The organism is Streptomyces sp. Y309, assembly GCF_056712025.1.
This window is the reverse complement of sequence record NZ_JBWYAE010000002.1, coordinates 55,603-112,442: the sequence shown is the minus strand read 5'-3', so window position 1 is coordinate 112,442 and position 56,840 is coordinate 55,603. Positions and strand designations below refer to the sequence as shown.

The 56,840-nt window shown below is 68.7% G+C and carries 51 protein-coding genes and 4 pseudogenes (2 of these 55 only partly in view); 26 read left to right on the top strand and 29 right to left on the bottom strand.

Annotated elements, in window-relative coordinates:
• The 5 genes in view from AC0KTA_RS39885 to AC0KTA_RS39865 are tightly spaced (at most 7 nt apart) and all read right to left on the bottom strand, a layout consistent with a single transcriptional unit that may run on beyond the window.
• On the bottom strand, positions 1-797 hold the 5' portion of the coding sequence (locus AC0KTA_RS39885) for a methyltransferase domain-containing protein (protein ID WP_481056847.1). The gene continues 391 nt to the left of window position 1, outside the view; only the first 797 of its 1,188 coding nucleotides appear in the window; its start codon is at positions 795-797; its stop codon lies beyond the left edge, outside the window.
• 3 nt (positions 798-800) lie between these two features.
• A complete protein-coding gene (tgmB, locus tag AC0KTA_RS39880; protein WP_481056846.1) occupies positions 801-1,760 on the bottom strand; it encodes an ATP-grasp ribosomal peptide maturase in 960 nt (319 codons plus the stop codon).
• Positions 1,761-1,767: 7 nt separating this feature from the next.
• Positions 1,768-2,064, bottom strand: a complete 297-nt coding sequence (locus tag AC0KTA_RS39875; protein ID WP_481056845.1) for a putative ATP-grasp-modified RiPP — start codon at positions 2,062-2,064, stop codon at positions 1,768-1,770.
• Positions 2,064-2,627, bottom strand: coding sequence for a hypothetical protein (locus AC0KTA_RS39870; protein WP_481056844.1), 564 nt, complete (start codon positions 2,625-2,627; stop codon positions 2,064-2,066). Before AC0KTA_RS39870 ends, AC0KTA_RS39875 begins: the two co-directional genes overlap by 1 nt.
• Positions 2,624-2,860, bottom strand: a complete 237-nt coding sequence (locus AC0KTA_RS39865) for a DUF7848 domain-containing protein (protein WP_481056843.1) — start codon at positions 2,858-2,860, stop codon at positions 2,624-2,626. Before AC0KTA_RS39865 ends, AC0KTA_RS39870 begins: the two co-directional genes overlap by 4 nt.
• A 379-nt stretch (positions 2,861-3,239) precedes the next feature.
• On the opposite strand from AC0KTA_RS39865, the gene AC0KTA_RS39860 reads away from it, so the two are divergent.
• The 3 genes from AC0KTA_RS39860 to AC0KTA_RS39850 all read left to right on the top strand — a co-directional run bounded on the left by AC0KTA_RS39860 (position 3,240) and on the right by AC0KTA_RS39850 (position 5,219).
• Positions 3,240-4,127, top strand: a complete 888-nt coding sequence (locus AC0KTA_RS39860) for a helix-turn-helix domain-containing protein (protein ID WP_481056842.1) — start codon at positions 3,240-3,242, stop codon at positions 4,125-4,127.
• Positions 4,069-4,308 carry a DUF397 domain-containing protein gene (locus AC0KTA_RS39855; RefSeq protein ID WP_481056841.1) on the top strand — a complete coding sequence of 80 codons (240 nt, stop codon included), beginning with the start codon at positions 4,069-4,071 and terminating at the stop codon, positions 4,306-4,308. Before AC0KTA_RS39860 ends, AC0KTA_RS39855 begins: the two co-directional genes overlap by 59 nt.
• 578 nt (positions 4,309-4,886) lie before the next feature.
• Positions 4,887-5,219 (top strand): hypothetical protein, encoded by a 333-nt coding sequence (locus AC0KTA_RS39850; protein ID WP_481056840.1) that lies wholly within the window; start codon positions 4,887-4,889, stop codon positions 5,217-5,219.
• A 64-nt stretch (positions 5,220-5,283) separates the two neighbouring features.
• On the opposite strand, the gene AC0KTA_RS39845 is transcribed toward AC0KTA_RS39850, so the two are convergent.
• Complete coding sequence (locus tag AC0KTA_RS39845; RefSeq protein WP_481056839.1) at positions 5,284-5,754, bottom strand: N-acetyltransferase family protein; 471 nt, start codon at positions 5,752-5,754, stop codon at positions 5,284-5,286.
• A gap of 488 nt (positions 5,755-6,242) precedes the next feature.
• Between AC0KTA_RS39845 and AC0KTA_RS39840 the strand changes: the two genes are divergently transcribed.
• The 5 genes from AC0KTA_RS39840 (at position 6,243) to AC0KTA_RS39820 (ending at position 12,568) form a co-directional block, all read left to right on the top strand.
• The gene (locus tag AC0KTA_RS39840) at positions 6,243-6,620 is read left to right on the top strand and encodes a VOC family protein (RefSeq protein WP_481056838.1); all 378 of its coding nucleotides are present in this window, start codon (positions 6,243-6,245) and stop codon (positions 6,618-6,620) included.
• A complete protein-coding gene (locus AC0KTA_RS39835) occupies positions 6,617-7,492 on the top strand; it encodes a sigma-70 family RNA polymerase sigma factor (RefSeq protein WP_481056837.1) in 876 nt (291 codons plus the stop codon). The genes AC0KTA_RS39840 and AC0KTA_RS39835 overlap by 4 nt, the downstream gene beginning before the upstream one ends.
• A 509-nt stretch (positions 7,493-8,001) precedes the next feature.
• Positions 8,002-10,617: a DEAD/DEAH box helicase gene (locus AC0KTA_RS39830; protein WP_481056836.1), complete on the top strand. Its 2,616-nt coding sequence runs from the start codon at positions 8,002-8,004 to the stop codon at positions 10,615-10,617.
• 199 nt (positions 10,618-10,816) lie between these two features.
• Positions 10,817-11,455 carry an HAD family hydrolase gene (locus tag AC0KTA_RS39825; protein ID WP_481056835.1) on the top strand — a complete coding sequence of 213 codons (639 nt, stop codon included), beginning with the start codon at positions 10,817-10,819 and terminating at the stop codon, positions 11,453-11,455.
• A 477-nt stretch (positions 11,456-11,932) separates the two neighbouring features.
• Positions 11,933-12,568: a DUF6461 domain-containing protein gene (locus tag AC0KTA_RS39820; protein ID WP_481056834.1), complete on the top strand. Its 636-nt coding sequence runs from the start codon at positions 11,933-11,935 to the stop codon at positions 12,566-12,568.
• A 643-nt stretch (positions 12,569-13,211) separates the two neighbouring features.
• Here the strand turns inward: AC0KTA_RS39820 and AC0KTA_RS39815 are convergent.
• From AC0KTA_RS39815 to AC0KTA_RS39800, 4 genes are all read right to left on the bottom strand, one after another.
• The gene (locus tag AC0KTA_RS39815) at positions 13,212-13,922 is read right to left on the bottom strand and encodes a hypothetical protein (RefSeq protein ID WP_481056833.1); all 711 of its coding nucleotides are present in this window, start codon (positions 13,920-13,922) and stop codon (positions 13,212-13,214) included.
• Positions 13,919-14,452: an RNA polymerase sigma factor gene (locus AC0KTA_RS39810; protein ID WP_481056832.1), complete on the bottom strand. Its 534-nt coding sequence runs from the start codon at positions 14,450-14,452 to the stop codon at positions 13,919-13,921. Before AC0KTA_RS39810 ends, AC0KTA_RS39815 begins: the two co-directional genes overlap by 4 nt.
• Before the next feature lie 53 nt (positions 14,453-14,505).
• A complete protein-coding gene (locus AC0KTA_RS39805; RefSeq protein WP_481056831.1) occupies positions 14,506-14,784 on the bottom strand; it encodes a hypothetical protein in 279 nt (92 codons plus the stop codon).
• A 777-nt stretch (positions 14,785-15,561) separates the two neighbouring features.
• Entirely contained in the window at positions 15,562-16,098 is a 537-nt protein-coding gene (locus AC0KTA_RS39800) for an RICIN domain-containing protein (protein WP_481056830.1), read from the bottom strand.
• 430 nt (positions 16,099-16,528) lie between these two features.
• Between AC0KTA_RS39800 and AC0KTA_RS39795 the strand changes: the two genes are divergently transcribed.
• A complete protein-coding gene (locus AC0KTA_RS39795) occupies positions 16,529-20,209 on the top strand; it encodes an nSTAND1 domain-containing NTPase (protein WP_481056829.1) in 3,681 nt (1,226 codons plus the stop codon).
• A gap of 387 nt (positions 20,210-20,596) precedes the next feature.
• On the opposite strand, the gene AC0KTA_RS39790 is transcribed toward AC0KTA_RS39795, so the two are convergent.
• From AC0KTA_RS39790 to AC0KTA_RS39755, 8 genes are all read right to left on the bottom strand, one after another.
• On the bottom strand, positions 20,597-21,082 hold the full coding sequence (locus AC0KTA_RS39790; protein WP_481056828.1) for a hypothetical protein: 486 nt from the start codon (positions 21,080-21,082) through the stop codon (positions 20,597-20,599).
• 191 nt (positions 21,083-21,273) lie between these two features.
• On the bottom strand, positions 21,274-22,464 hold the full coding sequence (locus AC0KTA_RS39785) for a C40 family peptidase (protein ID WP_481056827.1): 1,191 nt from the start codon (positions 22,462-22,464) through the stop codon (positions 21,274-21,276).
• Positions 22,461-25,238 carry a hypothetical protein gene (locus AC0KTA_RS39780; RefSeq protein ID WP_481056826.1) on the bottom strand — a complete coding sequence of 926 codons (2,778 nt, stop codon included), beginning with the start codon at positions 25,236-25,238 and terminating at the stop codon, positions 22,461-22,463. Before AC0KTA_RS39780 ends, AC0KTA_RS39785 begins: the two co-directional genes overlap by 4 nt.
• Before the next feature lie 5 nt (positions 25,239-25,243).
• Positions 25,244-25,615: a hypothetical protein gene (locus AC0KTA_RS39775; protein WP_481056825.1), complete on the bottom strand. Its 372-nt coding sequence runs from the start codon at positions 25,613-25,615 to the stop codon at positions 25,244-25,246.
• The gene (locus AC0KTA_RS39770; RefSeq protein WP_481056824.1) at positions 25,612-28,305 is read right to left on the bottom strand and encodes an ATP-binding protein; all 2,694 of its coding nucleotides are present in this window, start codon (positions 28,303-28,305) and stop codon (positions 25,612-25,614) included. The genes AC0KTA_RS39775 and AC0KTA_RS39770 overlap by 4 nt, the downstream gene beginning before the upstream one ends.
• Positions 28,305-28,922: a hypothetical protein gene (locus AC0KTA_RS39765; RefSeq protein ID WP_481056823.1), complete on the bottom strand. Its 618-nt coding sequence runs from the start codon at positions 28,920-28,922 to the stop codon at positions 28,305-28,307. Before AC0KTA_RS39765 ends, AC0KTA_RS39770 begins: the two co-directional genes overlap by 1 nt.
• Positions 28,919-29,251 (bottom strand): hypothetical protein, encoded by a 333-nt coding sequence (locus AC0KTA_RS39760; protein ID WP_481056822.1) that lies wholly within the window; start codon positions 29,249-29,251, stop codon positions 28,919-28,921. Before AC0KTA_RS39760 ends, AC0KTA_RS39765 begins: the two co-directional genes overlap by 4 nt.
• On the bottom strand, positions 29,251-30,162 hold the full coding sequence (locus AC0KTA_RS39755; protein ID WP_481056821.1) for a conjugal transfer protein: 912 nt from the start codon (positions 30,160-30,162) through the stop codon (positions 29,251-29,253). Before AC0KTA_RS39755 ends, AC0KTA_RS39760 begins: the two co-directional genes overlap by 1 nt.
• A gap of 1,109 nt (positions 30,163-31,271) precedes the next feature.
• Between AC0KTA_RS39755 and AC0KTA_RS39750 the strand changes: the two genes are divergently transcribed.
• The 9 genes and pseudogenes from AC0KTA_RS39750 to AC0KTA_RS39710 all read left to right on the top strand — a co-directional run bounded on the left by AC0KTA_RS39750 (position 31,272) and on the right by AC0KTA_RS39710 (position 37,307).
• Positions 31,272-32,813, top strand: coding sequence for a MerR family transcriptional regulator (locus AC0KTA_RS39750; protein ID WP_481056820.1), 1,542 nt, complete (start codon positions 31,272-31,274; stop codon positions 32,811-32,813).
• Positions 32,814-33,000: 187 nt separating this feature from the next.
• Positions 33,001-33,848, top strand: a pseudogene (locus tag AC0KTA_RS39745) (IS5 family transposase).
• Positions 33,849-33,864: 16 nt separating this feature from the next.
• Positions 33,865-34,263 carry a hypothetical protein gene (locus tag AC0KTA_RS39740; RefSeq protein WP_481056819.1) on the top strand — a complete coding sequence of 133 codons (399 nt, stop codon included), beginning with the start codon at positions 33,865-33,867 and terminating at the stop codon, positions 34,261-34,263.
• Positions 34,264-34,552: 289 nt separating this feature from the next.
• On the top strand, positions 34,553-35,500 hold the full coding sequence (locus AC0KTA_RS39735; protein ID WP_481056818.1) for a zinc-dependent alcohol dehydrogenase: 948 nt from the start codon (positions 34,553-34,555) through the stop codon (positions 35,498-35,500).
• A 46-nt stretch (positions 35,501-35,546) separates the two neighbouring features.
• Positions 35,547-35,945: a 6-pyruvoyl trahydropterin synthase family protein gene (locus AC0KTA_RS39730; RefSeq protein WP_481056817.1), complete on the top strand. Its 399-nt coding sequence runs from the start codon at positions 35,547-35,549 to the stop codon at positions 35,943-35,945.
• A gap of 11 nt (positions 35,946-35,956) precedes the next feature.
• Positions 35,957-36,649: a RibD family protein gene (locus AC0KTA_RS39725; protein WP_481056816.1), complete on the top strand. Its 693-nt coding sequence runs from the start codon at positions 35,957-35,959 to the stop codon at positions 36,647-36,649.
• Positions 36,650-36,821: 172 nt separating this feature from the next.
• On the top strand, positions 36,822-36,986 hold the full coding sequence (locus AC0KTA_RS39720) for a hypothetical protein (RefSeq protein ID WP_481056815.1): 165 nt from the start codon (positions 36,822-36,824) through the stop codon (positions 36,984-36,986).
• Between the two features lie 96 nt (positions 36,987-37,082).
• Positions 37,083-37,139 (top strand): annotated as a pseudogene (locus tag AC0KTA_RS39715) (hypothetical protein); the annotation flags it as partial.
• A 21-nt stretch (positions 37,140-37,160) separates the two neighbouring features.
• The gene (locus AC0KTA_RS39710) at positions 37,161-37,307 is read left to right on the top strand and encodes a hypothetical protein (RefSeq protein WP_481056814.1); all 147 of its coding nucleotides are present in this window, start codon (positions 37,161-37,163) and stop codon (positions 37,305-37,307) included.
• A 597-nt stretch (positions 37,308-37,904) separates the two neighbouring features.
• Here AC0KTA_RS39710 and AC0KTA_RS39705 read toward each other — a convergent pair.
• The gene (locus AC0KTA_RS39705; protein ID WP_481056813.1) at positions 37,905-39,179 is read right to left on the bottom strand and encodes a phenylacetate--CoA ligase family protein; all 1,275 of its coding nucleotides are present in this window, start codon (positions 39,177-39,179) and stop codon (positions 37,905-37,907) included.
• A gap of 835 nt (positions 39,180-40,014) precedes the next feature.
• Here AC0KTA_RS39705 and AC0KTA_RS39700 point away from each other — a divergent pair.
• Positions 40,015-41,004, top strand: a complete 990-nt coding sequence (locus tag AC0KTA_RS39700; protein WP_481056812.1) for a helix-turn-helix transcriptional regulator — start codon at positions 40,015-40,017, stop codon at positions 41,002-41,004.
• A gap of 126 nt (positions 41,005-41,130) precedes the next feature.
• Positions 41,131-41,409 (top strand): hypothetical protein, encoded by a 279-nt coding sequence (locus AC0KTA_RS39695; protein WP_481056811.1) that lies wholly within the window; start codon positions 41,131-41,133, stop codon positions 41,407-41,409.
• A 212-nt stretch (positions 41,410-41,621) separates the two neighbouring features.
• Here AC0KTA_RS39695 and cdgB read toward each other — a convergent pair whose 3' ends face one another.
• The 5 genes and pseudogenes from cdgB to AC0KTA_RS39670 form a co-directional block, all read right to left on the bottom strand.
• On the bottom strand, positions 41,622-43,151 hold the full coding sequence (cdgB, locus tag AC0KTA_RS39690; protein ID WP_481056949.1) for a diguanylate cyclase CdgB: 1,530 nt from the start codon (positions 43,149-43,151) through the stop codon (positions 41,622-41,624).
• Between the two features lie 108 nt (positions 43,152-43,259).
• Positions 43,260-43,898: pseudogene (locus AC0KTA_RS39685) on the bottom strand (caspase family protein); the annotation flags it as partial.
• 7 nt (positions 43,899-43,905) lie between these two features.
• Complete coding sequence (locus AC0KTA_RS39680) at positions 43,906-44,250, bottom strand: effector-associated constant component EACC1 (RefSeq protein WP_481056810.1); 345 nt, start codon at positions 44,248-44,250, stop codon at positions 43,906-43,908.
• A 508-nt stretch (positions 44,251-44,758) separates the two neighbouring features.
• Positions 44,759-45,572: pseudogene (locus AC0KTA_RS39675) on the bottom strand (replication-relaxation family protein).
• Between the two features lie 95 nt (positions 45,573-45,667).
• Positions 45,668-48,250: an ATP/GTP-binding protein gene (locus AC0KTA_RS39670; RefSeq protein ID WP_481056809.1), complete on the bottom strand. Its 2,583-nt coding sequence runs from the start codon at positions 48,248-48,250 to the stop codon at positions 45,668-45,670.
• 709 nt (positions 48,251-48,959) lie between these two features.
• Here AC0KTA_RS39670 and AC0KTA_RS39665 point away from each other — a divergent pair.
• From AC0KTA_RS39665 to AC0KTA_RS39655, 3 genes are all read left to right on the top strand, one after another.
• Entirely contained in the window at positions 48,960-49,556 is a 597-nt protein-coding gene (locus tag AC0KTA_RS39665) for an RNA polymerase sigma factor (RefSeq protein WP_481056808.1), read from the top strand.
• The gene (locus AC0KTA_RS39660) at positions 49,553-50,230 is read left to right on the top strand and encodes a hypothetical protein (RefSeq protein ID WP_481056807.1); all 678 of its coding nucleotides are present in this window, start codon (positions 49,553-49,555) and stop codon (positions 50,228-50,230) included. The genes AC0KTA_RS39665 and AC0KTA_RS39660 overlap by 4 nt, the downstream gene beginning before the upstream one ends.
• Before the next feature lie 105 nt (positions 50,231-50,335).
• Positions 50,336-50,509: a hypothetical protein gene (locus AC0KTA_RS39655; protein ID WP_481056806.1), complete on the top strand. Its 174-nt coding sequence runs from the start codon at positions 50,336-50,338 to the stop codon at positions 50,507-50,509.
• Between the two features lie 410 nt (positions 50,510-50,919).
• Here AC0KTA_RS39655 and AC0KTA_RS39650 read toward each other — a convergent pair whose 3' ends face one another.
• Together AC0KTA_RS39650 and AC0KTA_RS39645 are read right to left on the bottom strand one after the other, a co-directional pair.
• Positions 50,920-51,465 (bottom strand): DUF4240 domain-containing protein, encoded by a 546-nt coding sequence (locus AC0KTA_RS39650; protein WP_481056948.1) that lies wholly within the window; start codon positions 51,463-51,465, stop codon positions 50,920-50,922.
• A gap of 140 nt (positions 51,466-51,605) precedes the next feature.
• Entirely contained in the window at positions 51,606-51,995 is a 390-nt protein-coding gene (locus tag AC0KTA_RS39645) for a hypothetical protein (RefSeq protein WP_481056805.1), read from the bottom strand.
• Positions 51,996-52,572: 577 nt separating this feature from the next.
• Between AC0KTA_RS39645 and AC0KTA_RS39640 the strand changes: the two genes are divergently transcribed.
• A complete protein-coding gene (locus tag AC0KTA_RS39640) occupies positions 52,573-52,797 on the top strand; it encodes a hypothetical protein (RefSeq protein WP_481056804.1) in 225 nt (74 codons plus the stop codon).
• A gap of 338 nt (positions 52,798-53,135) precedes the next feature.
• Here the strand turns inward: AC0KTA_RS39640 and AC0KTA_RS39635 are convergent, their stop codons facing one another.
• Positions 53,136-53,408 (bottom strand): hypothetical protein, encoded by a 273-nt coding sequence (locus AC0KTA_RS39635; protein WP_481056803.1) that lies wholly within the window; start codon positions 53,406-53,408, stop codon positions 53,136-53,138.
• Positions 53,409-53,599: 191 nt separating this feature from the next.
• On the opposite strand from AC0KTA_RS39635, the gene AC0KTA_RS39630 reads away from it, so the two are divergent.
• Both AC0KTA_RS39630 and AC0KTA_RS39625 read left to right on the top strand, forming a co-directional pair.
• Positions 53,600-54,214 carry a DUF7691 family protein gene (locus tag AC0KTA_RS39630; protein WP_481056802.1) on the top strand — a complete coding sequence of 205 codons (615 nt, stop codon included), beginning with the start codon at positions 53,600-53,602 and terminating at the stop codon, positions 54,212-54,214.
• A gap of 152 nt (positions 54,215-54,366) precedes the next feature.
• Positions 54,367-54,639 carry a hypothetical protein gene (locus AC0KTA_RS39625; protein WP_481056801.1) on the top strand — a complete coding sequence of 91 codons (273 nt, stop codon included), beginning with the start codon at positions 54,367-54,369 and terminating at the stop codon, positions 54,637-54,639.
• Positions 54,640-54,919: 280 nt separating this feature from the next.
• On the opposite strand, the gene AC0KTA_RS39620 is transcribed toward AC0KTA_RS39625, so the two are convergent.
• Together AC0KTA_RS39620 and AC0KTA_RS39615 are read right to left on the bottom strand one after the other, a co-directional pair.
• Entirely contained in the window at positions 54,920-55,546 is a 627-nt protein-coding gene (locus AC0KTA_RS39620) for an HAD family hydrolase (RefSeq protein ID WP_481056947.1), read from the bottom strand.
• 480 nt (positions 55,547-56,026) lie between these two features.
• Positions 56,027-56,840 carry the 3' portion of a hypothetical protein gene (locus AC0KTA_RS39615; protein WP_481056800.1) on the bottom strand. 314 nt of this gene lie beyond the right edge of the window, so only the last 814 of its 1,128 coding nucleotides appear in the window; the start codon falls outside the window, past its right edge — the gene reads right to left on this strand; it ends in the stop codon at positions 56,027-56,029.

The window sequence follows — 56,840 nt, the reverse complement described above, 5'->3', positions numbered from 1 at the left end:
GGCTGGGGGTAGACGTGCGCGTCGGTGCGGGCGGGCATGAAGCTGCCCGCGGTGGCCGTGAAGTGGCCGACAGCCCGGCGGTGGTCGTCGACGCCGAGGCGGACGAGTCCGCCGGCGATGCCGAGCGCGATGTCGGTGAGGATGATGGCGCCGGGCCTGGTCTGCTCGATCCAGGCCTCGGGGATGGCGGGCACGGAGCAGGTGGCGATGATCCGGTCGAACCGGTCCGCCTCAGGAATGCCCTTCTGTCCGTCGCCGGTGGCCAGGTGGGGGGTGTAGCCGAGTTGTTGGAGGCGGGTGCGGGCGGTCTCGACGAGGTCGGGGTCGACGTCGATGGAGTGGACGAGTGAGTCGCCTAGGCGCGCGCACAGCAGTGCGGTGTTGTAGCCGGTGCCGGTACCGATTTCCAGGACGCGGTGTCCCCTGCGTACGGAGAGGTCTTCGAGCATGGCGGCCATGAGGCTGGGCAGGGTGCTGGAGGAGATGGGCAAGCCGGTCCAGGCGGTGTCGTCGACCTGTTCGGCGGTGGAGGGGTCCAGCGCGGTGACGAGGGTGACGTCGCGGTAGGCGGCGGCGAGGTGCTTGTCGTCGGTGCGGGCGCGCTGCTGGCGCCAGACGGCGATGCCCTTGGCGTTGGTCTCCTGCTCGAACCACGTGGGCACGAAGTGGTGGCGGGGGACGGCGGCGAACGCCTCGGCCCACTGCGGGGTGTGGATGACGCCGGCGTTTCGCAGGGTGTCGGCGAGTGCGGTCATGTGTGGCCGGGCGGCGTCGAGGTCGAGGTCGGGGTCGCTCACGGGTCAGACTCCTTGCAGTTCATCGGCGATGGCTTCCGCGATGGGCAGGCCGGTGGCATGTTGGATCCAGTCCCACTGACCGCACGGGTTCGCTTCGAGGAACGTCCACTCGCCGGTGGGGGAGACGATGAAGTCCAGGGCAGCGAAGCGCAGTTCGAGGCGGGCCATCAAGCGCCGTACCGCCTCGGCGACGTGGCCCGGCGTTTCGGTGGCGCGGTAGGTGAGCGACTTGTAGTCGCTGCGCCAGTCCACGTGCGCGGCCTGGCTGCTGGCGTGGATTTCCGCGGCGAGCATCCGGTCACCGGCGACGGTCAGGCGTACCTCGTGGGCCTTGTCCATCCAGGCTTGGAAGAGGTGCGCGGTGGTGTCGAGGCCGCTCAGGTCGTCGAGGTCATGCCCGTCCAGGCGGCGGGTGTAGACCGTTTTGAGGGTGTCCTCCTCGATGAATACCGGGGACGCGATGGGCTTACAGATCAGTGGCCCGTGCATGTCGGAGGCGAACGCACGCACGGCGCCCGGGTCGTTGGTGATCAGCGTGGGCGGGATCGCGAGGCCGCTCGCGCGGGCTGCGGCGAGCTGGATAGGTTTGTAGTCGGCGTGGGACATCGCGGCGGGATGGTTGACCCACCGGCAGCCCAGGGCGGTGATCACGCCACCGAGTCCGGCCCGCGCCTGAGCGGCGGCGAAACGCTGCTCGGCCTCCGACATGCCCGCGGGCAGGCCGAAGGCGTTCGGCGACCGGTAGTAGACGCCGGTGACCTCGGCCAGGCGTACGGAACGGTGCTCGGTGGTGAGCCGGCCGTGCCAGCCGTGGACGGCGTCCAAGCGGGCGGCCAGGGTGAGGTCCTGGGGGAACTCGGCGGTGTCCATGCGGAAGACGCGGGCGCCGCGCTCGGTCAGGACCTTGACGACCCGGTCGGTCGGCCAGTCGTCCTGAGCGGCGATGACGAGAATGCAGGCCATCACGTGATCAGTCCTTGGGTCCCTCGTCGAGCGGCGGCGGGTTCTTCATGTTGCCGTCCGGAACCGTGGGGTTGTGGGTCGCCATGTAGGGCAGCGGGCCGTCGTAGAGGCCGACGGACATCTGCACCATGGGGTCGTAGATCGCGGGGGGTACGGCGATGGCCTGGGTGGCGTCGGGGGTGCGGGCGAAGCGGAGGATCCACGGACGGGTGGCCGCGCTGCTCGGCGGCTCGGAGCTGCGGGGGATGGTTCCGCCCGCGGGGGAGAGCGGGAACCCTTCCTTCGGGTGCGCGATGCTCGTCATCACGGGATCCTTCCAGTGCCGGTGACGGATGGGTTGGGCCCGCACCCCTGCCGCGGGCCATCTGGCCACGCGGGAATCCACGTGAGAGGGCGTCCGCGGGAGGGGGCGGGAGCGTAAGGCGCACAGCCGTGCGGGCCGACGCGGGTGAGGAGCGGGCGGGCGGAGAGGCTGTAGCAGCCGTGCCGGTCCGCGACCGCCAGGCGGTAGACGGTGCCCTCGCTGAGGGCGGCGAGGGCCTGCTCGTGCAGCTCGACGTCGTGCGGCCAGGCGCGCAGGGGCGCGGCGGGGTCGGACGGGTCGTGCGTGACCACGCGCACCGCGCCGATCTTGTGCGGCCCTTCGAGCCATACCGCGTCGAGGGGACGGTCGATGCGGTTGGCCAGGCGCGGTGCCCACGCGTCAAACCACCTCATGGCCAGGCGCGGGGAGGGAGCGGCGTAGCCATCGAGAAGCCACTCCCGGGCCGGGGTGTTGTCCGGGGCCGCGCCGATCGTGCACTCGCACCACACCGCCACGGGGCGCACCGGTGGTGCGGGAGGAGTCGGCAGGCTTACGCCGTTCACAGCCACTGCCCCCGTAGGACTCGATAGGGCAGCGTGACGTGCTCGCAGTAATCGAGGTGCGCCGGAAACTCGCGTACGTGCCCCAAGACCCAGTCCTGGGCCTCGATGTGGTCCTCGCTGACCGGGCTCGTCTCACGGCACGCCATGCACTCCATGGCCCGGGTGATCGGCTCGGCGTCCGACTCACGGTTCGGCGTGATGGTGTGCTCGCGAGGGCGGTAGAGAGCTGCCATCACTTCTGCTCCTCGCCGCGCAAGAGTGCCGAGTGTGCGGCGAGCTGCCGCTGCAACTCGGCTGACTGAGCGAGGAGGTCAGCAACAGTGGTCGGAGGTGCACTAGGCGTGGGGTGCTCGTTTGGTTCCTGTTCCGTTGACATGCGTGCGCCTCTCGTACCAGACACTGCGAAGCTCAAGAGCGCAGCTGCGTAAGCGAGTTGGTACGCAGCGCGATTGGCTCTACAGCCTGCCCAGCGTGGACTTGTCGTGCAAGACTTCATAGTGAAGGTTCGAGTTCAGTCAGTCGAACTGATGACTTGCATTGCATGGCGGGTACTTGACTGCCTTCATCGCGAGTCGCAGCAGTCCGTCATACTGAGGTCAGAAGGGGTGGAGCATGGCAGAGGGGCAAACCGGATCAACGGTGCCGCGTCGTCAACTCGGGCGGAACTTAAGGGACCTGCGCAACCAAGCTCGTCTAACGGTTCGCGCTGCGGCAAAGAAGCTGGAGTGGTCCGAAGCGAAGATGTGGCGCATTGAGACGGGTCAGACGCCATTGCGAAGCCTCGACGTCCAGGCCATGTGCACGGTGTACGGAGCTCCGCAGGACCTCACGGAAGCGCTGATGGGGCTCGCGAAGGAAACCAAAGCTCGTGGGTGGTGGCACGCCTACGGCGATGTGATCCCTGAGGGTTTTGATGTGTATGTCGGTCTCGAAGAGGCGGCGGCGAGCCTGTCCTCGTACCAGAGCGACATCGTCCCCGGGCTCCTCCAGACGGACGGGTATGCGCGTGAGGTCACGCGTACTCACATTCCGGAGATCAGCGAGGAAGAGCTCGATGGCCGCGTGCGGCTGCGAATCGAGCGGCAGACCATCTTGACGCGGGCCACTGACCCGCTGCCATTGCAGGTCGCCCTGAATGAGGCTGTGCTGCGGCGCCCGGTTGGGAGCCGCGACGTCATGGCCGGTCAACTCGCGCATCTCGTCTATGTGTCAGAGCTGTCGAATGTCTTGATCCGTGTGGTGCCGTTCTCCGCTGGTATGCACTCAGGCGTCGTGACCGGACCGTTTGTGATCCTGCGGTTCCCCACCAACGGCGACGGGAGCGAGACCGAGCCGCCGACCGTCTATGCGGACGGCTACACGGGGGGCCTCTACCTGGACAAGCCAAAGGAAGTGGAACAGTACGACTCGGCGTTCCGGGGAATCTGGGAGAAAGCACTCGATGAGCAGGCCTCACGGCGTCTGCTCGCTGAGGTGGCAGGGAGCTATGAACACGGTTGATCTACAGAGCGCACAGTGGTTCAAGTCGAGCTACAGCAACGGCAACGGGGAATGTGTCGAGGTCGCACACGTCACCACGTCAGCCGTTGCAACACGGGACAGCAAGCAGCCCGAAGACAACGTGATGGTCTCCAGCGCGCACGCGTGGGGAGCACTCGTTGAGTGGGTGGCGGGCCGCTAGGCTCGCTATCACTGCACGGTAGCCAGCAGTTTCTACGCCCATCGCGCTTAGCACCTCCGCTCATCGGCGGAGGCGATTGGGCACCCGTAACACAGAAAACGCTCCCCTGTGCATCCCAAAACTGGGTCGCACAGGGGAGCGCTGTTCGGTCCGTGGAGGAGCTGCCAGGCGGTCAGGGAAGGCTGGCGACCGCGACGAGGGCAGCCCGGCACGCCGCACGGATGGCGCGGCATCCTGAGTGACACGCGGTCAGTGCAATCACCACTGAGAGCAGACAAGCCCGCGGTGCCCGTCGGCCCTCCCTGCTGCGTCAGGGAGGGCCAATCTCCGAGTATGCCAACCCCATGCACCTTGCAGGAAGCTGGACGCCATTGGAGCGCAGTCGCCCGTCAACCGCTGCGTCCTCCTCTCGGGCAGGGTGCGCCCTCAATCGCGGCCACGCGTCGTACAGCTCACCGGACGGGGCGGCACACGGCCGCTTCAGCGCAGACGAGATCTCCTACATGCTCGCCCGCCCCCACGAGAGGCCACCAAGTCCCCTCTTCCTCCGCCAGGACGGCGATACCCGCCGAGCCCGCGTGGACCCCGGCCTACTGGAGCAGTGGGCCGCCCGCTTCATCGCGCAACTGGCCGCGCCATCCGCCGAGCTGATGCACACAAGCGACGGGCTGGTACTGCGGGATGTGGCCACCGGATCACAGGCCTGGACCAAGGAAGACGGCAGCGGCTGGGCGGTACACCAGCACGGGCCCCTGCGCCTGTGGGACCGTGTGGAGGAAGCGCTGGAGACCTGGCAGGAGGCCGGGGCGCCCCCGGTGACGGAGCTCGGGATGACGGTGTCGGCCACCGCCGAGGAACAGGTGGTGTGGTTGAAGACCCCAGATGGCCCGAGCTGGAACCTCCCAGTGTGAGGCGGCACGCCTCCCTCGTCTGCAATCCGCCATGGTGTCTCTTCTGCGGAGACCTCCTGAGCGGTCAGAGTGGTTGGATGGGTAGTTCCAACGTTTCCTCCGGTGCGACGAAGCTGACTTGGCGATAGAGGGATGCACTTCGTTCCGAAGGCCAGACAATCAAGGTGTCCAGGCAGTTCTGCCGCCCGTGGCGAACCGCTTCTTCCAGCAGAGCCTTGCCAAGACCGCGGCCGCGGTACTCCGGGCAGACGTAGAAGTTGGTGACGTAGCCGAGGGTGTCTGCGTCGGCGCCTGGCTCGGGGACCTTCTCCACGTGGTTCACAAAGACGTGGCCGCGCACTTCGTTGTCGGCCTCGGCGATCCAGGCAGTCCATGCCCCGGCCAGACGGGTGCGCATCCACTCCGTGCACTCGCGGACGAAGGATTCCTCCGCACCGCTCGGTCCCGGCTTGTCCTCCTGCTTGAAACGCCACCGTAGACGTGCCAGAGCAACGGCGTCGGCGGTCTGTGCCTTGCGGACGGCAAACGTGGTCATACCGCATTCTGATGGGTCTCGGCGGGGCCGTGCTGAGCAAGGAGGTGTTCCGCAGGGCCGCGGTGAGTTGCAGTCGTCTCCTGCGGTTTCGGCAAGACTTTGAGGGCGGCGATGGGCTCGTTGATCGAAGAGCTGGAACTGCGGGAAGCGGCGGCCTGCGCTCGCGTTGCGGAACTGCAGGGACAGATCGAGGCGTTGACCGGGCAACTCCAAGAAGCGGAGCGCCTTCACCAGTGAGGATTCGGACTGGCTGCCCCGGCGGAACCCGTCTGGCACCTGCGACCTCGAAGTGAGGTCCCCCAACAACGAAGTTGTCTCGACCAGCTGAACCAGGTGCTGGGCTGGCACGCGTGCTGCCTAGCCCCACCGCATGCGCCCGGTAACCGCCCGGGCGGACCGGCCCTGTTGCCTTCTCCCGTCGGCACCCGTCATAGGTGTGACGACCGAATACGAACGGTCGCCGCACCAACGAGTGAATCGAGAACCGGATGCTGACCAACATCATGTACGTGACGATCTACGTCACCGATCAGGACCGTGCGCTGGAGTTCTACACCGAGGGACTCGGCCTGGCAAAGCAGATCGACTACCCGGGGCCCGAGGGACGTTTCCTCACTGTCGGCGTTCCCGATAGCCCGGTGCAGATCATCCTGTGGTCGCAGGCGGCGGCCGCGGGACAGCCGGCCGGCGTGCCCGGTCCGCTGATCCTCGAGTCCGACGATTTGCGAAAGGATTTCGAGATCATGCGCCAGCGCGGTGTCACCTTCGAAGAGTCCGAACCGCAGGAGTATCCGTTCGGGCTCCGCACCGAGGCGGTGGACCCGGACAGCAACCGGGTCTCGCTCCGTCAGCCGCGAAAGCCGTGACCGCCGGCCCGTCCGGCCTCGTGACCGAGGCGTTCGAAGCCCAGCGCGATCGGCTGCGCGCTGTCGCGTACCGCGTGCTGGGCTCGCACGCCGACGCCGAGGACGTGGTCCAGGAAGCCTGGATGCGCCTCGTCCGCCAGGACGAGACGACCATCGGCAACCTGGCGGGATGGCTGACCACCGTGGTCGGCCGAATCAGCCTGGACCTTCTGAGATCCCGCCGATCCCACCCCGAAACCGCCTACGAGCAAGAGTTCGCGAACCTCGTGGTAACACCAGACGACGACCCCGCGCCGGACGAGCAGGTGGCGCTGGCCGACTCCGTCGGCCTGGCCCTGCTCATCGTGCTCGACTCGCTCACCCCGAACGAGCGCCTAGCGTTCGTCCTGCACGACATGTTCGCGGTCCCGTTCCAAGAAATCGGCCAGATCCTGGGCAAATCCGCCGACGCCACGAAGATGGTCGCCAGCCGCGCCCGCCGCAAGGTCCAAGCCACGGACCGGCCGGCGGGCCCTGGCCGTGAGCACCGAAAGGTCGTCCAGGCATTCAGCGCCGCCGCCCTCAGTGGCGACTTCGAAGCGCTCCTGCGTGTCCTCGACCCGAACGTGAAGCTGACCGTCGACACCCCCGACGGTGTGGTCGTCACTCTCGGCGCCACCAAGGTCGCCTCCGGTGCCCGTATGTTCTCCGGCGAGGCCGCTCGCCAACGACCCGTGCTGGTCAACGGCATCCCCGGCCACATGTGCTGGCGCCCCGACGGAAACCCTCTCTCCATCATCGCCTTCACCGTCACCGAAGGCCGGATCACCGGCATCCACATCGTCATCGACCCGGCCAAACTCGCCTCGATCCAACTGCCCGCCCCGGCCTGAGCCGGTGTGGCCAGGCCTGCCCGTGCATGTGCAAGTCATCCCGGGGCCGACCGAGCACGACGAGCAGGCAGCTGCGGGGAGACCGGGGCCGCTACTCGACGGAGCCAGCTCACGTGTCCAAGTCATCGGGGTGTCGGCCGACCTGCAGCTGGCGACGCAGATCCTCCTATCGAGGCTCACGGGGCATAGAGGTTCTCTCGCACAGGTTCCAAGCACTCTGTCCTGCTTCTCAGTTCTGTCCGGATCTGTCCGGAGCTGCCTTCGTTGCGGATGGCGGGCATGCGAGCGGTGCCCTCGTGCTGGTCCTGCCGAGTGCCTCAACGTCCCCTTGGCACCCGGGCATTCAGCCTTCGGGCCGCGGACTGGGGGAATCCGGCCGGGACCCTGTTTCCCCCCTCGTGGACGCTTCGTTGGTGCCAGACTCGTGGTGTTGATCAGGAAGATGCCGCCGCCATAGGGGATGCCGGTGGCCGCGCCGATGCGCGCCGAGGGTGGGGTGAGATTTCGCAGTGGCATTCAGGCGGAAGTCCGGTGCGGAGAGTGTTCCGGATGACCCGGAGCAGTTGTACCGGCTGTTGGCACTGACGAACCGGGGTCCTGATGCTGTTTGGGGGCACCAGTCGGATGTGCTGCGCTCGTGGCACGGTGACTACCCCGATGAACCCGATGTGGCCATTGAGCTCCCCACCGGTGCGGGCAAGACCTTTGTGGGCGGGCTGATCGGGGAGTACCAGCGTCGCCGGTTTCGTGAGCGTGTCGCCTATCTGTGCCCGACCCGGCAGCTCGCACGGCAGACTGCGGCTCGGCTGGGCGAGTACGGCATTCCGAATGTGCTGTTGATAAACAGGGTTGCCTCGTGGAACCCCGCGGACCGGGCTCTTTTCGCGTCGGCCAGCGCGATCGCGGTGAGTGTGTACAGCCATGTCTTCAACTCCAATCCGGCGCTGGCGAACGCGGACATGCTGGTCCTGGACGACGCCCATGCGGCGGAGGGCTACGTCGCGGGGCCCTGGAGCCTGGAGATCGCCCGGGACCTGGAGGAGAGTGCCTACCTCGATGTGCTGTCCGCCCTCGCCCCGGCTCTCGACCCGCTGGTGGTCCGCCGACTCCAGACCCCGGGTGCGGAGGGGCAGTACCAGCCCACCGTCCATCTGGCGTCCCCGACCGGTGTGGCAGCGCATGCTGCTGAGCTGGAGCAGGTGCTCGCGGCCGCCGCAGCGACGCAAAAGATCAGCAAGAGTGCGCGGGAGACGTGGAAGTTCCTCCAGGGCCACATGGACCGATGCCTGGTGTATGTCTCCTGCCACCGGCTGCTGATCCGGCCGATGATCGCGCCGACGTTCCAGCACCCGGCGTTCAGCGATCCCGCCCGGCGCATCTACATGAGCGCGACGCTGGGTGCCGGCGGTGAGCTGGAGCGCAGCTTCGGGCGTCGTTCCATCAAGCGCATCCCGATCCCGCGGGGCTGGGAGAAGCAGGGCACGGGACGGCGGTTCTTTCTCTTTCCCGAACTGACCACGGACCTGTCGAAGGACACGGAACGGCTGGCCCCCTACGTTGCCGGGATCGTGGCCCGCACCGGCCGTGCGATCGTGCTGACACCGGACGGCCGGACCGCTGACCAGGTCACCAAGCTCGGCCTGCCCCAGCAGCACGAGGTTCTCCGGGCTTCGGACGTCGAGGACGATCTCGACGTCTTCACCTCCCACTCCGCCGCGGCCCTGGTGTTGACCAACCGCTATGACGGCATCGACCTGCCCGACGGCGACTGCCGCCTCGTCGTCCTGGCCGGGCTCCCCGCGCACGGCGACCTCCAGGAGCGCTTCCTCCACGAGTCCCTGGGCGCGGTCGAGGTGCTGCAGGAGCGGATCCGCGCGCGCATCATGCAGGGGTCCGGGCGGGCGACGCGCAACACCCGGGACTTCGCGGCCGTGCTCGTTCTGGGCCCCGATCTCACCTCGCACCTGGCCGGGCACGATGTCCAGGCAGCCATGCACCCCGAGGTCCACGCCGAGCTCGAGTTCGGCCTCGCGCACAGCCTGGGCAGCAGCTCGCAGGAGATGCTCGAGAACCTTGAGGCCTTCCTGGACCACGGCGACGAGTGGGCGGGTGTCGACGCCGACATCGTCGCGGCACGGGAGACCTTCGAGCGCGTGGACGCTCCGAGCACGCAGGAGCTGCACCGCGCGGTGCGGCACGAGGTGACCGCCTGGGAGGCCATCTGGGCCGGCGAGTGGATGTGGGCGCTGCAGGCCATACGCAAGGTCCTGGACAAGCTCAGCGGCGCGCGCACCCCCAAGCGGTACGCCGCACTGTGGAACTACCTGGCGTTCGGGATCGCGCACCGCCTCGCCGAGCAGAACAGCGACGCCGGCCTGCGGGCGGCGGCCGACGCCTACTACCTGGCCGCCCGGAGGAACAGCCAGGGCACCACCTGGCTCGCCCACCTGGCCGCTCCCAGCGAGAAGGCCACGGCACCGCAGTCCCCCGACCTCGCGGCCGTCGACGAAGCTGCCATGCACGCCGTGCGCGCGGCCACCGACCTGGCCGCCCCGCACACGTTCGAGTCCGCGGTCCTGCGGACCCGCACCGGCCTGCAGGGCACCGAATACACCGCCTACGAGGCGGCGCTCGTCCAGCTCGGCAAGTTCACCGGGGCCGAGCACAGTTACGGCAACGACGACGATACGACCGCGGCAGCGCCGGACGCGGTGTGGATCTTCGGTGACGCGCAGTGGGTGATCTGGGAGGCCAAGAGCGAAGCCAGCCCCTCGGGGGAGGTCGGCGCGGACAACGTCCGGCAAACGGGCGCGCACCTGCGCTTCACCGAGACCGCACGCCAGACTTCCGCCCCGAGCGACGCGGTGTGCCTGCTCGTCACGCCCAAACGCAGTGTCCACCCCAGCGCTCACGCGCTGGCTGAACCGCACGTGTATCTGGTCCATCCCGACGACGTCTTGGAGCTGTTCGACAGGGTCATCCGGGCCTGGAACGTCGCCCGCGCCCAGGGCATCGCCCACCTCTCCGTCACCGAACTCGCCGTGCACTTCCGCGCCGAGCAGGCCCTGCCCTCCCAATGGCTGTCCACCCTGCGCACGCGCCCCTTCCGACAGCGAACACCTTGAGCCGTTCGACGTTGATCGTCACGAGTGTTGAAGGCACCTGCTGAGTGAGGCGAGCCGGGACGGCGGGTTGCGACAGGGCTGTCACAAGCGTCGAAGATCGCTTGACCTTGCCCCAGAGGGAGAGATGACAGTGTCTCTGTCGATCACATGCAGGCGGGCTGTGCTCGCTGGTCAGGCCAGGGCGAAGAGGGGGAAACGTGTGACCGCGACCTGCGTCATTCTCGATATCGGCGGCGTGCTGGAGGTGACGCCGGAAACGGGATGGGTGCAACGGTGGGAAGAGCGGCTGGAACTGCCCCTGGGCACTGTCCATGAGCGGATGGGCGACGTGTGGCGGGCTGGGAGTGTCGGGAAAATCAGCGAGCGGGAGGTGCATGAGCAGGTGGCGGCCCGATTGGGTCTCGACGCCCCTCAGGTTGAAGCCTTCATGGCTGATCTCTGGGCGGAGTATCTGGGGGCGCCGAACGAGGAGCTCATCAATTATGTGCGAGGGCTGCGCGGAAGCTGCAGGTTAGGCATCCTGAGCAACAGCTTCGTCGGCGCCCGGGAACGGGAGACAACGCTGTATCACTTCGACGAACTGGTGGAACAGATCGTCTACTCGCACGAGATCGGCATCGAGAAGCCCGACCTGCACGTCTTCGAGACCGCATGCGCTCGCTTGGACGTGCTGCCGGAGCACTGCCTGTTCATCGACGATGCCGCAGTCAACGTTGAGGCTGCCCAGGCGGTGGGCATGCAGGCGCATCTGTTCGAGGGCAACGCCGAGGCCATCACGCGCATCGCAGCTCATGTGGGCGCGGGGCCCATGGCCCGAGGGCATGTCCCGCTTGGATGATGCCGGCCTGGCCGGTCTTCGGTAGCTGCCGGCCAGGCGTTGAAGCGGTTGATCGGTTCGCTTCTGCGGGTGCGGCTCGGGCTCGGGTGCTGGCGAGGAGGTGGCGGAGGCAGTGTTCTGCTCGGCCCCGGTGCAGTTCACGGCAGTGGCGTCGGCTCCAGAGACACATCAGCAGGTGATCGCGATGCGGCAGGGTGAGCAGGCCCCGGTGCTGCTGAACTGACCAATAGCTCGGGGGAGCTGACTGAAAGTGATCTTTGACTGAGTGATCATGCCGTGATTGCCTGATGCCTGGCGTGGACACATAAGCCAGAACAACTCCACAGGGGGCACTTTGCGCACTCGGCACAGAAGATCTTTCGTAGCCGCTGCAGCGTCAATGCTGGTGCTGCTCACGCCGCTTGCGGCCAATGCTGGCACGGAGGCCTCGCCCCGGGGCGGCGACCCCGGCGGCCAAGACCTGAGGTACACAGGATAGTGAGCGCAAAGACACTCCCGAACTCTCAGCTCTACGAATTCGGATACTGCGTCATCTTCGCGAAGGGAATTTCCCCCGCTGAGCTTCTGGACAGGGTGGCAGGTGAGGAGGTGACTCCGATTCCCCTGAGCCGCGCAGAAGCGGATGCCGTTCAGGAGCTCGGTGGAGACCTCGAAGAGGGAGACATCCCCGGCCTGGACGTGGACGAGCTCCGCGGCAGCGGGATGCTCGACAACGACCGCGTGCTGGTACGCGCAGGCGCCTACGGTGACTGGGCCTTCGCCATCGAGCCGATAGGACTCTGCTTGTCAGAGGATGAGATTCTCGAATCCGCCTCCCGGGGCACGGCCGCACTCTCCGTCACCCGCAATTATTCAGTGGCCGCCTGGATCGCTTACGCGGAAGACGGAGAGATCATGTCATATTTCGACCCGCTCTTCCCTGAACAAGACCGTGGGATAAACCCTCGAGTCCTCGATGATCTCACTGGGTACCGGGCCGCGATCGAAGATGGAGACCGCGCTGATTCCTACGAGCGCGCACTCTGCAAAATCCAGCGGGAACTCCACTGCGACGTGCCTCAAGAGGCAGACGAAGCCCCCATGCCTGCTATCCGTGTCGCGGAGCAAGACTGACACCAGAGGCGCCTCGTCAATGAAGTAGCCCCAGTCATCCGGGAAAACCTGCGAGGCATCCCGTACGTTCGGCTACTCGGCGGGGTCTTCCTCCGCGTGCCGGACGATCCTTTTCACTGTCTGCTCTACCTCGTTGCACGGCATGGCGATGTCGTCGGCGTACCGCGCCAACGCACGGTACTGCCTGGACCGGAGAAGGGGACGAGCCGCCGCCGACGAGATGGCTCGCCTGCTCACCCGGCCACCGGTCGCCATCCCCGGCGCCGCGTCAGCCGTCACCCTGTCGAGAACCGTCGCCGTTAATGATCTCTAGGTGCTGTCCACCTGACTGATTTCCGTCCTGATGTAATCCCAGTCTCACGTGGCCGGGAGCGTGGGGTTCGTCGGAGCCGGTGTGGGCCGTGCTCTGCCCTTCAGGGAAGGGCAGAGCACGGCTGTGCTCTCAGAGCTGGTGAGGGCTCCGCCAGCTTCAGGGAGGGTTCAGGTGTGAGCTGGCGAAATTCACCCGATGGGATGGCTCGGTGTCCACGGCCCTGACGCCGAGCCACGTGACGGCATTCCCCGGGTGTCGCTACCGCCAGCTGAGCCTGCAGCAGTTCAGCCGGACCTCGGTGACTGGATGCCCGCCAGTCACCCCCCGGCCCTAGCTGCCGCTGGCCAGGAGTGCGTCTCCTTCCGTGATCCATGTGATTTCGGTGTCCACTTTCGGTGAGGCCACTGCGGATCGGGCAACCCGTCGGGCCGCCCCAACCAGTCCTTGCAGTGCTCCCATTTGGTCAGCCCGAGGCCGTGACTCAGAGGAGGACGGCACCTCTGGTCTGACGGACGCGCACAGCACATCTTCATGTGGGTGCAGCGGGGTGGGTTCAGGTGCTGGGACAGGGCGGGAGCAGCGGTCTCGCTCATCCGTGCAGGAAGACCCCGTAGCTCCCTGCACGGATGAGGCTGCTTCTTCCTCCAGCAGTTCGAGGTAGTCGATGGCGTCGGCGTCCCCGAGGGCCGCCGCCAGCTTCCACCACGGCAATGCCGCTTTTTCTCCATCCAACAGCTCCAGCAGCTCAGCTCCCCGTCTTGCCTGAGCCCCTGTCATGCGTTCCGAGAGGACAACTTCCCGGAACTCTTCGAGAACGCGTGTGTTGCCGCGTGTGTTGGCCAGAGCAAGGTCGCCTGTGAGGGCGCCCGGGCCGGGGCGGCCGGCCGCCCGAAGGCGGCCGACCGTCTCGCTCTGATCGTCTGTTGCACGCGTCCGTACTTGCTGCGTCAGCCAGTAGTTGATGCGCGACTGAAGCAGGGAAGATGCCACCCCATCGAGGCGGTGCAGTTCGTCGACGATGAGCAAGTCCCCGTACTTCACGCGACCACCTCCTTCTGAATCTCCTGTGCGCCGACTTTGAGGTTCTTCTTCGCCAGGCGCAGGTATCGGTCGACAGACTCGACTTTGAGGCCCAGGTTCCGGGCTACCTCGTTCTTGTCCATCTGGTTCCAGAACATGAGCTGGACGACTTCGCGCTGCCGCTCGGGCAGCGTGGCGATGAGGACGTTCACGCGGGCGGCCACCTTGCGGTAGGCCACGGCGAGAACGGCGTCTTCGGGACTCTCGTCGTCGCTCTCCTCTCGGGCCAGCGGGATGCTGAGCCCCTGGGGGACTACCCGCTTGCCGTACGTGCGGTGGTGGTCCTTGGTCATGTTGTCGATGGCTCTGCGCATGTACTGCGCGAGCTGCTTGGGGTCGGTGGGGATCGCGAGGTCGCGGGCTATCCGCCGGAGCACCTTCACGTAGACGTCGTGCAAAACGTCCTCCGCGAGGTGCTTGTCTCCTTCAGCGCGCCAGGTGGCGCACTGGAGAAGTTCCGGGTGGTGCTCGTCGATGGTGGCCTCGAACACGGTGCGCGGCGGGGACGCTGGGCCGAGCGTCCCCGCCACCGGGTTAGGTGTCGTCACCGCACCGACCCGTGGGAGTAGATCAGGAAACGGGTCCGGGGAGCCCGGCCCTTGGGTGTCTGGCGGCCTTCGAGGCCCCTCACGACCGTGCACTGGGACGGCATGTCCATGAGGGCGAGGAGGGTTGCCCGTCGCTCACGCTCCCGCAGGATCTGGAGCCAGCCGACCGCGCACAAGGACGCCGCTGGGGCGAGCGTTCTCGTGATGGCAGAGAGGAAGAGGAGGGCAGACAGGGCCACGACCTCACCGCCGTTGAGGTAGTTATGCCAAGCCATGGGGACTCGGCTCCTTTCGGGGACTAAGGAGAGGGCGGGGACCCTCTCGCTTAATACACGACGCAGGAGCAGAAAAGCGGATGCCTCCGTACATCTATGAAGCTAGAGGGCGTCCTGAGCAGGGAGTTCCGTGCTTTTGAGGTGATTTGACGGGGCGTTGGCTCAGCGGCGGGTGATCTCGGTGAGCTTCGCGTAGCGGCGCTGCGCTTCCTGGCGGGCTCCGCTCGCCCCGGTGACGCGGGAGCGCAACGTGGACGGCTCGATCCCCAACTCACGTGCCTCACGGGGTCAGTGACGCGGCGCCAGGTGCAGGGGGCGCGGTCGGCCGCGGCGACGTCGGGGTGGGTGTCGGGCTGATCGGAGGTCAGGCCCACGGCTGCGCCGCGCATCCAGAGTTCACAGGCCTGGTCGGGGACGCCGTGGCCCACGGTCACCTGGAGTGAGACCTCGTCACCATCGAGGTGCACTGCCGCCGGTTCGGCTACAGCCGTTCCCACTACACAGATTTCGCCGCAGCCTACGGATTCGACATCCCAACATGGCCGGGGTACGCCGCCGGGATGGACGCCTCCGTTCTCAGGCCCGTCATAGAGGCAGGTCCAGCGGCGTACAAGAGCCGTTGACCGTGTTCGCGGGCAACGGCTCTTGTATGGCCCCGAGTTGTGGATGCTCAGTGGCTGGCCACCGAAGAATCGGTCGTCATCAGCGAGGGCTGGCAGGTTGCGCACGTTCCCGTGCCCGCCAGCTGTAGCCCAGCTGGCGGGCACGGGCGTCACGTCACGCCCGTTGCCAGTACTGGTCGCGGTACGAGGTGGTGCACCTGAACCCGAAGATCTTGCCATTGCTGTGCGCCGCGAGGCACTTGCTCGGGTGCTGGACGTTCTTGAGCATGCCGGCCCTGGGGCCGCTGGCCCACCGTTGGTCGCGGTAGGAGTTGGTGCAGCGGTGGGTGAAGACGGTGCCATTGCGGTGCATGGCAAGGCACTTCTTGCTCTTATAGTTTTTCAGCATGTTGCCGTTGCGCCACGCCCATTTTTGATCCGCGTAGGTCCTGCAGCCCCAGCCGAACACCTTGGGGTGATGGTTGGCCGCGCACTGGCTGGTGCCCGCATTCCGCATCCTGAACCAGGTGGCCTGGCTGCTGCTGTCTGAGATCCCTCCGAGGGGGGCGACCGCTGCGGTGGAGGTCCTTGCGGTCGTTGTGCCGGTCCCGTCAGCGAGGGCTGCCGTGGCCGGGGGAGCGATCAGGAGTGCGCCCCCTGTTGCGAGCGCTAGGGAAGCGGCGGTGGTTGCCAGCTTCTTTCCGACAGGCATATATGGGCTCCTTCCGGATTGTTCGGTCTGGGTTCTGGTGTGTGCCGTACCGGCCGGCACGGGCTGCTGTCTGTTCAGCCCGGTTTCTTGCTCGTTGCCGGTGTGGGGCCTGTGGCCGCTGCCGTCTCCCCTGTGGATGGCAGTGGCCGCGGTCGAACACAAGCGAGTTCAGCGGTTTCGCGGTTGTCCAGCAGCCCGTTGACGTGCTGCTGGACAAAAACAGATGCGCGGCCGGTGCGGCACGGGATTGGCTTGCCGTCTCCTTCTGGTGTCCCGTGGTGGCGTGCTGGGATCGGGCGTAGCCGATCGTTGGGGGGCTGGGGTGGGGCGCCGTGAGAGGCCGGTGGATCCAGGTGCGGGTCCGGCCGCGCGGTTCGCCTTTGAGTTGCGCAAGCTCCGTGTGGAAGCGGGGACTCCGACGTATCGGGTGATGTCCCAGAGGGCCGGGTACTCGGTGGCGGCGTTGGCTGCGGCCGCTGCTGGGGAGAAGCTGCCCTCGCTGGCGGTGGCGCTGGCGTATGTGAAGGCCTGCGACGGAGACTCTGCGCTATGGGAGCGCCACTGGCGCGAAGCTCAGGAAGACGAGGCCGCCCGGCTCCCGGTGGCACAGCAGGATGCGCCCTACCGCGGGCTGGCCCGCTACGAACCCGGCGACAGCGACCGGTTCTTCGGCCGCACCCGCCTCACCGATGACCTCACCGCTCTCACCACGGCCCACCGCTGCACGGTGGTGTTCGGCCCCTCGGGCAGCGGCAAGTCCTCCCTGTTGCGCGCCGGGTTGATCCCCCGGTTACAGAACACCCAGGACCCGGCGCTGCGTCCGGCGGCGATCCGTATCTGTACGCCCGGTCCCAGGCCGGCGGATGAGCACGGCACGCTGTTCGTTCCGGCGCAGGGGGTGGGGGAGACGTGGCTGGTAGTGGATCAGTTCGAGGAGGTGTTCACGCTCTGCCCCGACCTGGGACAGCGGAGGGAGTTCATCGCTCTGCTGCTGTCGGCGAGGGATCCTGGCAGCCGGCTGAAGGTGGTGCTGGGGGTGCGGGCGGACTTCTATGCCCGCTGTCTGGAGTACGAGGGCCTGGCTGGCCTCGTGCGGGAGGCGAGTCTGCCGGTTGGCCCCATGACGCCGGACGAACTGCGCGAGGTCATCGTCAAGCCCGCGGCCACCGAAGGCCTGATCGTGGAGCGGGTGCTGACCGCTCGCCTGATTGAGCAGACGTGTGACGAGCCGGGCGGTCTGCCGCTGCTCTCGCACGCCTTGCTGGAGACCTGGCGCCGCCGCAAAGGCCGCACTCTGACCCTGCACGGCTACGAAGCCGCCGGTGGTCTGCACGGCGCCATCGCCCAGACCGCCGAACACTGCTACACCCAACTCGCCCCGCCCCAGGCCGAGATAGCCCGCAACATCCTGCTGCGCCTGATCACCCCCGGCGAGGGAGCCCCCGACACCCGCCGTCCCGCCGATCGCACCGAACTCGACACCACCACTCCCGCGGGCCCCGGCGCCGTCCTGCACCAGCTGGCCCGCGCCCGGCTGATCACTCTGGATGACGGCACCGTCGACCTCGCCCATGAGGCCCTCATCACCGGCTGGCCCCGCCTGCACACCTGGATCGAGGAAAACCGCGAACACCTGCGCTGCCACCGTCAGCTGACCGAAGCCGCCCGCGCATGGCAGGAACTCGACCACGATGCCGGAGCGCTGTACCGCGGCACCCGCCTGGCCACCGCCGACGAACACTTCCCCCGGGCTCACGACCACCCGGAGCTCAACGGCCGCGAACGCGCGTTCCTCACCGCCAGCACCGCCGCCCGCGACCACGAAGCACACGCTGCCGCCCGCATCACCCGCAGGCTGCGCCGCCTGACCGCGGCACTCTCGCTCCTGCTGGTCCTCGCCCTGGCCGCTGGGCTGATCGCCTGGCAGCAGAGCCGCAGCAGCAACCAGCAGCGCGCCCGCGCGGTGACCGCACAGCAGACGGCCATATCCCGGCAGCTCGCCGCGCAGTCATCCGCCCTCCTGGACAGCAACTCCGACCTGGCCTCCCTGCTGGCCATCCGCGCCTACCGCACCGCACCGACCACCGAGGCAACCGCCAGCCTCTACGCCGCCGCAGACCTCCCCCTGCGATACCGCCTCCCCGGCTACACCCACGCGCTCAGCCCGGACGGACACACCCTGGCCGCCATCAGCGACAGCAAGCCAGTGCAGCTATGGGATGTGGCGTCCGGCAAGCTCCGCCGCACCCTCGCCGAACCTGACGAACCGGACGTGGCGGTGGTGTTCAGTCCAGACAGCCATACCCTGGCAGCCGGCGCGGAGGACGGTTCGGTGCGGCTGTGGGACACGGCCACCGGCACACTCCGCCGTACTGTGTCCGGCCACACCGACCCTGTCACGCAGATCGCGTTCAGTCCGGACGGGCGCACCCTGGCTGCCGGCAGCGGCGATGGTTCGGTGCGCCTGTGGGACGTGGCATCCGGCAAACTCCGCCACACCCTCGCCATCTACACCAGCTCTGTCTGGGCGGTGGTGTTCAGCCCGGATGGACGCACCCTGGCCACCAGCGGCGAGGACCGTGCGGTGCGGCTGTGGGACACCGCCACCGGGAAACCCCGCCGCACTCTGCACACCCGCGCCGGCCCGCACGCGGCGGTGACGTTCAGCCCGGACGGGCGCACCCTGGCCACCGGCGGCGATGAGGACGGTTCGGTGCGGCTGTGGGACATGGCCGGAGGGAAGAGCCGCCGTGCCCTCACCGGTCACACGGGCTCCGTCACGGCAGTGGTGTTCAGTGCAGACGGGCGCACCCTGGCCACCGGCGGCAACGACCGTTCGGTGCGGCTGTGGGACGTAGCCGGAGGCAAGAGCCGCCGTACCCTCACCGGCCATACGGCCCCCGTCACGACGGTGCTGCTCAGTGCAGATGGGCGCACGCTGGCCACCAGCGGTGAGGACGGTTCGGTGCGGCTGTGGGACATGACCGAGGGGAAGAGCCGCCGTGCCCTCACCGGTCACACGGGCTTCGTCACGGCGGTGGTGTTCAGTGCAGACGGGCGCACCCTGGCCACCGGCGGCAACGACCGTTCGGTGCGGCTGTGGGACGTAGCCGGGGGCAAGAGACGCCGTACCCTCACCGGCCACGCCACCCCTGTCGCAGAGATGGCGTTCAGCGGGGACGGGCGCACCCTGACCACCAGCGACGACAAGGGGGTGGTGCGACTGTGGAATACGGCCGAGGGGAAGAGCCGCCGTACCCTCACCGGCCACACGGGCTCCGTCACGGAGGTGGTGCTCAGCGCAGACGGGCGCACCCTGGCCACCAGCGACGACGACCGCTGGGTGCGGCTGTGGGACACCACCACCGGCACGCCCCGCCGCACCCTGCCCCGCCACACCGCCCCTGTGCAGGCGGTGGTGTTCAGCCCGGATGGGCGCACCCTGGCCACCAGCGATGAGGACGGTTCGGTGCGGCTGTGGGACACCACCACCGGCAAGCTCCGCCGCACCCTCACCGCTGGCACCAACTATGTGCAGGCGGTGGTGTTCAGTGCAGATGGGCGCACGCTAGCGGCCGATGACGGCGGTTCGGTGCGGCTGTGGGACACCACCACGGGCAAGCTCCGCCGCACTCTGACCGGCCAGACCGGCCTTGTGGAGGCGGTGGTGTTCAGCCCGGATGGGCGCACGCTGGCCACCAGCGATGAGGACGGTTCGGTGCGGCTGTGGGACACCACCACGGGCAAGCTCCGCCGTACCCTGACCGGCCACACCGGCCATGTGTACGCGGTGGTGTTCAGCCCGGACGGGCGCACCCTGGCCACCAGCGGCAAAGACGGTTCGGTGCGGCTGTGGGACACCACCACCGGGAAACCCCGCCGTACCCTGACCGGCCACACCGGCCATGTGTACGCGGTGGTGTTCAGCCCCGACGGCCGCACCCTGGCCACCGGCGGCGATGACGGGAAGGTGCGGCTGTGGGACGGCGCGCTGCCCACCCCGGCCGAATCCATCCGCAAGCTCTGCCGTGCCGTGCACCGGGACTTCACCCCGCAGGAGCGCTCGGTGTACCTGCCCGATCTACCACCCCGCCCGGTGTGTCCCTCATGACTACAGAGGTGTGCTGCGGGAGCTTGAACGATTTCTCCACAGACTCTGTGGAGCTGGAGCATGCGGGACGGTCCCGGACGGCAACGTACCTGTGCTGTGCAGCGGATGTCATCGGCTGAAAACAGCAACGGAGTTGGGCGCCCGTCACTCACCTGGTCCGGCGGTATGAAGCTTCGGTGGCCATGCTCGGCGGTGGAGCCCCGGGGCCATCCTGGAGCGGCGAGGGGCGCGCAAGTGCCCCCGAAAGATCAGAGGGTTGTGGGGCCTTCGTCCGCCAGGCAGCGCCACCACGACGCCCTGTAGCCGACGACCTTGCGGGAACACCGATGGCTGCCACTGCACCCGCCATCCAGAGCTACGCGACGGCCGTGTCGGCTGCGCGCCACGTCATGGGTGGGTGGTCGGAAGCGGGGTCCACTGGGTGGCGTCCGTGGCTTGGTGGAAGAACAGGGCGGTCACGCGATTGTCACTGTAGGTGCCGCCTCGGTCGACTGCCGCCCAGACCAGGTGCACCACCGCCCGGCGCCCGCCGGCTTGAGGTCCCGGGGCCTTGCGGGCGATGGCGGCCTGGATCCGGAAGCGGATGAACGCGGGAGCCGTCAGCGCGGGCTGGTGTCTGCCGAACACGGTGGGGAAGCGATCGCGGCCTACCCCGGTGGCGTCCGAGCGCAGCAATGCCACACCTGCGGACCGGAGTTGCCGCTCCTGGCGGGCGGGCAGGTCGCGTGGCCAGTCGCGCTCCAGGAGGTCCTGGATGGTGTGGTCGACCGCCGGGCCCTCGCCGCGCGGTGGCGGCGGGGGCGCCGCCGGGCGTGGCCGGCCCGGCACCGCGGGTTCGGCGGAGGCGCCGGCCTGACCCGGACGCGGTGGCATCCGGCTGGCGGGCCGGGATCTTGGGGGCGGCGCAGGCGAGGCGGCAGCGTCTGCGCTGCGCTCGCTGGGGCGGGCCGCCGGTGGTTCGGGCCGTGGGGTGTCGAGAAGCATTAAGCCCGCGGCCGCGAGGGTGACGGTGGCGGCCAGGAGCAGCCACGGGGCGCGCGGCCGGGTGCGGTCGGACCTCGTCGTCACAGGAGCCTCGCTCCTCCCGCGAAGCCTGGCATGGCGTCCACGGGGTCCATTCGGACCGTGGTTCCGGGCCGGGCGGCATTGATCATCTGGCCGTTTCCGGCGTAGATCCCGACGTGGTAGATGGTGGTGTCGCGTCCGGGGGCGTAGCCGAAGAACACCAGGTCGCCCGGGCGAAGTGCGCTCGTGCCGCGGCTTGCGGGGATGCGTTTTCCCTTGGCGGCCTGGGCGGCGGCGGGACGTGGCAGGTGGATGCCGGCCTGGGCGAAGGCGTACTGGGTCAGCCCCGCGCAGTCGAAGCCGCAGATGCCGGCGCCGCTCTTGCCGCTGGGTGAGCAGCAGTCCCCGGTGCTCGGCCCGTCTGCGTTGCCGCCGCCCCAGGAATATTTCACCCCGCGCTGCGACAGCGCGGCACGGAGGACCTTCTTCGCCTTCCCCGAGACCCCGGCCAGGTCGACGCCGGCCGAGGAGTTCTTCGCGGCCGCCCGGTACTGCGAGATCCACTGGCTGACGTTGGTCACGTACGTGTCGGACCGGTTGTACTCGAAGATCGCCGACCGCAGTTGCGAGCTCTTCGTCAGGTCGCGGCCGCGGCCGCACAGATACACCGCCGCCCCGAGCGCGGCGTCGAAGGCGTTGTGCGGGTCCCGCTGTTTGTCGCCGTTGCCGTCGCGGCCCTTCGACTTCCAGGTGGAGGGCAGGAACTGAAAGGGGCCCACGGCCCGTTCGCCGTCGGCGGTGCCGTCCCACTTCCCGCCGTCGGTGTCGAAGTGGGCGGTGGTGTTGCCGCCCTGTCCGGAGCCGTTCAGTAGCACCCCCAGGATCTTCGGCTGGTGGATGTCGCCGTTCGTGGCGATGGTGCGGCCGGCGGCGTGATGGGACTCCACCTTCGCGATCCCGGCGAGCACCGGCCAGGTGATGCCGCGGCAGGTGGGCACGTGCCGGCCGATCAGGAGGGAGGCCTTCTTGTAGGCGGCCAGCATGGTCGGCGGGATGTCGGCGGCGCTGCCGCCCTCGGCCCAGCCCGTATCCGATGCCTCGCCGTCGTCGGTCTGGGTGAGCAGGGCGGCGGCCGACAGGACGCCCGCGGCCGGGACGGCGCAGCAGGCGAGGACGGCCAGCAGCACCACCAGCAGGCACCCCCACTTCGCGCGCCGGCGCCGCCGCGGGATGCGGTGCGGTGCCCTCATGCGTCTCCACCGCCCGCATCCGGGTCGCGGTCGGCGCGGCGCCTTTGCTCCTCGAGCGCCCGGCGGCGCTCGTCGATGCGACGGCGCAGATCGGCTGCAGTCGGCTCGGCTCGACGCAGCGGCCTAGTCGGCGGGGCACCGGAGTCGCCGCCAAGGGGGAAGCGCATGGGCCCGGCCGGCCCCAGGTCGAGGTCGGAGGCGTGCGCCCGCGGGCCGCGCGGCCGCGGGGGTGCACCGTCGGGTGCGGGGCCTGCGGGCCGGGGCGCCGCCGCAGGCCTTGGGGGAGCAGCCGGCATGGGGGGAGTGGGGGGCCGGGGCGGGGTGTGCAGGATGCGCGTGGACGGATCCGGTGAACCACCGCCGCCGCCCGGGCTGTTCCTCGTGCCCCCGCCTGGTGCCGGGGCGGGCCTGCCGCTCTTCCTCCATGCCCGGCCGTCCTCGGCCCACGTGTTGCGCCACACCTTCAGCTGCTGACGGGCGTCGTGGGACTGCCGTGAGGCGCTGGCGCGTGCGCGCCGGGTGTTCGCGGCCGCCCCCCAGGTGGTGCCGTAGGCGATGCGGGCGCCGCGGTGGGCGATGCGGTAACCGCGCAGCCGCACCAGATGGTTGTGCGCTCTGGTGGAGAGCAGGGTGCGGTCGCTGGACTGGTCGTGCAGCACCTCACCCGTGTCCCGGTCGGCGATGACGCCGTCATCCCCTCGATACCGGTCGGGTGGGCCGTCACGCCGCGGGCCGCGCCCGCCGCCTGCGTTGCCGCCTGGGCTGTCGTCGGGGCCGCTGCCGGGCGGGTCGCCGCCCCCGGTGGGCTTGCGCAGCCGCTCCAGGCCTTTGTCGTCGGGGCGTTTGCCGACCAGCAGTGCCCACGCTCCGCGCGCACCGAGCCGGGCTCCGGTGGCGGCCATCGCGAACGGGGCCAGCCCGCGGGAGGCCTCGGTGCCCGCCTCGGCCAGCATGCTGTGCGGGTCGAAGGGCATGCCGGTGCCGTCGGTCATTGCTGACAGCGAGCGCATCAGCCGCTGACGGGTGCCGAGCCGTCCCATCCCTGCGCCCATCCCGCGCAGACCGAACCCGCTGAACCCGCCGAATCCACCGAGTCCGCCGCCGTGGTGCACACCCAGGGCCGCGCCGATCTCGGAGGAGTCGCCGGGCAGATGCGTGCCGCCGACCTTGACGTAGCGCATCCGCAGGGCGAACCGCTGCCCGGCCGCGGAGAGGGAGCGCAGCAGCCGGCGGTGGAAGAACAGCCCGGCTATGCCCAGGCCGTTGAGGGCCAGCAGCCGCTCGGCGGGCACATCAGGCCCGTTGGTCAGGACGGTGTCCAGGCCGATGGCGTAGGAGGGCAGGAACATGCAGATGACGAACATGCCCGCGACGGAGATGGCCATCAAGGCGAGCCACTTCCACACCGCCTGCCTCGAGGGGCCCGGCAGCATCGCCCAGATCAGCGTGATGGCGCCGACCGCGGCCGCCGCGGCGTCGGCGGCCTGCATGCCCAGCAGCACGAACGCCGCGGAGAGCGGGATCGCGCAGATGAGCAGAGCGGAGATGAACAGCATCAGCGCGCCGGCCGCCCGCCACCCGGTGGGGTCCTTGGCGTACTGAGCGCTGGCCTTGCCGACCGGCCCGGCCTTCTCCAGGTCCTTGAGGAACGCCGCGAACTGGGAGTCCTGTTCGCTGAGCACGGGTGCCGCAGAGTCCAGCAGTGACCCGCCCAGGGTGAGCTTCGGCAGGTCCTTGGGCCCTTTCCTCCTGCCGTTCTCGCCTTCCTCGCAGTACTTGCGGGCAGGCCCCCTGATGCGGGCGCAGGGGTTGTCGGCTTCCTCCTGCTTGCCTTCCTCGCAGTACTTCCTGGCCGGCTTGGCCAGTTGCCCGCAGTCCTTCTTCTTGACGGCCCCGGCCTTGTAGCCGCCGGAGACCCACTTCAGGTGCAGGGCGTAGGCCTGGCGGTCGGACTTCTTGGCCGGGTCGAGGATCCGCCCGTACTGCACGAGCATGAACCCCTTGACCACCAGCACGTTGGTCATGGAGTCCTGGATGGGCCGGGCCACTTCGGCGGCCGCGTAGGGCCGGTCTTCCTGGATCTTGTAGCACTTCTCCAGGGCGGGCCCGGACAGCCCGGCGCCGCAGGGGCCCGCGTCGCCGCTGGCGATCTTGCCGCCCCAGTCGTAGGCGGCGGCGGTGGCCTGGGCGGTCTCGGCGGCCGCCTGCTGGGTCTCGGCCAGCGGCCCGTTCGCGCCGAGCAGGTAGTCCGGGCGCACGAACGCCGACGCCGCGAACGCCGCGATCAGCAGGGTGAGCGCGATCTCCCCCAGGCCGCGGGCGGCCTTGCCGCGCACGAAAAGGATCAGCCCGAACACGAACGCCCAGCTCAGCAGCAGTCCCTTGAGGCCCAGGGTGTTGACGGCGATGTCGGTGTAGGTGTCGGAGAGCTTCTGCGCCGGAGCGGCCAGCACCTTGATCAGCGGGAAGCGCAGGGCGAATTCGATGGCCCAGCAGGCCAGTCCGACCACCACCCGGGAGAGCGTGAACAGCCCGGACATGATCCACGCGGTCCCGTTCGTCTTGAGCGCGAAGACGCTCCCGCCCTGCGCGGACAGCTCGTAGCCGTCGATCGGCACGCCTTCGGAGCTGTCCACGGCCAGCGGGCTCATCAGATCCGCACCGCCGTCAGCGGCGGAGGCGACCTGGGCGTTGACCACCAGGAACACCACCGTGAGCAGCAGCACGGTCGCCCCGCTGCGCACCCAGCCGCGATCAAAACGCCACACGGCCATGGCGGTTACGGCCTTCCCAGACGGCGCAGGGCCACCAGTGCGAGGACGGCGGCGGTCGGCGGCACCAGCAGCCACACGTCCGCGTCCCGCACCCGCGGGGCAGTGTGGGCGCCGCGGCCGTGCACGCAGTGCTGCCGGGCCGGGCCCGCGACCCAGGCGCACGCATCATCGCGATCCCCAACGCCGGCCCGCGCAGACGCAGCAGCAGTAGCCGCGGCCCGTGCGGACGGTTCCGCGGCGGCCGGCCACCGCGCGGGCGCCGTGCTCACCACGGCGATGCACACGGCGAGCAGCACCCCGAGCACCGCGAGCACCAGGGTGAGGCGGCGGGCCGCGGCGCGGCGGCGAGCGTGGTCCCATTCACGGCAGGTGCTCACCTCAGGCCCCTCTTCTCGGTGGGAGCCGGCCCGACCGCGGCGTGCGGGGCGAGCTGCGTGCTCGTGCCGGCGACGGGGCGCTGGCCGGGGGTGGTGGTGATGCGGGAGGCGATCCGCCTCAGGGCGGGGATGACGACCTTGATGCGGCCGGTGTTCTGCCGCGGCGCGGTCAGCAGGAATTCCCCGGCGCGGTCCGTGCTGCCGACGGGGGAGAGGTTGGTGGTGACCAGCCGCACCAGCTCGGGATCGTCGCCGTCCAGGCCGATGAACTCCAGCCCTGTGCGGGCACGTTCGCGGTCGGTGGTGCGACCCAGGGCCCGGTAGGCCATCAGGCCGCGGTCGGGCCCGAGTTCCTCAGCCGCGTGGGCAGCGGCGAAGAGGCCGGCGTCGTGCTTGCGGCCGTCGTGGAGGATTTCGTGGACCAGGGCGGTGCCCTCGGCCGAGGAGGTGAGCCAGTACAGCTCGTCCGCGACGATGGCGCAGAACCGGCTCAGGTCGGTGAAGGCCGCCTGGCGGGCTATCGCCGCGATCAGATACAGCACCGCCCGGCCGATGAGAGCCTCCAGCGGCTGCTGGTGAAGGATCTCGGGATGGGCGAAGGCCTGCTTGGGCGGCAGCGTCAGCCCCGCCGTGGTAATCACAATGAAGTCGCAGGCCTCGGCGCTGTCCAGGCGCACCCGCGCCAGCGCGGGATCGAACACCATCGCCGCCAGAGGGCTGCCGGCGACCACACGCAGCAGGCCGGACAGGGTGGCGGCGGCGTCCTGGCGCTTGCCGCTCTGCCCGGCCGCCATGGTCTCCAGGACCTCCAACACCCGGTGCATGGACGGCTCGGGGCCGGCGGCGGCCTGTTCGACGGCGTGGTGCAGCACCTCGCCGCTGGTGCTCATCGGGCCGATGCCCAACTGCAGGGTGAGGTAGCTGAACGCGTAGTGCCGGCCCTCGGGCCCGGGAAAGAGCCGCAGCGGGTCGATGGACAGTTCGGCCTTGGCGGCATCAATGATCTGGCAGCGGCCCGGCGCCGCCGTCTGGGCGAAACAGGCCCACTCACGTAACGGAGTACGGTCGATGCAGATCGCCCGTCCGCCGCGGTCCACCACACACGCGCTGACGATCTTCTCCAGCACACTCTTGCCGCCGCCGAGATCGCTGACCACACCGAGGGAGGCGGAGGCGTCGTGCTTGGGCGCATCGGCCACGTTGATCATCACGGGGCGGGTGGTGCCGCAGTCCAGGTCCAGCCCCAGCAGGATCCCGGCCGGATCGCCGACCTCGCTGTGGGTGAACGCCCCGGCCGTCGCCCAGTCCTCACCGACCTGGTGCTGGGTGAACTCCCGCAGCCGCTGCGGGCGCACAGTCCCGGGCAGTCCCAGAGCGAACAGCTCCGCCTGCAGCCCCACCGGGCGCACCGCCCGGTAGTCCGCGCCCGCCAGCAGCTTCTCCAGCGCGCGGGCCCGCGCGTCACACAACGAGGCGGTCGGAGCCCACACATGCAGCGCGGTGACGGACTGGACCTCGACCTCCACCGACGTGCGGGAGAACCGCCCGTCCAGCTCGCCCAGATCGCCGGCCGCATCCGGCAGCGAGGCGGGCATCCCGGTGGGCCGCGCGTCGTACTGGTCGGCCTGGTCGACGAGTTCGTTTCTCTTGCGCTGCACCTGCTGACGCGCCTTCTCCGCGCTCACCAGCGTCAGATCGACGGTGAAGTCGACGGGGAAGTCCAGGACCTCCAGCTGGGCGAAGAGGTCGGCCGCATCGATCGACACCGCCCGCGGGCACTCGGCCAGCGCCAAATGGGCCTGATAGCCGGTGCCTTGATCGGTTTCGACCTGCAGCCACCGGCGCCGCAGCGGCGAGCCGCCGCCCTGCTGCGTCCACCACTTCGCCCGCCGGGCACCCCTACCCGCCGCCGACGAGACCAACGAGGCGCCGTCCAGGTCAGGGGCGGCTTCGCGGCCGCCTTCCTCGAGGCGGACCTGCGCGAGATCGGCGTAGCTCGGCGAGCGCAGCACCCCGCCCATGGCCTGAGCGTCGTAGGCCTGGCTGCGCACGGCTTCGCCCAGCAGCGGCTCGGCTAGACCGCGGTGCAGGGCGTGCTGGATCATCCACACGATCTCCGCCGGCTTCGCCGGCCGGTAGGGGACCCCGCCCGACAGATGCGCCTCCACCTGAGCGGCCTTCTCCCGGCAGGCGTTCACCTCCGCCAGCGTCACCGGCGCCGCCCGCAGCCCGAACGCGTCAGCGACCTCCGCCCACAGCGCCGCGGCCGCCTTCAGCCCCGGGGCCTCGCTCTGCAGCGGCACGGCCAGCCACCAGGTGCGCTGGTGCATCTCCTGCCCGTCCAGCAGATCCAGAGCCGCCTCCAGATGCTCCACCCACCCCCGCGCCTGAGGGAGCAGACGGCCGTCCTCGTCCTGAAGGCCCTCGGTCATCCGCCACACGACCTCGGCGGCATCCACCTGCGCGCACAGCCCGAACAGCCGCGGCGCGCCGCCGGCCAGCGAACGCACCATCGTCGTCACCTTCTCCAGCAGCTCGGCGCGCACGGCCGCGGGGATGTAGGTGCCAGGGACGCTCTCCTGCACCTGGCCCTGGGCATCGGGGCCCGGATGGATCCGGTACACGGCCCACGGGTGACCGTGGGTGGACCACAGCAGGTGACCGGCGATGTGCCGGATGGGAACCCGCATCACTGGCCTCCGTCCTGCGACGGGAGTTGGACCCGCACGAGCAGCGCCTGCACTGGCGACAGCGGAGCCCCGACCACCGGGGACGGCCCGCACTGGGCCCGGTGCGGCCGCCCGGTCGGCGACCGGCATGAACGCGAGCCCGGGCCCCGACGACCCATGCGCATGCGCGGCACCGAGTCGTCGGCCGGTGCAAGGCGCTCACGCGAAGGCTTCGGGCGGGGGAGATCTTCGAGGACGAAGCCGCCGCCCAGGCGCCGGGCGGGCCGATCCCGCGCGGCGCGCCGGCCGATCCGGCCGCCCGCAGGCTGCCCCGCCAGGGCGAGCAGCCCCAGGGCGGCCGACAGCGGGCTGCGCCCGCCGATCCGGGGCCGGCGCAGCATCCAGATCCCCACGATCCAGGCGGCCAGCACGAGCACGCCCCCGGCCGGCCCGAGCACCGTCCACACCGGGAGCGTCTGGACCAGGACGAAGCCGCCGATGACGGCCAGCGCGATCTGCGCGGCGTTGTAGGGGCCGAACGGCAGCCGCCAGTCCGCCCATTTGCCCATCACCCACGGATGCCGGCGCGCGGCCGTGTAGAAGCGGGCCAGCCGCGGCCCCGCCGCGGGCGCGCTCACACCCGCCCCCCGAACTGCCCTGCCAGCAGCGGATCGTGGCCGCGAGGGTCGGTCTCGAAGGCAGGCGCGCTCTTGGCCGGGTTATCCACCTCGTCCTTGAAGATGCCGGCCAAGTCATTGCGCGCGCTGTACAGGCCCAGCGCGATCACCATCAGGATCAGCGCGCCGATGCCAGCCTTGAGGCTCAGCCGCTGCACCATCACCACGACAACGATCACGATCAGCGCTGCCTGCAGCCCCGTCGTTCCCCAGTCCTTGGCGGTGCCGATCCAGGAGTCCCCCAGATCCGCGAGCTTGCCCGCCACCGCCACCTTCTCCAGCGGATCCATCAGGGCTCACCGCCCGCACGGCTCGCGGACACCGCGGCGATCTCCCACCGGCCCCCGCGCGCCGTCACGGTGAGCTCATACGCCAGTGGCCACCGCCCGGATGTGTCGTGGGCCTCGACTTGGACCAGGACATGCACCTTCGTCCCCGCGCGCGGCACCGAGCCGTCGGCCGCCGAGTCCTCGCGCGCGGCCACCTCCGTGACCGACACCGACGTCGCGGCCGCCGGGGAGACCGCGGACAGCTTTACCGCCGGCGCCAGGTAGCGGGCGACCTCGCCCTGCCCGGCCAGATACGCCGACAGGAACTGCTCGGCCGTCTCGGTCAGCGGCCCGTCCTCGACGGTGACCTCGTAACCGGAGTCCGGCACCCCCAGCCGGGCGGGCCCCGCCACCAGCGCCGGCGCTGCCGTCACCGCGAACGAGCCGCCGTCCGCAGAGACGGCGGCGGGCACGGCGAAGTAGCGCACCGCATCCGCGTACTGCGCGGCCACCGTCACCGACCATGCCCCACCGCCGCGCGGTGTGCTGCGCACCGGCGTCACCCTGCGCGGCGCGGGAGCATCCTCGGCCCTCGAGGGCAGGGCGACATCGGGGGCCATCGACTGCGCCTGCTCGGCAGCCGGCCCGGAGTGGTCATCGGTGCTGCGCAGCCAGGCGTCGACGAACTCGGCGGCATACCCGGCCGGATCGGCCGCCGCGACGACACTCGTGCGCTGCGGCTTCGGCGCGGGCGCGGCCGCGACGGGGGGCGAGGGCTGGAGGGCGCTCACGGCCAGCGCGAGCGGGCCGGCCGCGAGCGCCGCCCACACCGCGATGCGGCCCCACTGCACGCGGCGGCGCATCTGGGCGAGCGTCACACCGGCGGCCACCGGCGCCGCCACCGGGTCCGGTGAGGCGATGGAGGGGGACATGCGCGACCTCCAAGGGAGAGCAGATGGGTTGATACAGCGAGACAACCCACCGGCCCCGACCGGTCCGTCGACCATCGCGCCCCACCACAGCGACGAACCAGTCACGAAAATGTGGTCGAGGAAGCGGCAGCGTCTACCACCCCGCAGCGCAGCTATGAACGGCCGCAGCGGAGCCCGCCCGGCGGATCAGCGTCCCGCCCCGCCGTGACCGATCGCTGCCATTGCTCGCGCGCCCGCGCTTAGAGCGACAGCACCCACCATCCGGGCAGCCAGGGGCTGGCTGACGTGACCGATAGCCGCATCAGTCCGAACAGCCGTTGCAAGCCCGGCTGTCGGTCACTCCGAGGCACGCAGCTCTGACCTGCATGGTCGGGCCCACGCGTCGGTATACACGCCCGCCACCCGGGGTGGTCGACGTCGACCACAAGGTTCTGCCCAGCCATCCGGCAGCTCCTCGCCACTGCTGCACGGACGCTGGTCACCACCGGCCGTGGTGACCAGTCACCAGCCGTTGATCGGTCATCGCACGGCATGAACGAGTGCGGGGCAGGCGGGTTAAGGACCGGTGACAGATCTCCCCGCAGCGGTCATCGGTCACTGGTGCACGGGCGCCGGTGCCCGACCACGCAAGGGCGCGCGGTGGCCCGCCCCGTCACCGGCCCTGCCATCGAGCGCAACGAGTCCACCGGCCACCGGCCCAGGGAGCGGTTGGCGGCCCTCCCGACTCCGGAACCCCCTCGACCATGCGGTTGTTGTCGGTTCGTCGCTGTGGTCGGGGCGCGATAGTCGACGAGCCGGTCGGGGCCGACGGCTTACCTGACCCCATGAACCAGGCATCTCCCGCTGCGGCAGCCAACTCCAGGCCAAGGACCTGTCGATGCCACCGCGGACACCGCCACAGCCGTCCACGCCGCCTGGGCCCGCGCCCCGCATCGACGCCACCCTCAGCGTGCGGGCTGCTCCTGGCCATCGGGGCCGAGCACCCCGAACTGCTCCGCCCCAACCTGCGCCGCACCGCACCCGAAGGCAACGGCAGCTGCTCAGCCTGCAACACCACCTGAAGCCTCGCCTCGCCCGGCGGGCTGCCACCTCCACGACTGAGGGAGACCATGCCCCCGCATCCACGCACCAACATCACGACAGCAACAGGCCCCGCCCTGCGTCCCTTCGCCGGCCAGCCGGGCCGCCTGGAGCGAGAACTGCGCCGCCCTCGCCGCCGGGGCTTCCCCGCCCACGACTACATCGACGAGCACACCGCCTGGGGATGGCTCCGCTGGACGCCTCCCCGCGACCCCCGAGCCGCTGCGAACGACCTCCCGCTCCAACAGATCGGCATCCGCTCGCCCGAACCCACGCTCCGCGAACGCTGTGCGAACCGATGGCTCACCCGGCGCCCACCGCAACGCATCGAGCTCGACCACGGCGGCTCGGTCACCGTCGCGACCCTCACCACCGCCCTCGCCTGTGTCCTTGGCCTGATCCTCGCGCTCGGCCACGGCATCCCGGCCGCTCTCGCCATACCCCTGTCGATCCTGCTCCCCCTCCTCGTCGACCACCTACCCGCTCGCCTCGATGCCTGCGCCCGCCGCAGCGTGCGCATCGTCGACGCTCCCGCATCCACGCACTACCTGCAGCACCTCGTCGCCGCGCACACACAGATCAACGAGGCCGCGGTGCGCCACCCCACCGCCGAGCAGCTCGACGCCGTCCACCTCAGCCACCGCGCCCTGTGGGACGTCGCGGGCCTCCTCACCGATCCCGCCGGGCCACCGCACGACCGGGACCTGCTCACCCGCGCACAACTGCTCGCAGACCTCGCCTACCAGGCCGTCGACGCGGCCACCGCCCAACGCCAGCTCGAGCACGCCATCGCCTGCCCACCCGAGCCCGATGCCAAAGCGGTCCCGGAGCATGCCGACGGCCAGGAGCCGGAAGACGACGCGTGCCAGACGCAGACTGCCCACACCCTCGCCACCGCCGCGGAAGGGCTCCAGCACGCTGCGGCCGCCGCACGCCACGCCACGCCACGCAGCACCTGCACCAACTCGACACCTGACACCTACACGCCGCCGAGTGAAAGGGCACCGGCCATGACCACCCACACCCCGGACACCCCCACAGCCCCCCACCTCTACCTGCTCGTGGTCCACGAGCCGTACTGGCCGCCGCACCAAACCCGCGAGGTCAATACCACCATCGTCGCGGCCGCCACCCTCCTGCACCGCTACGTCCTGCAGCCCGACGGGCTGCGCATCCACGCCCTCCTTGCGAGTCGGCGGCGCGAACCCGGAGAGATCGTGCCGCTGGCCACCCTCACCCACGAACTCGGCGCCCCGCGCTGGGACCAGGTCGGCGACTGGGAACGGGTCGCAGCCGACCTGCTCGCACTCGCCCGTTTAGGAGACTGCCAGGCGCTGACCATCGGCCTGCCCGCCGTAGACCGAGCGCTGCTAAGCAACGGACCCGACGCGCAGATCACCAACTTCAACCCGGCAACCGGCGCCCGCGAAGTCCACGGACCAGCCGAACGCGCAGCCCTCCTGCGCACCCTGACCGACCGGCTGCGCCAGGCCGAATCGGCACGCCCGCTGTGGCCCGGTGACACCCTGCGGCCCAACCCCCACCCCGGCCACGAGGACTTCGAGACCTAGCCGATTCCCGACGCAGCCGGACGCCACACCGAGCCTCGGGCCGGACTCGGCCACGGTCGCCTCCATCCCCACGACGCCCTAAGCGGGTGGGTGTTCTGCGAGTACTCAGCGGAGTTGTGGTGCTTGAGGGCGAGTTGTTCGGTTCGAGGGTTTCACGGTAGGCCGGAGGAGCGGTGCGCTGGTGGCCGTGGACGGGCGCGTGCCGTACCCGAGCAACCTGTCGGATGAAGCGTGGGAGCTGATCCGGTCGGTCATCGCCGCGTGGAAGGCGAAGCATCCCTCGGTCAGCGGGCACGAGGGCGGCTAGGCGATGCGGGAGATCGTGAACGCGCTGCTGTACCAGGCCCGGACCGTCTGCCAGTGGCGCTATCTGCCCTATGACCTGCCGCCGAAGAGCGCCGTGTATTACTACTTCGGGCTCTGGCGTGACGACGGGACCACCGAGACCATCCATGACCTGCTGCGCTGGCAAGCCCGTGAACTGCGCAAACGGCACGAGGACCCCACTGCCGTGGTGCTGGACTCGCAGACCGTGCGGGCCTCGGTGAACGCGCCGGAGGAGACCACCGGGCTGGATCCGGGCAAGCGGAGCTCGGGCCGGAAACGAGGAATCGCCACCGACACGATCGGCCTGATCATCGCCGTGCTCGTGGTAGCAGCGAGCGTGCATGACAACGCGATTGGAACCGCCCTGCTGGACAAGGTCGCCGCGAGCGCGCCCGCCGTGACCAAGGCGTGGGTGGACGCAGGGTTCACAGAAGCCGTCGTGGAACACGGCACCCGCCTCGGCATCGACGCGGAGATCGCCCAACGCGAGGCAGGGGTGCGCGGTTCACCCCGCAGCTGAAGCGGTGGGTGGCCGAGCAGACTCTCGGCACCCTCATGCTGCACAGACGTCTCGTGCGTGACTACGAAACCAGGCCAGCCAGCCCGGTGGCCTGGATCCACTGGTCAATGACCGACGTCATGCTCCGCCGTCTCACCCGCACCACCACCGTGACCTGGCGCGACCCGCCCGGCACCCCACCTCCTTGACGGGGCAGGAGCGTCGATGAAGCATCTCCTGGACAAGATCGAAGCCCGGCAACGGCTGGTCCGTGATACAGCCGGGCAGCTGCGTGAGCAGATCGCGCCGGCCGAACGCACCCTGGAACACCTGGACATCACCCGCGAGACGATGCTGGAACTGGCTGCCGAGGACGGCATCGAACCGCCCGAGCCGCTGCCACCCGGATACCGCGAGGTCCTCGCCGTCTTCGAGCAGGCCGGCCACGGGCTCCGCGCGAAGGAGGTCTGCGAGATCCTGGGCATCGGCACCGAGCCGCGGCACACCGAGAGCATCCGCGCCAAGCTGAAACACCTGGTCGACCGCGACATTCTCACCGAGCCCGAACCCGGCCTGTTCACCCTCACCCAGCCGACCGGCACCCCAACCACCAACCCGGCCTGAAACGCGGCGAAACCACCGCAGAACATCCACTGAGGAGACGCTCGGCTTCGCGGGGGTGGGCGCTGCCGCGCGCCTCGTGTGGGCGTGTATTCCCGCTCTCCCGCCTGTGCCCAGCACGTGTGATCGTCTAGGATCGCGGGAGCTCCCCACCGCGGGGGGTGACGGCGCCGGGCGGGTGAGGCAACGGCCCAGCGGGCAGGGACGTTTGGTGCTGGACGTTGGCAGGCCCGTCAGCGGGCTGCTGGAGCAGGGGTCACCGGTGCCGAGCCACATACGTTCCTTTTGGGTCATGTCCCCGGGACAGGGCGAGATCGTAACTTCTGCTGGCCTGCCAGCTGGTGATGGTGTCGTCGTTCGGACGCTGTACTCGGCAGTCAGCCGAGGCACGGAGTCGCTGGTTTTCCAGGGGCGGGTCCCCGCGAGTCAGTACGCGGCCATGCGTGCCCCCTTCCAAGACGGCAACTTCCCCGGGCCGGTCAAGTACGGGTACCTCAACGTCGGCCGGGTGGAAGCGGGGTCGACGGAGCTGGTGGGCAAGGTCGTCTTCAGTCTGTATCCGCACCAGACTCGTTTCCGTGTCCCGGCCGGAGCTCTCACGCAAGTGCCCGATGGCGTGCCGCCGGAGCGTGCCGTGCTGGCCGGGACGGTCGAGACCGCGCTCAATGCGCTGTGGGACGCGCCACCGCGGATAGGTGACCGGATCGCGGTGGTGGGTGCGGGCATGGTCGGCTGCTGCGTGGCCGCTCTCCTGGCCCGGTTCCCCGGGCTTCGGGTGCAACTCGTCGATGTCGATCCATCCCGCGTGACGGTTGCCGCGAAGCTGGGTATTGCCTTTGCCGATCCCACGCAGGCCACGGACGACTGCGATCTCGTCTTCCATGCCAGCGCCACTCAGGCCGGGCTTCGGCGCTCCCTCGAACTGCTCGCTCCCGAGGGCTGTGTGGTCGATCTGAGCTGGTACGGGGACCGGCCGGTGACACTGCCGCTCGGCGAGCTCTTCCACTCCCGGCGTCTGTCGCTGCGCAGTAGCCAGGTCGGCGCGATTCCGCCGGAGCGGCGCGGGCGGCACACGGCCGCCGACCGGCTGGAACTGGCGCTCGACCTCCTGCGGCACCCCGTCTTCGACGCCTTGATCACCGGCGAGTCCGATTTCGACGAACTCCCGCGGGTCATGGCCCAGATCGCCACGGGCGGGCTGCCCGGCCTCTGCCACCGCATCCGCTACGACCCCCATTGACCCGCACTTGCATCTGACCTGCCGCCGACACCCTTTCAGAGAGGTCATGTTCACCGTCACAGTCCGCGATCACCTCATGATCGCCCACAGCTTCCGCGGCGAGATATTCGGCCCCGCGCAGCGCCTGCACGGAGCGACCTACCTGGTCGACGCGACCTTCCAGCGGCCGGAGCTGGACGGCGACAACCTCGTAGTCGACTTGGGCCTGGCCGCTACGGAGCTGCACAGGATCGTCGAGACCCTCTCGTACCAAAACCTCGATGACGACCCGGACTTCGCCGGCATCAACACCACCACGGAGTTCCTCGCCAAGGTCATAGCCGACCGCCTCGCCGCCCGCATCCACGACGGAGCCCTCGGCTCGGGAGCCGGCGGTCTGACGGGGCTCACGGTACGGCTCCACGAATCGCACATTGCGTGGGCCGACTACCAACGGGCGCTCTGACTGCCGCGGCCATGGCCATACGTCCGTATGTACTGCTGTCGGCGGCCGTCTCATTGGACGGCCGCCTCGACGACTCTGCCCGAGGACGGCTTGTGCTCTCCAACCACCAGGACTTTGACCGTGTCGATGGCGAGCGCGCCGCGGCGGACGCCATCCTGGTCGGCGCCTCCACCCTGCGCAGGGACAACCCGCGCCTGCTGGTGAAGAGCGCCGAACGACGCGCCCGGCGCGTCGCCGCCGGACGGCCGGAGCATCCGCTGAAGGTCACCGTCACCGCGTCCGCCGAGTTGAACCCGGATCTCGCGTTTTGGCACTCCGGCAGCGCAAGGCTGGTCTTCACGGTGGACGGTGCCCTGTCCCGGGCCCGCCGTACCCTGGGCGCACTCGCCTCGGTGATCAGCACAGGACCCGCCGTCGACTGGCCCCGGCTCCTCGACGAACTCGGCCGACGGGGGGTGGAACGGCTCCTGGTGGAAGGCGGCGGCACCATCCACACTCAGCTGCTGGCCCAGAACCTGGCCGACGAACTCCACCTCGTCGTCGCCCCGTTGCTGGTGGGCGAAGCCGCCGCACCGCCGTTCCTGTCCCCGGCGCCGTATCCCGGCGGTCCTAGGGCCCGTATGAAACTCCTCGAAGCACGCCCCATCGACGACGTTGTGCTGCTGCGATATGCGCCGAAACAGCTCTCCACGTCCTTCGGTTGACGGCCCGTGTTGATCTGAAACGGCTGAGGTTCTGAGTCGTTGATCGGTGTGTGAGTGAACTGGTTGGGGGATCACGACACTTGTCGCCGTCGGCGCAAGAAGCATTGCGGATGCGCGCGGTGGCCGCGCTGGTCGAGGGCCGCGGCCGTACGGCGTCGCGGCGTTGTTCAAGGTGTCACCCAAAGCCGTGGACGGCTGGTGGGCGAAGTGGTGTTCTGGTGGGCGCGAGGCGCTGGCCGCGCAGTCTCGGGGCAAGCGGACCGGAGAACATCAGGTGCTCTCCGAGGCCGAGCAGCAGGCGGTGCGCCCTTCACCGAGCGGTTCGACGCGCGCGTGATGTGCCGCTTCCGGGGCCGGCTCATCGGCCACGTCGACAAGAAGGTGCACCTGGTCGTGAAAGGTCCGCGACTGGCTCACCGCCCACGCCGGCCGGATCGAGCTGCACTGCCTGCCGCCGTACTCGCCCGAACTCAACCCCGACGAGTTGGTCAACGCAGATCTCAAACGCAGCTTGCTGATGCACAGCCGGGCCTGCGATCAAGCCCAACTCGCCACCGAGACCCGCCGCTTCTTCCAACTCCGCCAGCGCCAACCCCACATCGTCCGCGGCTACTTCGGCGGACCTGACGTCCGCTACACCCTCGAATGGAACCAATGAAGTTTCGGTCAATGGGCATCACCGACTTCTTGGGGTAACAACACCCCGAACTTCACAGCGAGTTGACCACGGACCTCATCGTCGAGCAGCGCTCCCGTCGGACCCTCATATCACAACAGTGAGCCCCCGCGCGCGAAGCAACACCTCGCTTCCCTCCAAGCCTTAACGAGCCCGTGCGTGGTTGGCCATGGCGCGTCAGAAGCCGCGGATGCACCACCAACCATGCACGAGCTCGTTAAGAGAGCATCCGTTCCGGATGCCTCGCGCGCCTCTGACGCGAGGCATCCGGAACTCATACGCCCTATGCGTCCAGCGGCTGCGGCTGAAGCGCGCTGAATTCGCTAGCACTGGGCACAGGGGCAGAGCGCTCGTTGGCGGGAGCTGCGGCGGAGTTATTCGCAGCCAGGTTGTTAGCGGGGGGCTGGATGGCCATGGCAACGGACGCACCACCCACGCCGAGGATCGAGACAGCGCTCAAAGTAGCCGCCGTCTGCGCAATCTGGCGAGTGCGAATTATCATTCCTTTTCCTTCCTATCTCTGGCGAGCTTTTGCCCGGCCAGTTTATTCCACAACAGGTTTCACCCGCTGGGGGATGGCTACAGGATGGGAACATCCCCGAGTTGCCCCGGGGCGTGTAGTGCGACTTGCAAGCAGTTCGGGATCTGCGCATGGATCTCGTCGTGTACACGCGATGATTTTTCGGGCCAGACGCGTGGGTCGAATCTCAATTCGACATTTAGCGTCGGCATGGCTCCACCGCTGAGGAGAAAGCGGGTGCTTCCCGCTTCACAAAATGCCGGACCTCCGACACTGGAAGCGAAGGGATGAACTCTATGTACATCGACATGGTCAGTGAGCGTCCCGCAGACGTCAGACGGTGTGATCCAATTCCCGCCAGGGAGCCTGACTGAGTCATTTTGGCGACCGAGTGGGAGAAATCCATGCTCCCCCCACCGCTTGCAGGGAAGAGCTGCCAATTCTGCAAGATCGCCGGGCAAGTAACGCACGCGAGGCTCGATACTCACGTGCGGGTAGAATCCGGTGACCGCCAGCAGGCCACGCCCTCCAGGTTCGACCGGAGTCCTGGTCTCAGTGTCGAGCACTTCAGCAAGAGCAGTCGGCGGCATGTGGAAATACCCGCACGACGAACAGGACAGCGCATTGCATACACGCATCTCCGAGAATCCATAGAGAGCCGTCACCTCGGCCTTCCACCAGTCGCCGAGACGCTGCTTCCATCGGGGAGATAGAAATTCGCGAGCCACAACTAGGCGCTGGATTCCAAGGTCGTCCACCCTTCCGCGCCGATGGAGCAAATCCAAGGTCAGCCCTTTGAGGAAGAATAGAGAGGTACAGATCTCCCTGACCGCATCCATGGAGGCGAACGGCTCGACCTCCCGTTCCAAGAGGAGCGCAATTTGCTCATGATTTTGTGGAGACCCGAGCAGGTGAACTGTTGCATCGGAAGGAAACCCGCTGAAAGCAGTCGCGCCATGAATGGCGTCCAGCAGCACAAGTGACCTTGGGCTGGAGCCATCCCTGATATCACCCAAGTCCAGCTCCTCGGGGAGCGTTAGAAAAGGAGTGGGCACTCCAGTAGTGCCACTGGTGTAACCAATCGCGGCCGACGTTATCGGCCCGGTGCGGAGATCCCGGCGGATCGCGCTCCAGGCATCGGGTGTCAGCACGGGAAGCCCGCTCAGTATCTCTCCAGCATTGGCTGCCGAAATTGATTCTTCGGCGAGATATGTCTGGTAGTGAGGACTGAATTTCTGAAGGAACTTGAGTGTGCTGGCGAGCTGATCCGTGCGATACGAAATCAGGGCGGACGTGTCCGATGCCGTACGCTCCGCCTGGAGTGTGGCTGACAAGGCGTTTCCTCCGCTAAATTGATCGGCTCCTGTGTCTTCTGCTGGAGCTGCGGCCTTTAGCCCCAGGTCACATCGTTGGTTGTGGCCGGCGTGTCGGCTCCCGCGGCCCACGCGGCATTCGGTGAGGCCGGAAGCGTGTCCCGGGAAAGCGTGAGCGGTAAACCTGCGACGAGAGTGGCAATTGCTACGAACGCGACAGCGCGAGAAAAAGTCATGATTCCACCCTCAGTGAATATGCGACAGGTCAGTGAGTTGCCCCGGGGTTCTTCATTCCCTCTGCCTCGCGGCGCCGGAGACATGTACTACCGTCACCGATGAGAGTAATCCAGGGAAGGGGAATCCCCTGTCCTAAACATGACCTGGCATATCCCGTCCATTGGGTCCTTCCCGAAACCCCAGGTCGTAGAAGCCGGGGACCATTCGCACGCCGCAATGCCGCAGCGTGAGCCCGGCGAGGTCCGGGTGAGTGTCCAACGCGCGCTGGCAGATCCGGGCTGCAAGCCGTTCGGCCTCTTCCACGCTCGGAGCGAGCACGAACAATCCCACCACTGGGCCGCCGCCGACGTCCGTGTGGTAAACGACGTGCTCAAGCCCCTCGCCGGCGCTGCCACTATCGAAGATCAATTGAGCGGCGTGCGGAGGCGGGGGCGCATCATCCGCTCGGTGAAGTTGTGCGTGGACCAGGTACATGCTTGAGAGCATCAGGGTTCGCAAATCGCCCCACAAGGAATATATGAAGGCCTATCTATGCCGTTGCAGAAATAGGCCACGCGTTCACGCGTGCGCCTCGTAGGCTTAGGGCCTCACCAACTTCCCCTGCCTGAAGGAGAAACAGGTGCTGGAGACCCTGGGGCTCTCGCCGATGGCCGAGAGGGTGTATCGGGCGATGCTCGTCCACCCGAAGGAGGGGGTCGTGCAGTTGGCTCGGCGGCTGGAGGCGCCCGAGCAGACCGTCCGCGACAGCCTTGATCAACTCAGTGCGCTGGCTATCGTCCAGCCCTCGCACGACGAAAAGAATGGCCTGCGAGCTGTCACTCCCGAGGCAGCGATGGAGATGCTGCTCGCTCGCCAGCAAGCCGACCTGGCGGCACAGCAGTTACGTGTTGAGGCATCTCGTGCGGCAGCAGCACGCCTCATCGCGGAATGCTCCGGCACGAGCCGGCGCACTGCCGACGACGAAGAGATCATCGGCGTGGACGCGATCCGTGAGCGCCTGGGGTCGCTCGCCCGTCAGACTCAGTCCGAGATCATGACCTTTGCGCCAGGTGGCGCGCACACCGCGGCCGATCTCGAAGCCAGCCGGGGACCCAACGAAGAACTTCTTCGCCGTGGGATAATCAGCCGCACTATCTACGCCGACAGCGTGCGAAACCACCGAGCCACCCTCGAGCATGTCCACTGGCTCAACCAGCACGGCGCCGCCGTACGCACCACCGTCGCCCTGCCCGTTCGGATGATCATTTTTGACCGGGCCAAAGCAGTGCTTCCCACCGATACAGGCGACACGAAGGCCGGAGCCGTCCTCCTGGCGGGCGAGGGCACCATCACGGCGCTCTGCGCTCTCTTCGAGGCTACTTGGGATTCGGCTACCCCCCTCGGTGAAACCGCTCCAACTGCTGCGCATGGCCTGAGCACCCAGCAGGCAGAGATGCTCAAACTTCTCGGCACGGGACTGACAGACGAGGCCATCGCCGCAAGGTTCGGGATATCCCCCCGCACAGCACGCCGTACGGCTGCCGAACTAATGGACAAGTTGGAAGCCCGGAGTCGCTTCCAAGCCGGTGTGCATGCCGTGCGGCGTGGGTGGCTCCCTCTCAACCCGTGAAGTGGCCATCGGCGGCAACTTATCGGCCTCCTTCGACAACAGAGGTGCTCCGTGGGCATCGGGAGAATCATTTGCGGCGACGGGCCCCAGGCGTCGTCGCCGTTGGGTACGTCGGATCAGATCTGAGTGGATGTTCTGCGGTGGTTTCGCCGCGTTTCAGGCTGGGTTGGTGGTTGGGGTGCCGGTCGGCTGGGTGAGGGTGAACAGGCCGGGTTCGGGCTTGGTGAGAATGTCGCGGTCGACCAGGTGTTTCAGCTTGGCGCGGATGCTCTCGGTGTGCCGCGGCTCGGTGCCGATGCCCAGGATCTCGCAGACCTCCTTCGCGCGGAGCCCGTGGCCGGCCTGCTCGAAGGCGGCGAGGACCTCGCGGTATCCGGGTGGCAGCGGCTCGGGCGGTTCGATTGACCCCGGTCGCTACAGTGGCCCAGCACGCCATCTTGCAGCCGACCTTTCCGGACCGGTGGGATCGCGGTGTGCGCCCACTACCGCTCGGCCGCGCCTCAGGCAGTCCTGAATCGGTCCGGGCACATGGTTCGAGTGCGGCGCCGTGTCGGCACCCGCTTCTCTTTTGGGCATAGCTCTCGCGCTGGCCCGTCGGCACGGTGTGGAGATGCCGATCACGCTCTCTTCTCAGCGTGTACGCGCCTGCTGGCCTCTTCGAGGACTTCTTCTGCACGCGCGCCGCAGCGTGCCCAGGTGACGCCGAGCCTCACCTGGATTGCCAGAGTCTGACTTTCTGCCCTGACGGGCTGTGCGATCGCTGTTCGCAGTTGCTCAGCCAAGCTATCGACGGCGGCCGGGGTGACCGTATCGGCAAGCACGACGAATTGATCATCTCCCACCCTGGCGGTGGTCCACTCATCGCGTACGACACTAGTGATCCGCCTGGCCACTTCGACGAGAACGGTGTCACCCGCTGTCCGTCCAAGGGCGTCATTGATGGCTCGGAACCCCCTTATGTCGCACATGACGACCGCAAGGGTCCTGGCGTCGTCCAACGCGGGTCTCACTGCGTTCTCCGGGCCGCAGGAGGGGAGCTGGATGTGCAAGTGCCCTTCGGAGGAGTTCGGGTCAGTGCCGCCTGAGTTGGGTTGGGGGAAGGCGGCTGGTGCCGTGCATAGCTTGGCGGAGAGACGCCTGCGTAGGTCAGTGACGTTGGGGAGGTCGGTAAGCGGGTCGTGGCTGACCTGGTGCAGGAGCTGGAGTTCTTGGAGTTTGCGCTCCCCGATGTCTTCGACGTGGGTGAGCAGGAAGCGGGGCCCGTCCGCGGCGTCGGCGACGACCGAGTTCCGCAGCGACACCCATACGTACGTCCCGTCCCTGCGCCCGAACCGCAGCTCGGCCCGCCCGCCCTCCGCCGACGTACGCAGCAGCGTCCCGATGTCCTCGGGGTGCACGAGGTCGGAGAAGGAGTAGCGCCGCATCGAGGAGGCCGGGCGGCCGAGGAGGCGGCAGAGCGCGTCGTTGGTGCGCAGGATGCGGCCGTGCTGGTCGCCGCCCATCTCGGCGACGGCCATGCCGCTGGGCGCGTACTCGAAGGCCTGCCGGAAGCTCTTCTCGCTGGCGCGCAGCGCCTGCTGCTCGCGCTCCAGGCGGCCCAGGGCGCGCTGCATATTGGCGCGAAGACGCGCGTTGCTGATGGCGATGGCGGCCTGGAAGGCGTAGGCCTGCAGTACTGTGCGCTGTTCCCGGCCGGGCCTGCGGCCGTTGTGGGGCCGGCCCACGGAGATCACGCCGATCAGTCGGCCGCCGTCGGCCGCTCCGGTCGCGTACATGGGTGCGAAGAGCCGGTCGGAGGGGTGCCACTCGTCCTCGAAGCGGGGCTCGGGTCCCTCGGTGTACCACTGCGGCACGTCGTCCTCGTCGAGGACCCAGCCCTCCGTGTACGAGATGAAGCGCAGCGCGCCCCAGGCCTCGCCCATGGTCAGGCGGCGCTCCCAGGACTCGCGCGAGCCGACGCGGCCGGTGATCAGTGCCTCGGCGGCGGGATTGCCCGCGAAGGCGGCGACGACGAGATCGCCGTCCGGGCGTACGAGATTGACGCACGCCAGCTCATAGCCAAGGCCGTTGACCACGCCGTCGGCGACGGTCTGCAGCGTGTCCGCGAGGCTGCGGGCCGTGTGAAGTTCCTCGAAGGACTCGTGCAGGCTGTAGGCCTCTTCCGCCGCGTAGGCGGGATTCCTGACAAAGGAGGTACGGCCCACCTGATTGCGTCCCAGGCATTGAGGGTCGGGGCGCCCCTGTCGCTTCAAGATGGATTGCATTCCCATGAAGACGGCGTCGAGGTCGAGCAGTTCCGGCGCATCGGATATGCCGTCGGTCAACACGCGGACGAGAGCACCGGTGAACGCCGTGTACGGATCGCCCGGCGGGGCCAGGGCAAAAGCGTTCTCAGCCGCCGCCGCGAGCACGTAGGTGCCTTCCGCTTCGGCCAACTCCACCATGCTCGATCCAGACGACTGCACCCCCATCGCGCGAGCGCTGAAGCAGCAGTCGAGGATCACGATGCATCGCTGGGCAGGGCTCGCCGATAGCCCCATGCGTACCCAGTCATAGGGGAACGCCGTCGAATGAACGGATCGCTTGTCACTATCGGGCATGGCTAGATGAAGCCGACCTTTGAGGTCGAGCAGCCCATGCCCGGCGTAGTACAGCAGGAAGGTGTCCGGCGCGGCTTGGGCTGTCCGGAAGATGGCCTCATCCACCTCGCGCATCGAGGCAGGGTTGAGCAACTGATGGCACCGCGAGGCTCCCAGGCCCCACACATCCTCGGCGAACAGATCGATGAGAGTGGCCAGGTTGCGTCCCACCGCGGGCAGATCTTCCAGGGATTCGAACTTGTCGACGCCGATGAATAGGGCTTGAGATCGCTCGGGATCAGGAAGCCTAGACATGATCTCCCTACTGCCGACCGAGCAGATGTTCCACCAGCTGCTGCGCCTCTTCCGGTGACGTGCCGGTGACGGTCACCTTAGTGCCGTCCTCGCGCTCGACGGTGAGCGTCGGTTGCTGCGGCCGAGTAGCCCGCCACGAAGCGATAGAGAGCCCCAGTGTGGCGGCACTGAAGCCGCTGCTCAGTGCCAGCGAGACGATGTCGAGCGCTGCTCCCTGCTGACCGGAGGCAGACGGCATCGAGGACGTCAGACCAATACGCGCGGTGCTGCGGACCCTTCGATCCATGAGCAGCCACTCGTAGAGAGACTGAGCGTTGTCCTCGTCAGTGTCGTCAACGATCTGTAAGGTCACCTGCAAGTACCCACCGCCGCAATCGTTTTGGGTAGAGCCGCCAGCATAGAGCGAACACGTACCCGAGCCACGTGATACGCGGAGCAGCGCGATGGCGGGTTGCCTTTTGCGGTGGCGGGCAGATGACCACGCACGGCCCCGCGCTGCGGGTCTATGGGGAAATGCCGGACGGGTGTTCGCTGTTGGAAGGGGTGGGTGCACAGGGTGGAAAGCCATTGACGCTGACGGGTCCGACCGGTTCAGGCTGGTGGGACTGATGTGAAGCAGCAGGGAGTTCGGCGTCCTGGCGGGCGAGGCTGGCCTAGAGGCATTCAGCCCGCGGTGGATCCGGGCCATCGAGGCGAGCGACGCACCGTTCGGCTTCGAATTCCTGATCAGCTCAACCGTGCGCGGGCAGCCGGGGGGCGCGGATCACCCGGAAGGGGATGCCGCGGACGCCCACGCACCCGTCGAGCACGAATCGCGAACGGACCGGTCGGGATGCATGGGGTTGTTGGTCGAGGCCGCCTCAGAGTGCGAGCCACGGGCGGTGTTCGCCGCCGGTCAGGGGCGTCCATACGTTGTCGGTCGGGCTGTGGTCTTCGAGGTCGTCGAGAACGGCGTCGTCCAGCCGGACTTCGCCGGCCATGGCGCTCACGAGCGGATGCTGATCGACCATGGCCTGGAGATCGTTGATCCGGTTGTCGAGGGTGCGCCGCGAGGCCCCGGTCAGGACGATGAGGACCCTGGGAAACACCGGGTACCAGCGCAGCCACAGAGCGCCTGTGGCGGCTGCTGGTCGGCGGCGCCCGGTGGCCTGGGGCACGTAGGCCCACAGCCGGGCGTACTGGATCAGTTTTGCCGCGAGGCGTTCGCTGCTCATCGTGGTGCGGTCCACTTCGATGAACGCGCGCAGTTTCCGCCGCCGTTCGCTCTCGGTGAGGGTGTAGTGCATGACGGCGTCGGCCACCAGTCGCTCGCCTTCGCCGATCGCGTGGGAGACCTCGGGTGTCCAGTCCAGGTGGCCGTGTTCGTCACTGCGGTGGCGGGCGTCGGCGGCGAAGGCCAGGTGGGTTCGCACAACGGTGAGGGGTGTGCGGGGTCTTCAGGGACGCGGCCGTCGCCGAGCTGATCGGATAGGGAGGATGGCCGCGCAGGGCGGGCCCGTCCCGGGTGAGCCGGGCACCCTTGGGTGTGAGGTACCAGGCCTGGGTGTGGTGGGAGCGGGGCAGAACGGTGAAGTCGACGAGCCGTTCGCCGTGCAGGCTGGTCAGCGGCTCGGAGACGGCCTGGCGGGAGGCATCGGGACGCAGGAGGGTGTGGATCTGATGGGTGGTCGCCATGCGGTGCTGCGCGAGGGTGGCCAGGATCTGGTGGGGGAGCGGCTCGGCGGGACTGAGGGTGAAGCCCGCTGGCGCACGGGTCTTGGGCGTGGGGGTTATTCGTATCCCTTCGTGGCGGTGCTGCGCGTGGTTGGGGCCTGCTGGGTGAGGAAGGCGCTGACACGGTCGAGCTGGGCGGCGGCGCGCGCGGTGAGTTGGTCCAGGGGGAGTGCCCCGGCGGTTGCGCGGGCGGATCGTTCCAGCGCCCGAACGTGGTGGGGGCGGGCTTGGTCGGCGAAGACGTCGTCGAGGTGGGGGCCGCGCAGCGGCACGGGCCCGATGCGGCGGCCCTGGACGGTCAGGGACGCGTAGTGCTCGAACTGGTCGAGGGTGGTGACCTGGTCGGCGCTGGGGTTGTCGCCCCATTCGGCGGTGACCGGGGCGATCGCACTCTTGGAGCCGGCGGTGGTGGCCAGGGTGGAGGCGTTCTGGACCAGGGACTGCCGCACAGGTGAGGGCAGTCGGCCCAGCAGCTGGGTCACCCCGTGCACCTGGACCTTGTACTTGCGGAAGTCCTCGAACATGGAGGCGATCGTCTCGGGGGTGGCGCCGGTCAAGGTGATCAGCTCGTCGAAGTAGCCGCGGAAGAGTACCCGCTGGTCTTCTGGTGTATCGACGCGCGAGCGCCCCGCACGCAGTAGGTCGTGGGCCAGGAGCGCGGTCAGCAGGCGGTCGGTGGGACCGTTGCCGGCCGTGCATACCCACACGATCATCCGGTGGTCCATCGCCGCGCGGATGTTGTAGAGGCCGACGGGCTGGCCGAGAAACGCGAAGGTCACCGGGTCGGCGGCCAGGCGGCTGATCCCGTTGAGGACGACGGCAAACGCGTCCGTGGGCAGTGTGGGGAACGTGGTGCGCCACCACGAGCGGGTCACCTCGCGGAGATGGCCGGCGACGGCGCGGAGCGCCGCGGCACGGAAGGCGGCATCGTTGAGGAGCGATTCCACGTGGAAGATCGTCGCCTGGTCCTCGGGCTGGCCTGCCTGGCAGGCGGCCTGGTTGGCAGCCACCAGCACGGTGACAGCGGAGTTCAGGATGGTGATCGCGCGAGGGGCGTTGAAGTTGTCCCAGCCCAGTGCGGTGGCGTAGGCGTCGGTGACCGCCGCCACGACCCTGTGCGCCACCTGCCCCTGGTCCATGCCCAGCGGGTTCCATGAACCCAGCTGCGGCGCAGGGCCTTTCGCGTGGAGGTCGATCAAGGCAATCCGCTGCATCAGATGCTCGTGCGCGAGGAAGGGCATCGCGCGCGGCCAGGAATCGCGGTGCGGGTCGATGAAGATCAGCCCTCCGCCCGCATGCGCCCAGCCGATCGCCTGCGCGAGGGCACGCTCGGTCTTGCCGCCGCCGGCCTTGCCGACGCCGACTTCGAACAAAGTCTCCTCGGCGTAGGTGGCAACCAGGCGCCGACGGCCGTCCGGACCGCGGTAGTGCCCCTGCAACAGCAGATGCGGATTGCCGAAGCTGAACGTCGGCAGGTCGCTGGCGAGCAGCGGCAGCCGGCAGTGCACGGTGGGCGGCTTGAGCAGGCCGGTCAACTCCTCCAGCCGCACCCAGGACGATCGCGCCGGATGGCAGTGCCCCCGAGTCCACCGGCGATCGAAATGACGCCGGGTAGGCCAGCGGTCGGCACCCAGCCGCCACGGACCCACACGCCACCCGCGCATCGCCCACCGGGCGCGGCCGCCGAACACATCGAGCGCGGCCTGCAGCTGAGCCAGCCGCGCCTCGGCACGGCCCTGGACATCGGACGCACACAGCACCAGCAGCTGCACCCGCACCAGATGGTCGTCCTCGGCGAGCTTGCCCAGCGCCTCTACCCGGTCCACCCGGCGCGGCACCGGCGCCATGACCAGCCGCCGACCGGCCCCGGCCCCCTGCCTGCCGCTGACCAACTGCTGCACCTGCCAGGCGAACGAATCCTCGATCCCGATCGCGTCCTTGCGCACCCAGCGCGAGGCCCGCTGCGCCTCACGCTGCTCCGATCGCCGCGCCACCCTCAGCAGCTGCAGACGGCGCGCCCGCAGCGCCCACTTGGGAGCACGCTGAATATCGAGGCGGAGCTCGGCAAGGTCGCCGAGCTCGGCGCGCAGATCCACCATCGCATCGACCATCGGCTGCAGCGGATCCGGATCCAAAGGCACCTCCCGCAGCGGACCGACCGGACTCCCGCGCAGGATGAACTCCGCCCTAACCGTGTGCGCCCGCGGCACATCCACGATCGCCTGCGCCCTGGTGACGGTCACATTCGGACCGAACGGCGTGATGGACAGCAGCCGCTGCGCCCCGGCCGGCCCCTCGATCCGGTAGCACAAAGGGCTGGAGCCGTCCGCGCGCAGGCGGATCCGCACCGCCCTCGTACACCGCGGCGCCCACCACGGCATGCTCGTGGAGGCACGCGCGAGCTGCACGCCGCGCCTAAAGATCTCCTCCAGCCCCGGGTCGAAATGCCGCGAAGCAACGAGCTCAAGAGCCATCCGCTCCGCGGAGGCCCGCACCGCCAGCCGACGGCTCACCTGCGCGCCCACCGCCCACACGGCTGCGGCGGCCAGAGCGAGCAGGTACCCGTGCGCGGCCAGCCACCCCAGAGCATTGATGAAGCCGGTGAGCACACCGACTACCCGCTCCTCCTGGGCGGTCATCTCCGCCACCGGCGCTGCGGAGCGCAAGCTGGCCCCCTTCCTGCTCTGGTCGCGGCACAGGACGCACGGCCGACGACGCCGTGCCCCGGTCAGAACACGCACGCCGTGCCTCCGTCGGCGCCAGACACCGTTGCGACTTCTGAACACGCCCGTGCAACGCCCTGAGTGAACCCGCCAGCCACGACCAGACCGTCGACCACACAGCCCCGACCCAGGTCACGTTGGGAGCACGATCGCGTGGTCGGGCCCGGCCCTCGGCGCACGGGCTACTCGCGGGCCAGCCGCTCGGCGCCGGGGCTCGGGTCTGCTCAGCCGCTGCCACTGGCGGCTACACAAGATCTGATGCCACGACACGAGGGGCGTGGGGCGAGGGCCGTGCGCCGGGCCTGCCTGGCGTACGCGGGTTGAGAGATGAGGGTGTGATTCAGAACACGCCTGGATGCGCAGCGGTGTTCGCGCCCTCCCTCGGGCGGGTTACGGCTGGTCAGAGGGATAGTGCCGGGCAGATCCAGCCACCCAAAGATCGCGGAACGCTTCCGTGCGGAGACGCTGGGTGATTTTTCTTGCGGTGCCATGAGTGATCAGGCCGGTGAATGACTTAGGTGGATGGCAGGCCAACCGGCCGTCGGCGCCCGCAACTTGGCGCCGCCCCCCGTGTCCCTGCCTGAGAGGAACCCTCGACGATGAGCCACGCCGACAGGAGGCGCGTGTGAGCGACGACGTCCAGGACGACAGCACGTCCTGGGAGGAGAGGGCCGCACTGTCACAGTCGATGTATGTCCCGCTGGATCTCCCGATCGACTTCGAAGCCTTCTACCTCGGGCACCAGGAGGCCTTCCACGACTACGCCGAAGTCCACTTCGGCACCCGCACGGCCGCCGAAGAAGTCATACACCAGGTGTTCCTGGAGATCCACGCCGGCTGGACGGAGCTGCTCAGCGCGGGCAACCTCGAGCAGGGCGCCTGGGCGATAGTGCGCCGCGCCGTGCACGACCGCGTGGAGCTGGAAGGGCGGCTGCCCGCCTTCGTCATCAACGGCCCCATCGCCCAAGCCCTGGCCGTCACCCGGGACCGGATGCAGACCATGGAGTCCAGCACCGGACTCTATGAGGCGATCGGCCAGCTGCACGGCCGGCAGTTCGAAGTCATCGTGCTGCGCTACGTCCTGGGCTACCCCGCCTCCAAAGTCGCCTGGTACATGGGCATCGACGAGCGCACCGTCGGCCACCACATCCGCCGCGCCAAGGAACGCCTGCGCATCAAGCTCCAGCTCCCCGAGGACCGCCAGAAGAAGGGAGACCAGTGACCACCACCATCGACACCCTGCTCGCCGAGGCACAGATCCCGCTCACAGCCCCCAAGACCTTCGATGTCGCCGCCGGCCTGCGCCGCCTGGCCGCCGACGCCACCCGCCTGACCACTACCACCGAGATCGCCCGGGCCGCACAGGCCGCACAGCGCCTGGACGTGGTGTGCCGGTGGGTGCTCAACGAGCCCGGCGCGGCCGAACACGTCGACAAGATCGCCGAAGGGCCGGACGGCGGACCGCTCACCGAAGAGCAGATGGACGTCGAAGGGGCCCTGGTGTTCGGCTGCCTGCTGTACCTGACGGGGCATCCGGAATCTGCCCAGTTCTGGTGGCAGCTCGCCGCCGGCGCCGGCAGCCGCGCCGCCGCCTACGGCCTGCACCTCTACCACCTCGCCGTGGGCGAGACCCGGCGGGCGCGGCACTGGTTCCACCAGCTCACCCACTCCATGGCCGACACCGCACCGCCCGACGCCGCGTTCCTCGAGGGCCTGGAGATCTTCGCCCGGTACGTACGCGGCCACGGCTCCGGCTCCCGCGCACTGGCGCCTACCGGCCGCCTCGAGAGCGAAGTCGACCGCCTCGCCGCGCGCACCCCGAGCTGCTCGGTCATCGTCGCCCGGCCCGACCGCCAGCTCGTCGCCCGGCTGCAGGAGTTCACCGCCGGCCACTGACCGGCACCATCCCGCACAGCGACAGGGGAGTCCGGTCCTGGCCACCGGTTCCGAGGCCACCGGCCGGACGGACTCCCCAACGACGCCCACACGAGGAGACGTCTCTTGAACGACCCTAGCTTCCGCCCGCCCTCTGCGAGCCTGAAACCGTCCTCGTCCCGGTTGGCGACCGGTTGGCGTCGGCGCACCGCCATGGCGCACGTGCTGCGCGGCGCCTGCTACGGCCTCGGCACCGGAGCGATCGGCCTCGCCTTCGTTCTCCTCGAACGCCTGCTGTAGCGGCAGACGGCGCGACTACGTGTTCGAGCCGGCAGTCACCGTCGTGACGCGGCGACGAACGGCCGTCGTCGCGAGCGGGGCTACCGACGTGGCGTATCTGGGCCCGGGGCCCCGCTGGGGGTGACGTTCGCCGGCGTCACCCTCCTCGTGACCCTCGCCCTTGCCCGCCGGTAGCGGAGGGATGGGAGCTGATGAACACCCGGTGTGCCGCGACGGTCTTGGGGACAGTCGCGGCACACCGGCGGGGGACGGGGGGTTGAGTTCCCTCGCTCCCGCTTCCGACCGTCGTTGCGCCTGTCCCGGGCCGGTCGTGTGCACCCGCCCTCGGGATTTGGGGCGAGGCACAGACCGGGCATCCTCCCGGTAGGGTCGGCCAGCGCGGCTGCCCGACCCCACCGCCTCTTGCTCCATCAGGACGTGGCCCGGAGGTACAGGGCCGCGAGTCTGGGCAGGCGGCGGCGCATTTCCTCAGCGTCGTCGAAGTTGAAGTCTTCGCCCATGTCGGCGGAGTCCTGTTCTCCGCTGCCTTGTGAGGCCCGATAGCGGTCCCAGGCTTCGTCGAAGGCCTCTTCCTCAGTGGCGCGTTTGAACGCGTGGCCGGCAGCGTAATTGACCTCTTCGCAGAAGAGTGCCTCATAGGCGCCTTCGGCTGCGGCGGCGATGACGTCGGGGTGATCAGCGAGGCTGTCCGGCGAGGCTGCTGCCTTCTCGTACCAGTCTCGGCCCTGCGCGATCAGGCCGGCCCGGAAGTTGATGAAGCTGTCGTCTGAGCAGCCGCCGCCGATGAGGTAGGCGGCGGCCCATATGTCCCAGCGGTAGAGGGCTTCGTGTGCTTCGGTGAACCGCTCCTCGTATTCGAGGATGTCGCCCTTGGAATGGCTGGCCAGGTGGTCGACCAAAGCCTGAGGGAAGGGCTTGGTCGCCGTGCTGGTCGACCGTGATGAGGCTCCCTGAATCCGGCCATCCTTGCTCCGGAGTTCCCCGGAGTTGCTCGGCCTAACTCCCCGCCCACCGGCCCCTGGCCTACGGACACCGCCTCGAGCGGTGCGGCCTGCCGGTCGGCGACCCCGTGGGCGGTGCGGCTCTCGTGTTCAGGCTATGCGTCCGTTGCTTCGTGGTCGCGCCAGTCGGGAGGCCCTGTCGGGATGGACAGGAGAGCTCCCAGGGCGACGACGCAGAGGAGCAATGGCACCGACAGAAGCCCGCCCTCGGCGGAGTCAATGCCGTCGACGTCGTGCCCGACTCCAAGGGACCAGGTCAGGCTGCCGCCGATGACGAGCAGGTGGCAGTGCTTCTCCCGCAGGATCCGCATGCCCGCCCACAGCAGCAGGGGCATCGCGAGCACAGTGCCCAGGACGAACGTGGCGAGCCACACGTCGATGCCCGCCCAAGCTTCGTCGGAACGGGCCTGTTGCTCAGCGCGTGCCGTCGCGAACCCCGTACTAAGGATCACATGGCACACAAAGGCGGCCAGAGCGGTGACCATCGCCCCCTTCACGGCCCGACCCGGGCGGAATCGTGTCATGGCTGCACACTCGCCGGAAAGACCGCGGGGCGCATGAGCATCCGTACTCATCCCTCCAACCTCTGCGGCCGTTCTTGAGTTGACTCAAGAACGGCCGAGGCCAGGTCGTCGCGGCGGCAAGCGGTGGGATGTCGATCGCAGCACGCCCGGCCGAATGGGCGCGCTGCTGCACTCGGCACACCTGGTCGCCGAAATCGCGCAGCCACTGCTCCATCCGGGCTCGGTGGCCAAGCCGCAGGACGAGGCTGGAGCACAACTCGACCGACTGCCATGGGGCAGCAGCAAGTTCTCGCGCAGCGTGCCGTCCGAGCACCGTAACCCGAAGGGCGGGGAGATCCACCGAGCATGTCTCACCAACTCCCCGAGCGCCCACGGCCGAAATCAAGGAGCGCCATCAACCGTGCGGTCTCGATGATGTTCCAGAACTTGTCGGCATCCATGGCAGGGGACTCTGCCACTGGGGTACGACAACGATGCCGGGCCAGCTTTACCTGTCACAGCATCCGTACAGACCTGCTCCGCACGCCTGTCCTGTCCTATGGGCGGCGGCCTTCGCTGCGCCAACACCGTCATCACCACCATGGGCCACGAGGCGGCTTATCCCGAGGAGGTCATCAACGGCCACCGGGTGTTCATCGCCCACCGCCGGGCCACCCGCCCCAGCGAGGCACACCGGACGCCAACCGACGAGGAATGGGAGGAGTTCCTCAGCCACTTCGAACACCGCCGCGTCGTCCTGGGCGGCTGTGGTCGTGGTCCATGAGCACAGCTGTCTGCGATGCAGCCTCCTGCGGCCTGACCCCGGCCGACGCGATCGCATCGTGGGGATCCGTGACAACCTGCTCGACTGCATCGCCAAAGCCGAGAAGGAAGGCTGGATCGACGAGGTCGATGGACTCAAGGTCAGCCTCGCCGGAGCCGTGCGAAACTCGCCCAGCTCGACGAGCGGGCGATGCCCGCCTTCCGCGACATTGCTGGCCAAACCGTCACCGCACCCAAGGACCCCTCGTGACGTCTTCCGAGGAACAGCTGCACCAGCGCCTGCGGGCACACTCCCGCGGAGTCCACAGCTCGACCGCCACCAGGGAAGCCATCTCATAGCTAAAGGACGATGGTCCCGTCCTCCGTCAGGTGATCGGGGGCCGGCAACTGGTCCATAAGCGTACGGAGACGGGCCTGAAGCTTGTCGGAGTCCGCCCAGACCTCCGAGGGGATCTGCTCGACGAGCATGCCGGCGAAGTAGAAATAGCCGACGGGCCGAGCCCCATTGGGCCTTTTCGCACACCCGTCGGTCGTTCCCTGGTTCTCCGCGATGTGGCCTTCGACGAACTCGATGGTGCGCTTGATGGCTTCGGCCCTGCTGAGTGAGGTCATGTCCAGCATGCTCGTCGTCCGCACTGTTCGCAATGACGCGCCACGCCGATCTCTGCGGCTGAACGTCCCTCTCGGCGGCTGGACTGGAGATGCTGTCGCTCGCAGTCTTAGTTGAGAGCCCGAGAAGCGGTCTGTGACGGCCTTTCGGGCCCCGGTGGGGCGGTGTCAGTGCTGGTGGATACGGTCGTCTCATGAGTCTGTCGTTGAGCGTGTTTCTCGTGGATGTGTCGGCTACCCGAGCCCTGGTGGGGTCCCGTGACGATCAGTTGTTGCAGGTGATCCGGGACGAGTTCGGCGACGATCTGGCGCACGACGACGACTGGTTCTCCGACCAGATCGCGCAGGGCGCTCCGACGGCGTACGACGCCCTGCACACCGTGGTGTACGGCGGTCCGTTTCCCAAGGGCGGCTCGGATGAGGCGTTCCAGTACGGATACGCGTACAAGCGCCTGGTGTCGCTGACCGGAGGACGGCTGGACAACAGCAGTTTCTGCCCGTTCCGCGGGAGTTGGCTGGAGATGGTGGACGAGGGCCTGCGCGCGCTGGGAGTCACGGCGGTGTCGGTCGCCGACTTCGCGATGACGGACGGGCTGCCCGGGGGCGTGCCGTGGTCGGAGTTCCCGGGCTGTGGTGAGTGGACGCACGAGCAGTGCCTCAAGGCTGACGAGCAGCTGCAGGAGGCCGCGGATGCGGGGCGCCGCCCGGCCGGGGAGCCCGAGGTGGCCCGGGCGGTGGACGACTGCGTGGGCTGGATCGTTGCCGCTGCCCAGCGCCCGGGCTATGGCGTGATCGGGTTTCAGTCGTGAGCGTGCCGCGACCGCCTCGGGGGCGGTCGCGGCACGTCGGCTGGGGCGTGGGGCTGCGTTCCCTGTTCGCTGTCACCCACGCACATGCGCTCGCCAAGACCGGCCAGTGACAGCGAGCCCTCGCCGACGTCGCCCGGGCCCACGCCGCGCTCGTGGCGGGGGTGGATGGCGAGATGCCGTTCTGGGCCCTGGTGTGGGGCCCGCCCGCGGTCACCGTCCACGCGCGTACGGCGAAGGTCTTCGAGACACTCGGCGACCGGCCGAACGTCGCCCGCAGTTACGCGACGGCGGCTGCCAGCAGGCCGGGCACGACATACGCGCGGATCATCGCGCTCGACATGGTCGCCCAGGCCGAGCAGCAGGCCAAGCAGGGCGGCATCGAGCAGGCGTGTGCACCACCTGGGGCCGCGCGATCGACACCATGACGGGGGTGAAGTCCACCCGGACCCTCAAGGCGGTCTGTTCCCTGCGCGGGGACCTACGCCCGTACCGCTCGCGCGGCGTGCGGTGGGCCGCCCGAACTCGACGAGCGCGTCGGCCTCTTCCTCGCCCACCACCGCTGAGTCCTGTGCGGAGCCCTCTGTTGCCTCAGCCGGTCGGCCATGACGTGTCCGCCTCCGTCGTTCCACGGCCCGTCCAACCTCCGGCCTGCCTCCTCAATTCCCGCTCGGCATGGGTCAGTTCAGGACGGGTCATCCCGGCCTTCTACCCGGCCAGCACTGAAGGAGAGGAGGCTTCCTGGCCATCGAGCAGGAAGCCCAGCGCCTTCTGAAGATCGGCAGGCTGGTGGTAGTGCACACCGGTCATCCCGAGCGTGATGGCGGCTTGGACGTTCTCCAGCCGGTCGTCCACGAACAGGCACCGGGTGGCGGCGACTCCTGCCCGCTCGGCTGCCATCTCATAGATCTCCCGGTCGGGCTTGGCCAGTCCCACCCGGGCGCTGCTGACGACGTGGTCCGCGAGATCCGCCAACCCCATCGACTCAAGGTCGTTTTCCAGTTCCAGGGCCGCGTTGGTCACCAGGACCAGGGGCATGTGTCTCCGCACCCGGTGCAGCAGGGCCACCACCGCGTTGTCGGCCCAGAACGGAGCATCGGCCAGAGCCACCGCCAGCTCACGGGCGTGCGCCTGCAGTACCTGGCCGGTGAGCGCCGATGCGATGGAGCCCACCCCCTCCTCTTTGGTGATCCTTCCGAGGAGGAGCGGCAGGTCTATTTCAGGAGCGTAGGCCACCCTTGCGGTGATGCCCTCAGCCAGTCCCGCAGCACGTTCCAGCTCGGCGAGTGGAGCCATGTCGTAGAAGCGGATCACGTTGTCGAGGTCGCACAGCATCGCATCAAAGGGCCTGCTGGATATCTCGGAAGCCGTCACCGCCCATGCTTAGCACAGTGTTCGATCACTGCTAGATCGCAACCAGGAAACTGCGTCGGCCAGTAGAGGGCGGCCGTGGACGGCTCGGCGTGGTGTCGTCCGTCTGCGCTCCTTGGGAGGCGGTTGGCGTCGAGCAAGTTGCCGCTTGCTCTGAGAATTCAATCATTCCCGTACCCGGATACGTGTGAGGTGCCGGTGGAGGACGAACGGGAGCACGGCGAGTGCGTGAGCCGAGAACTTCTCAGCGGGTTGTCTCTGGTCCGGCTTGAGATGGTGCGGCCTGAGCACCGCGATCCGGCCTGACGCTGTTCGACTTCGGCCCACTGGGGACAGGCCTCAGGCCTTCCTTCAGTCGTGGAGGGCACCAGGCGGGAAACGGACGCAGTCTACGCCACGCCTTTCGTGTTCGTCGCGCTGATGGCACGGCCTGGCTTCAGCGCCTCACTCCGGCTGGTGTTCGGAGCCTCCAAAGTCGGGACTGGTGAAGCTCGGGCGGGGGGCCGGAGCGGGACCGGGGGCATCGGGGCCGGAGAAGCCCGGCCGGCGGTAGCCGAGGCTCGGCATGCGACTGGTGGGGGAGGAGGTGTTCCGGCGCGGGGCCGTGCCGGGATCGGCGAGGACCTCTCGCAGGAAGGGCATGAGGCCGCGTTCCAGCAGGGCATCCCGCCAGGCCTCTCTGGCCCGGGCCAACTCCTCCTCGCGCACTTCGCGGGAGCGCGCGGCCTCCGTGGCGGACCGGCCGCGGCTGCGCAGAGCAGCGGCCCGCAGGACGACCGCGTAGACGGCGAACGCACCCACAGCCACGGCTCCGCACAACCACCCGGCGGTGAACATGGTCCGGCTGAGCCCCAACTCGGTCGTGAACAGCTTCAGGGCAAGGCCAATGAGGAACAAGATCGCGGCAGCGGTTCCGGAGAGGACGGGGGCGAGCACGGCGAAGAGGGCGAATGCACCGGCTCCGGCCGTCCCGCTCATTACCGGGGTCTCGCGACTAGCCGGGCGCGTGCGGGCGGCCGCTGACTGCTCGGACGCACGCGGCGACCGGGCCTTCGCCGTCGTCAGTACCGCCGGGCGTACGCGCAGGCCCAGCAGCGCTGCCAGCAGACGACGGCCGTAGGACATCCTGACCCACCGCGGCTCAGCGACTCCGTCGCTGAGCCGGCGACCGACCGGTTGTCCGGCACCCAGGAGGGCCGCGCCGAACCGGCGGCCCAGACCTGCCCGTGCCCGGTGGCCAATGGCCTCCGGGCGAGTG

Excerpts from the sequence above, each read along its gene's own strand:
- AC0KTA_RS39750 (WP_481056820.1), top strand. The coding sequence starts at position 31,272 with ATGCCCCCGCATCCACGCACCAACATCACGACAGCAACAGGCCCCGCC.
- AC0KTA_RS39670 (WP_481056809.1), bottom strand. The coding sequence starts at position 48,250 with ATGACCGCCCAGGAGGAGCGGGTAGTCGGTGTGCTCACCGGCTTCATC.
- AC0KTA_RS39780 (WP_481056826.1), bottom strand. The coding sequence starts at position 25,238 with ATGGCCGTGTGGCGTTTTGATCGCGGCTGGGTGCGCAGCGGGGCGACC.
- AC0KTA_RS39770 (WP_481056824.1), bottom strand. The coding sequence starts at position 28,305 with ATGCGGGTTCCCATCCGGCACATCGCCGGTCACCTGCTGTGGTCCACC.
- AC0KTA_RS39845 (WP_481056839.1), bottom strand. The coding sequence starts at position 5,754 with ATGACCACGTTTGCCGTCCGCAAGGCACAGACCGCCGACGCCGTTGCT.
- AC0KTA_RS39630 (WP_481056802.1), top strand. The coding sequence starts at position 53,600 with ATGAGTCTGTCGTTGAGCGTGTTTCTCGTGGATGTGTCGGCTACCCGA.
- AC0KTA_RS39805 (WP_481056831.1), bottom strand. The coding sequence starts at position 14,784 with ATGGCTTGGCATAACTACCTCAACGGCGGTGAGGTCGTGGCCCTGTCT.
- AC0KTA_RS39855 (WP_481056841.1), top strand. The coding sequence starts at position 4,069 with ATGAGCAGGCCTCACGGCGTCTGCTCGCTGAGGTGGCAGGGAGCTATG.
- AC0KTA_RS39735 (WP_481056818.1), top strand. The coding sequence starts at position 34,553 with ATGTCCCCGGGACAGGGCGAGATCGTAACTTCTGCTGGCCTGCCAGCT.
- AC0KTA_RS39800 (WP_481056830.1), bottom strand. The coding sequence starts at position 16,098 with ATGCCTGTCGGAAAGAAGCTGGCAACCACCGCCGCTTCCCTAGCGCTC.
- AC0KTA_RS39725 (WP_481056816.1), top strand. The coding sequence starts at position 35,957 with ATGGCCATACGTCCGTATGTACTGCTGTCGGCGGCCGTCTCATTGGAC.
- AC0KTA_RS39790 (WP_481056828.1), bottom strand. The coding sequence starts at position 21,082 with ATGCCACCGCGTCCGGGTCAGGCCGGCGCCTCCGCCGAACCCGCGGTG.
- AC0KTA_RS39865 (WP_481056843.1), bottom strand. The coding sequence starts at position 2,860 with ATGGCAGCTCTCTACCGCCCTCGCGAGCACACCATCACGCCGAACCGT.
- AC0KTA_RS39755 (WP_481056821.1), bottom strand. The coding sequence starts at position 30,162 with ATGTCCCCCTCCATCGCCTCACCGGACCCGGTGGCGGCGCCGGTGGCC.
- AC0KTA_RS39635 (WP_481056803.1), bottom strand. The coding sequence starts at position 53,408 with ATGACCTCACTCAGCAGGGCCGAAGCCATCAAGCGCACCATCGAGTTC.
- AC0KTA_RS39640 (WP_481056804.1), top strand. The coding sequence starts at position 52,573 with ATGGGCGGCGGCCTTCGCTGCGCCAACACCGTCATCACCACCATGGGC.
- AC0KTA_RS39840 (WP_481056838.1), top strand. The coding sequence starts at position 6,243 with ATGCTGACCAACATCATGTACGTGACGATCTACGTCACCGATCAGGAC.
- AC0KTA_RS39875 (WP_481056845.1), bottom strand. The coding sequence starts at position 2,064 with ATGACGAGCATCGCGCACCCGAAGGAAGGGTTCCCGCTCTCCCCCGCG.
- AC0KTA_RS39795 (WP_481056829.1), top strand. The coding sequence starts at position 16,529 with ATGTCCCAGAGGGCCGGGTACTCGGTGGCGGCGTTGGCTGCGGCCGCT.
- AC0KTA_RS39740 (WP_481056819.1), top strand. The coding sequence starts at position 33,865 with ATGAAGCATCTCCTGGACAAGATCGAAGCCCGGCAACGGCTGGTCCGT.
- AC0KTA_RS39645 (WP_481056805.1), bottom strand. The coding sequence starts at position 51,995 with ATGGTCACCGCTCTGGCCGCCTTTGTGTGCCATGTGATCCTTAGTACG.
- tgmB (WP_481056846.1), bottom strand. The coding sequence starts at position 1,760 with ATGGCCTGCATTCTCGTCATCGCCGCTCAGGACGACTGGCCGACCGAC.
- AC0KTA_RS39760 (WP_481056822.1), bottom strand. The coding sequence starts at position 29,251 with ATGGATCCGCTGGAGAAGGTGGCGGTGGCGGGCAAGCTCGCGGATCTG.
- AC0KTA_RS39785 (WP_481056827.1), bottom strand. The coding sequence starts at position 22,464 with ATGAGGGCACCGCACCGCATCCCGCGGCGGCGCCGGCGCGCGAAGTGG.
- AC0KTA_RS39860 (WP_481056842.1), top strand. The coding sequence starts at position 3,240 with ATGGCAGAGGGGCAAACCGGATCAACGGTGCCGCGTCGTCAACTCGGG.
- AC0KTA_RS39620 (WP_481056947.1), bottom strand. The coding sequence starts at position 55,546 with ATGCTGTGCGACCTCGACAACGTGATCCGCTTCTACGACATGGCTCCA.
- AC0KTA_RS39730 (WP_481056817.1), top strand. The coding sequence starts at position 35,547 with ATGTTCACCGTCACAGTCCGCGATCACCTCATGATCGCCCACAGCTTC.